Annotated in this window: 60 protein-coding genes, 2 pseudogenes and 2 riboswitches (2 of these 64 running past the window's edge); of the genes and pseudogenes, 51 read left to right on the top strand and 11 right to left on the bottom strand. The window is 31.4% G+C overall.

Features of this window, described 5'->3' with window-relative positions; all coding sequences use genetic code 11:
• The 10 genes from SBL16_RS04480 to gcvPB all read left to right on the top strand — a co-directional run.
• Positions 1–606: the 3' portion of an MBL fold metallo-hydrolase gene (locus SBL16_RS04480; protein ID WP_107612068.1), read on the top strand. 21 nt of this gene lie to the left of the window's left edge; only the last 606 of its 627 coding nucleotides appear in the window; its start codon lies off the left edge, out of view; its stop codon occupies positions 604–606.
• A gap of 52 nt (positions 607–658) precedes the next feature.
• Entirely contained in the window at positions 659–1,633 is a 975-nt protein-coding gene (gene comGA, locus SBL16_RS04485) for a competence type IV pilus ATPase ComGA (RefSeq protein ID WP_107612067.1), read from the top strand.
• A complete protein-coding gene (gene comGB, locus SBL16_RS04490) occupies positions 1,605–2,669 on the top strand; it encodes a competence type IV pilus assembly protein ComGB (protein WP_107634661.1) in 1,065 nt (354 codons plus the stop codon). Before comGA ends, comGB begins: the two co-directional genes overlap by 29 nt.
• 13 nt (positions 2,670–2,682) lie before the next feature.
• Positions 2,683–3,003: a competence type IV pilus major pilin ComGC gene (comGC, locus tag SBL16_RS04495; RefSeq protein WP_107612734.1), complete on the top strand. Its 321-nt coding sequence runs from the start codon at positions 2,683–2,685 to the stop codon at positions 3,001–3,003.
• Positions 2,984–3,436: a competence type IV pilus minor pilin ComGD gene (comGD, locus tag SBL16_RS04500; protein WP_233664031.1), complete on the top strand. Its 453-nt coding sequence runs from the start codon at positions 2,984–2,986 to the stop codon at positions 3,434–3,436. Before comGC ends, comGD begins: the two co-directional genes overlap by 20 nt.
• A gap of 197 nt (positions 3,437–3,633) precedes the next feature.
• Positions 3,634–4,125: a prepilin-type N-terminal cleavage/methylation domain-containing protein gene (locus SBL16_RS12195; protein WP_107611603.1), complete on the top strand. Its 492-nt coding sequence runs from the start codon at positions 3,634–3,636 to the stop codon at positions 4,123–4,125.
• Positions 4,126–4,284: 159 nt separating this feature from the next.
• On the top strand, positions 4,285–4,803 hold the full coding sequence (locus tag SBL16_RS04505; protein ID WP_107611601.1) for a shikimate kinase: 519 nt from the start codon (positions 4,285–4,287) through the stop codon (positions 4,801–4,803).
• Positions 4,800–4,915, top strand: a riboswitch (glycine riboswitch). It overlaps the preceding gene by 4 nt.
• Positions 4,916–4,991: 76 nt before the next feature.
• Complete coding sequence (gene gcvT / locus SBL16_RS04510; RefSeq protein WP_037536557.1) at positions 4,992–6,083, top strand: glycine cleavage system aminomethyltransferase GcvT; 1,092 nt, start codon at positions 4,992–4,994, stop codon at positions 6,081–6,083.
• Between the two features lie 16 nt (positions 6,084–6,099).
• A complete protein-coding gene (gene gcvPA, locus SBL16_RS04515; protein WP_107611600.1) occupies positions 6,100–7,452 on the top strand; it encodes an aminomethyl-transferring glycine dehydrogenase subunit GcvPA in 1,353 nt (450 codons plus the stop codon).
• Entirely contained in the window at positions 7,439–8,917 is a 1,479-nt protein-coding gene (gene gcvPB, locus SBL16_RS04520; RefSeq protein WP_037536554.1) for an aminomethyl-transferring glycine dehydrogenase subunit GcvPB, read from the top strand. The genes gcvPA and gcvPB overlap by 14 nt, the downstream gene beginning before the upstream one ends.
• Positions 8,918–9,095: 178 nt before the next feature.
• Here the strand turns inward: gcvPB and SBL16_RS04525 are convergent, their stop codons facing one another.
• Positions 9,096–9,482 carry a rhodanese-like domain-containing protein gene (locus SBL16_RS04525; protein WP_011275678.1) on the bottom strand — a complete coding sequence of 129 codons (387 nt, stop codon included), beginning with the start codon at positions 9,480–9,482 and terminating at the stop codon, positions 9,096–9,098.
• Between the two features lie 151 nt (positions 9,483–9,633).
• Between SBL16_RS04525 and SBL16_RS04530 the strand changes: the two genes are divergently transcribed.
• Entirely contained in the window at positions 9,634–10,464 is an 831-nt protein-coding gene (locus SBL16_RS04530) for a biotin/lipoate A/B protein ligase family protein (protein WP_107611598.1), read from the top strand.
• A gap of 43 nt (positions 10,465–10,507) precedes the next feature.
• On the opposite strand, the gene SBL16_RS04535 is transcribed toward SBL16_RS04530, so the two are convergent.
• Both SBL16_RS04535 and SBL16_RS04540 read right to left on the bottom strand, forming a co-directional pair.
• Positions 10,508–10,723 (bottom strand): SA1362 family protein, encoded by a 216-nt coding sequence (locus tag SBL16_RS04535; protein WP_107611597.1) that lies wholly within the window; start codon positions 10,721–10,723, stop codon positions 10,508–10,510.
• Between the two features lie 14 nt (positions 10,724–10,737).
• Complete coding sequence (locus tag SBL16_RS04540) at positions 10,738–11,319, bottom strand: hypothetical protein (RefSeq protein WP_317952932.1); 582 nt, start codon at positions 11,317–11,319, stop codon at positions 10,738–10,740.
• 103 nt (positions 11,320–11,422) lie between these two features.
• Between SBL16_RS04540 and SBL16_RS04545 the strand changes: the two genes are divergently transcribed.
• The 18 genes and pseudogenes from SBL16_RS04545 to SBL16_RS04630 form a co-directional block, all read left to right on the top strand.
• Entirely contained in the window at positions 11,423–12,481 is a 1,059-nt protein-coding gene (locus tag SBL16_RS04545; RefSeq protein WP_107613847.1) for a M24 family metallopeptidase, read from the top strand.
• A 27-nt stretch (positions 12,482–12,508) separates the two neighbouring features.
• Entirely contained in the window at positions 12,509–13,066 is a 558-nt protein-coding gene (efp, locus tag SBL16_RS04550; protein WP_107613848.1) for an elongation factor P, read from the top strand.
• Between the two features lie 216 nt (positions 13,067–13,282).
• A complete protein-coding gene (gene accB / locus SBL16_RS04555; RefSeq protein ID WP_053041578.1) occupies positions 13,283–13,768 on the top strand; it encodes an acetyl-CoA carboxylase biotin carboxyl carrier protein in 486 nt (161 codons plus the stop codon).
• Positions 13,768–15,123 (top strand): acetyl-CoA carboxylase biotin carboxylase subunit, encoded by a 1,356-nt coding sequence (accC, locus tag SBL16_RS04560; protein WP_107611593.1) that lies wholly within the window; start codon positions 13,768–13,770, stop codon positions 15,121–15,123. The genes accB and accC overlap by 1 nt, the downstream gene beginning before the upstream one ends.
• Before the next feature lie 13 nt (positions 15,124–15,136).
• Complete coding sequence (locus SBL16_RS04565; RefSeq protein ID WP_107611592.1) at positions 15,137–15,496, top strand: Asp23/Gls24 family envelope stress response protein; 360 nt, start codon at positions 15,137–15,139, stop codon at positions 15,494–15,496.
• A 31-nt stretch (positions 15,497–15,527) separates the two neighbouring features.
• Positions 15,528–15,914 carry a transcription antitermination factor NusB gene (gene nusB / locus SBL16_RS04570; protein ID WP_011275687.1) on the top strand — a complete coding sequence of 129 codons (387 nt, stop codon included), beginning with the start codon at positions 15,528–15,530 and terminating at the stop codon, positions 15,912–15,914.
• Between the two features lie 18 nt (positions 15,915–15,932).
• On the top strand, positions 15,933–17,270 hold the full coding sequence (gene xseA / locus SBL16_RS04575) for an exodeoxyribonuclease VII large subunit (RefSeq protein ID WP_037536536.1): 1,338 nt from the start codon (positions 15,933–15,935) through the stop codon (positions 17,268–17,270).
• Positions 17,263–17,493 carry an exodeoxyribonuclease VII small subunit gene (locus SBL16_RS04580; protein WP_107611590.1) on the top strand — a complete coding sequence of 77 codons (231 nt, stop codon included), beginning with the start codon at positions 17,263–17,265 and terminating at the stop codon, positions 17,491–17,493. Before xseA ends, SBL16_RS04580 begins: the two co-directional genes overlap by 8 nt.
• A complete protein-coding gene (locus tag SBL16_RS04585) occupies positions 17,471–18,352 on the top strand; it encodes a polyprenyl synthetase family protein (RefSeq protein WP_107611589.1) in 882 nt (293 codons plus the stop codon). Before SBL16_RS04580 ends, SBL16_RS04585 begins: the two co-directional genes overlap by 23 nt.
• Positions 18,353–18,648: 296 nt before the next feature.
• Complete coding sequence (ahrC, locus tag SBL16_RS04590) at positions 18,649–19,101, top strand: transcriptional regulator AhrC/ArgR (RefSeq protein ID WP_011275691.1); 453 nt, start codon at positions 18,649–18,651, stop codon at positions 19,099–19,101.
• Positions 19,102–19,116: 15 nt separating this feature from the next.
• On the top strand, positions 19,117–20,802 hold the full coding sequence (gene recN / locus SBL16_RS04595; RefSeq protein ID WP_107611588.1) for a DNA repair protein RecN: 1,686 nt from the start codon (positions 19,117–19,119) through the stop codon (positions 20,800–20,802).
• A gap of 176 nt (positions 20,803–20,978) precedes the next feature.
• The gene (gene lpdA / locus SBL16_RS04600; protein WP_107634614.1) at positions 20,979–22,403 is read left to right on the top strand and encodes a dihydrolipoyl dehydrogenase; all 1,425 of its coding nucleotides are present in this window, start codon (positions 20,979–20,981) and stop codon (positions 22,401–22,403) included.
• Positions 22,404–22,420: 17 nt separating this feature from the next.
• A complete protein-coding gene (locus SBL16_RS04605) occupies positions 22,421–23,422 on the top strand; it encodes a thiamine pyrophosphate-dependent dehydrogenase E1 component subunit alpha (RefSeq protein ID WP_107611586.1) in 1,002 nt (333 codons plus the stop codon).
• Positions 23,415–24,398, top strand: a complete 984-nt coding sequence (locus tag SBL16_RS04610; RefSeq protein WP_107611585.1) for an alpha-ketoacid dehydrogenase subunit beta — start codon at positions 23,415–23,417, stop codon at positions 24,396–24,398. Before SBL16_RS04605 ends, SBL16_RS04610 begins: the two co-directional genes overlap by 8 nt.
• Before the next feature lie 12 nt (positions 24,399–24,410).
• Positions 24,411–25,739, top strand: coding sequence for a dihydrolipoamide acetyltransferase family protein (locus tag SBL16_RS04615; protein ID WP_317952942.1), 1,329 nt, complete (start codon positions 24,411–24,413; stop codon positions 25,737–25,739).
• Between the two features lie 102 nt (positions 25,740–25,841).
• Complete coding sequence (brxB, locus tag SBL16_RS04620) at positions 25,842–26,279, top strand: bacilliredoxin BrxB (RefSeq protein ID WP_107611583.1); 438 nt, start codon at positions 25,842–25,844, stop codon at positions 26,277–26,279.
• Between the two features lie 12 nt (positions 26,280–26,291).
• Positions 26,292–27,269, top strand: coding sequence for an aromatic acid exporter family protein (locus SBL16_RS04625; RefSeq protein ID WP_107634616.1), 978 nt, complete (start codon positions 26,292–26,294; stop codon positions 27,267–27,269).
• 391 nt (positions 27,270–27,660) lie between these two features.
• A pseudogene (locus tag SBL16_RS04630) lies at positions 27,661–28,176 on the top strand (transposase); the annotation flags it as partial.
• On the opposite strand, the gene prli42 reads toward SBL16_RS04630, so the two are convergent.
• Positions 28,173–28,268: a stressosome-associated protein Prli42 gene (gene prli42 / locus SBL16_RS04635; RefSeq protein ID WP_011275700.1), complete on the bottom strand. Its 96-nt coding sequence runs from the start codon at positions 28,266–28,268 to the stop codon at positions 28,173–28,175. The pseudogene SBL16_RS04630 and the gene prli42 sit on opposite strands and share 4 nt — an antisense overlap.
• A gap of 158 nt (positions 28,269–28,426) precedes the next feature.
• On the opposite strand from prli42, the gene SBL16_RS04640 reads away from it, so the two are divergent.
• From SBL16_RS04640 to SBL16_RS04660, 5 genes are all read left to right on the top strand, one after another.
• Positions 28,427–29,554, top strand: coding sequence for a M20/M25/M40 family metallo-hydrolase (locus SBL16_RS04640; RefSeq protein ID WP_317952947.1), 1,128 nt, complete (start codon positions 28,427–28,429; stop codon positions 29,552–29,554).
• Positions 29,555–29,627: 73 nt separating this feature from the next.
• Complete coding sequence (gene gndA, locus SBL16_RS04645) at positions 29,628–31,034, top strand: NADP-dependent phosphogluconate dehydrogenase (protein ID WP_107611580.1); 1,407 nt, start codon at positions 29,628–29,630, stop codon at positions 31,032–31,034.
• Between the two features lie 176 nt (positions 31,035–31,210).
• Complete coding sequence (locus SBL16_RS04650; protein ID WP_107611579.1) at positions 31,211–32,206, top strand: LacI family DNA-binding transcriptional regulator; 996 nt, start codon at positions 31,211–31,213, stop codon at positions 32,204–32,206.
• Positions 32,207–32,218: 12 nt separating this feature from the next.
• A complete protein-coding gene (locus tag SBL16_RS04655) occupies positions 32,219–33,865 on the top strand; it encodes an alpha-glucosidase (protein ID WP_317952950.1) in 1,647 nt (548 codons plus the stop codon).
• Positions 33,866–34,035: 170 nt separating this feature from the next.
• Positions 34,036–34,131, top strand: coding sequence for a type I toxin-antitoxin system Fst family toxin (locus SBL16_RS04660; protein WP_107609979.1), 96 nt, complete (start codon positions 34,036–34,038; stop codon positions 34,129–34,131).
• A 160-nt stretch (positions 34,132–34,291) separates the two neighbouring features.
• On the opposite strand, the gene SBL16_RS04665 is transcribed toward SBL16_RS04660, so the two are convergent.
• Together SBL16_RS04665 and zwf are read right to left on the bottom strand one after the other, a co-directional pair.
• Positions 34,292–35,155: an AraC family transcriptional regulator gene (locus SBL16_RS04665; RefSeq protein WP_053017292.1), complete on the bottom strand. Its 864-nt coding sequence runs from the start codon at positions 35,153–35,155 to the stop codon at positions 34,292–34,294.
• Between the two features lie 283 nt (positions 35,156–35,438).
• Positions 35,439–36,923: a glucose-6-phosphate dehydrogenase gene (gene zwf / locus SBL16_RS04670; RefSeq protein WP_317952954.1), complete on the bottom strand. Its 1,485-nt coding sequence runs from the start codon at positions 36,921–36,923 to the stop codon at positions 35,439–35,441.
• A gap of 234 nt (positions 36,924–37,157) precedes the next feature.
• On the opposite strand from zwf, the gene rnz reads away from it, so the two are divergent.
• Positions 37,158–38,078: a ribonuclease Z gene (gene rnz, locus SBL16_RS04675; RefSeq protein ID WP_107611576.1), complete on the top strand. Its 921-nt coding sequence runs from the start codon at positions 37,158–37,160 to the stop codon at positions 38,076–38,078.
• 113 nt (positions 38,079–38,191) lie between these two features.
• Here rnz and proC read toward each other — a convergent pair whose 3' ends face one another.
• Positions 38,192–39,007, bottom strand: coding sequence for a pyrroline-5-carboxylate reductase (gene proC, locus SBL16_RS04680; RefSeq protein ID WP_037537029.1), 816 nt, complete (start codon positions 39,005–39,007; stop codon positions 38,192–38,194).
• Positions 39,008–39,520: 513 nt separating this feature from the next.
• On the opposite strand from proC, the pseudogene SBL16_RS04685 reads away from it, so the two are divergent.
• Together SBL16_RS04685 and SBL16_RS04690 are read left to right on the top strand one after the other, a co-directional pair.
• A pseudogene (locus SBL16_RS04685) lies at positions 39,521–40,277 on the top strand (SDR family NAD(P)-dependent oxidoreductase).
• 14 nt (positions 40,278–40,291) lie between these two features.
• Positions 40,292–40,534 (top strand): hypothetical protein, encoded by a 243-nt coding sequence (locus tag SBL16_RS04690; RefSeq protein ID WP_037537033.1) that lies wholly within the window; start codon positions 40,292–40,294, stop codon positions 40,532–40,534.
• Positions 40,535–40,638: 104 nt separating this feature from the next.
• On the opposite strand, the gene SBL16_RS04695 is transcribed toward SBL16_RS04690, so the two are convergent.
• The gene (locus tag SBL16_RS04695) at positions 40,639–41,547 is read right to left on the bottom strand and encodes an aldo/keto reductase (protein ID WP_107613695.1); all 909 of its coding nucleotides are present in this window, start codon (positions 41,545–41,547) and stop codon (positions 40,639–40,641) included.
• Positions 41,548–41,628: 81 nt separating this feature from the next.
• Between SBL16_RS04695 and SBL16_RS04700 the strand changes: the two genes are divergently transcribed.
• The 3 genes from SBL16_RS04700 (at position 41,629) to xerD (ending at position 43,709) form a co-directional block, all read left to right on the top strand.
• On the top strand, positions 41,629–42,171 hold the full coding sequence (locus SBL16_RS04700) for an NUDIX hydrolase (RefSeq protein ID WP_107611573.1): 543 nt from the start codon (positions 41,629–41,631) through the stop codon (positions 42,169–42,171).
• A gap of 104 nt (positions 42,172–42,275) precedes the next feature.
• On the top strand, positions 42,276–42,722 hold the full coding sequence (locus tag SBL16_RS04705) for a Fur family transcriptional regulator (protein ID WP_011275714.1): 447 nt from the start codon (positions 42,276–42,278) through the stop codon (positions 42,720–42,722).
• A 99-nt stretch (positions 42,723–42,821) separates the two neighbouring features.
• The gene (xerD, locus tag SBL16_RS04710; RefSeq protein ID WP_107611572.1) at positions 42,822–43,709 is read left to right on the top strand and encodes a site-specific tyrosine recombinase XerD; all 888 of its coding nucleotides are present in this window, start codon (positions 42,822–42,824) and stop codon (positions 43,707–43,709) included.
• Positions 43,710–43,812: 103 nt separating this feature from the next.
• Here xerD and SBL16_RS04715 read toward each other — a convergent pair whose 3' ends face one another.
• Entirely contained in the window at positions 43,813–44,334 is a 522-nt protein-coding gene (locus SBL16_RS04715) for a DUF309 domain-containing protein (protein ID WP_107611571.1), read from the bottom strand.
• A gap of 93 nt (positions 44,335–44,427) precedes the next feature.
• Between SBL16_RS04715 and SBL16_RS04720 the strand changes: the two genes are divergently transcribed.
• The 6 genes from SBL16_RS04720 to SBL16_RS04745 all read left to right on the top strand — a co-directional run bounded on the left by SBL16_RS04720 (position 44,428) and on the right by SBL16_RS04745 (position 50,114).
• Complete coding sequence (locus SBL16_RS04720) at positions 44,428–45,159, top strand: segregation and condensation protein A (RefSeq protein ID WP_037537038.1); 732 nt, start codon at positions 44,428–44,430, stop codon at positions 45,157–45,159.
• Positions 45,152–45,691, top strand: coding sequence for an SMC-Scp complex subunit ScpB (gene scpB / locus SBL16_RS04725; protein WP_107611570.1), 540 nt, complete (start codon positions 45,152–45,154; stop codon positions 45,689–45,691). The genes SBL16_RS04720 and scpB overlap by 8 nt, the downstream gene beginning before the upstream one ends.
• Positions 45,688–46,425 (top strand): pseudouridine synthase, encoded by a 738-nt coding sequence (locus SBL16_RS04730; protein ID WP_011275719.1) that lies wholly within the window; start codon positions 45,688–45,690, stop codon positions 46,423–46,425. The genes scpB and SBL16_RS04730 overlap by 4 nt, the downstream gene beginning before the upstream one ends.
• Before the next feature lie 151 nt (positions 46,426–46,576).
• Positions 46,577–47,302, top strand: a complete 726-nt coding sequence (locus SBL16_RS04735; RefSeq protein ID WP_107613395.1) for a response regulator — start codon at positions 46,577–46,579, stop codon at positions 47,300–47,302.
• Entirely contained in the window at positions 47,283–49,040 is a 1,758-nt protein-coding gene (locus SBL16_RS04740; protein ID WP_142813145.1) for an ATP-binding protein, read from the top strand. Before SBL16_RS04735 ends, SBL16_RS04740 begins: the two co-directional genes overlap by 20 nt.
• A 331-nt stretch (positions 49,041–49,371) precedes the next feature.
• Positions 49,372–49,498, top strand: a riboswitch (FMN riboswitch).
• 64 nt (positions 49,499–49,562) lie between these two features.
• Positions 49,563–50,114, top strand: coding sequence for an ECF transporter S component (locus SBL16_RS04745; protein WP_107611566.1), 552 nt, complete (start codon positions 49,563–49,565; stop codon positions 50,112–50,114).
• 71 nt (positions 50,115–50,185) lie between these two features.
• On the opposite strand, the gene SBL16_RS04750 is transcribed toward SBL16_RS04745, so the two are convergent.
• Complete coding sequence (locus tag SBL16_RS04750; protein WP_002449743.1) at positions 50,186–50,434, bottom strand: ferredoxin; 249 nt, start codon at positions 50,432–50,434, stop codon at positions 50,186–50,188.
• 109 nt (positions 50,435–50,543) lie between these two features.
• Here SBL16_RS04750 and SBL16_RS04755 point away from each other — a divergent pair, with 109 nt between their 5' ends.
• The 4 genes from SBL16_RS04755 (at position 50,544) to ypdA (ending at position 55,793) form a co-directional block, all read left to right on the top strand.
• Positions 50,544–51,497, top strand: a complete 954-nt coding sequence (locus SBL16_RS04755; RefSeq protein WP_107611565.1) for a helix-turn-helix domain-containing protein — start codon at positions 50,544–50,546, stop codon at positions 51,495–51,497.
• Complete coding sequence (locus tag SBL16_RS04760; protein ID WP_059747689.1) at positions 51,490–52,869, top strand: RecQ family ATP-dependent DNA helicase; 1,380 nt, start codon at positions 51,490–51,492, stop codon at positions 52,867–52,869. Before SBL16_RS04755 ends, SBL16_RS04760 begins: the two co-directional genes overlap by 8 nt.
• A 143-nt stretch (positions 52,870–53,012) precedes the next feature.
• Positions 53,013–54,644: an elastin-binding protein EbpS gene (gene ebpS / locus SBL16_RS04765; protein ID WP_241958344.1), complete on the top strand. Its 1,632-nt coding sequence runs from the start codon at positions 53,013–53,015 to the stop codon at positions 54,642–54,644.
• Positions 54,645–54,806: 162 nt separating this feature from the next.
• On the top strand, positions 54,807–55,793 hold the full coding sequence (ypdA, locus tag SBL16_RS04770; RefSeq protein ID WP_317952968.1) for a bacillithiol disulfide reductase YpdA: 987 nt from the start codon (positions 54,807–54,809) through the stop codon (positions 55,791–55,793).
• 177 nt (positions 55,794–55,970) lie between these two features.
• Here ypdA and SBL16_RS04775 read toward each other — a convergent pair whose 3' ends face one another.
• Entirely contained in the window at positions 55,971–56,945 is a 975-nt protein-coding gene (locus SBL16_RS04775; protein ID WP_107611562.1) for an asparaginase, read from the bottom strand.
• A gap of 75 nt (positions 56,946–57,020) precedes the next feature.
• Between SBL16_RS04775 and cmk the strand changes: the two genes are divergently transcribed.
• Positions 57,021–57,671, top strand: partial view of a (d)CMP kinase gene (cmk, locus tag SBL16_RS04780; RefSeq protein WP_107611561.1) — the 5' portion only. It continues 6 nt past the right edge of the window; 651 of the gene's 657 nt are visible here — the first part of the coding sequence; its start codon is at positions 57,021–57,023; the stop codon falls past the right edge of the window.

The following is a 57,671-nucleotide window of genomic DNA, read 5'->3' on the forward strand; positions in this document are numbered from 1 at the left end:
TTAGGATTGGTAGATACTAATGCATATTTTATTGAAAATGAAGAAAGCGTTATATTAATCGATCCTGCTGGTGAACCAGATAAGATTTTTAAAAAATTAAATCAAATTAACAAACCATTAAAAGCAATTTTATTAACACATGCGCACTTTGATCATATTGGTGCATTAGACGATGTCGTTAATAAATATGAAGTACCTTTATACATGAATAAAGAAGAGTTTAGTTTTCTAAAGGATCCTGATAAAAATGGTTCTGCTAAGTTTAAGCAATATGGTATGCCTTTAATTACTAGTGACGTCACACCAAACCAATTAGATGAAGGTGAGTACAATATAGAAGGATTTAAATTCAATATACTGCATACTCCTGGTCATTCTCCTGGAAGTTTGACGTATGTATTTGAGGATTTTGCTGTAGTCGGTGACACGTTATTTAACAATGGTATAGGTCGTACTGACTTATATCGCGGTGATTATGAAACACTGGTTGATTCTATCAAAGATAAATTATTTGAATTAGAAGGCGATTTACCATTATTCCCTGGCCATGGTCCATATACAACAGTCGATGACGAGCAATTAAATCCATTTTTAGATGGCCAATAAAATAAAGTAATTTCTTCACCTCCTACGTTTATATATGTAGGAGGTGTTTTTTTTGAAACTATTATTCAGAGAGATAGTTAATAAAGCTATTTCAAAAAATGCGAGCGACATACATTTTATCCCTTCAGTTGATGAAGTTCATATTAAATTTAGAATTAATGATTACCTTGAACTTTATGAAATATTCAACTTAGATGTATATCAAAAATTATTAGTATTTATGAAGTTCAAATCAGGCTTGGACGTTTCATCTCAACAATCCGCTCAAAGTGGTCGTTATACTTATCAATCTAAATCTACTTTTTATTTACGGATTTCAACATTACCTTTATCTTTAGGTATAGAAAGTTGTGTAATTAGGATAATTCCTCAATATTTTCAAGCAAAAAAAGAATATAAAGAATTTAATGATTTTAAACACTTAGTAAATAAAAAGCAGGGATTAATTCTATTAACTGGACCCACAGGATCCGGCAAAAGTACTCTAATGTATCAAATGGTTCTACACGCATATAAAGAATTAAATCTTAATGTTATCACTATCGAAAACCCAGTTGAGCAATTACTAAAAGGCATTACCCAAATATCAATAAATAAAAAGGCAGGTATAGACTACATAAGTTCATTTAAAGCTATATTAAGATGTGATCCTGATATTATTTTAATAGGTGAAATAAGAGACGCAGAAGTTGCTAAATGTGTTATTCAAGCTAGTTTGAGTGGACATCTTGTATTATCAACCATGCATTCTACTAATTGTAGAGGTGCATTACTTCGGTTACTTGAGATGGGAATTTCAATTCAAGAATTAACACAATCTATCAATATCATTTCTAATCAAAGATTAATAACGACTACTCAGAATGAGCGTCGCTTAATTTGTGAAACAATAGATAAAATGCAGATACAATATTTCTTCGAGCATGAACAAACAATGCCACATAATTTTAATAATTTAGAACAGCAATTAAATTTATTATCTAAAGAAGGAACAATTTGTGAAGATACTGCAAGTAAATATTTTTAAATTGTCATCTAAGAATTTAACGAGTGCACAAATGATTCACTTACTTGAAACACTGTCAAACTTATTAAAAAGTGGCTTCACACTTTTAGAGAGTTTTGAGTTCATCAACCTATATTTCAAATATAGAGATAAAGAATTAAAAAATAAAATCATAGCATCTATTAAGTCAGGTGAAACATGTTATGAAGTATTAAATTTGATAGGTTATCCAAATTCAATTACAACTCAAATCTATTTTTCACAAAAATATGGTAATTTAGAAGACGCTTTAGAGGAGTCCATTAAATATTTAAAAACAAATTTATCTGGAAAACAGCAAGTAATTAAAGCTGTTCAATATCCACTCTTATTAAGCTGTATTTTTATGTGTATGATAGTAGTTTTAAACTATACTGTCATTCCACAATTTGAACAACTCTACATTTCTATGGATGTAAATTTATCATTTTACCAGAAATTCTTAACCTCAATGATTACTTCTTTTCCCGCTTTTATAATCTTTTTCATTACTATTTTAATTTTAATCTTTGTAATTTTAACCATAGTGTTATTCCGAATAGAAACTTCTAAAAAAATAATTATTTTATCATCAATACCTTTGTTTAATAGCTATTATAAAATTTTTAAAACTTATCAAATATCTAATGATTTAAGTCTATTTTATAAAAATGGCGTAAGTTTACAGGACATTGTTACAACATATATTAAACAAAATGATAATGAATATTTAAGGTTCCTAGGGGAATTTTTAATGGATAAAACTAATAGAGGTGAAACTTTAGCAAATAGTTTAGCTATGATGCCGTGTTTTCAAAAAGACTTAATTAAATTTATAAAGCAGGGAGAAAAAAGTGCCAAATTAGATATAGAACTTAAAATTTACTCAAGTATTTTAATTAATAGATTTAAAGAAAAATCACTTCTTCATACAAAAATCATTCAACCAATTATTTTTCTGTTTCTAGGCTTGTTCATTGTTAGTTTGTATTTAGTAATTATGTTACCAATGTTTCAGTTAATGCAAAATATTAAATGATAAGGAGTTTAATATGAAGAATCACTTTGAAAATTTTAAAAAGTTAAAAGCTTTTACTTTAATAGAAATGTTATTAGTATTACTAATTATCAGCGTATTACTAATATTAATTATTCCAAACATTGCAAAACAAATAGCTCATATCCAGTCCACAGGTTGTGAAGCCCAAGTCAAAATGATAAATAGTCAAATAGAAGCATATACATTAAAACATAATCGAACACCTTCTAATATAAATGATCTTATCAATGATGGCCTTATAAAAGAAGGACAAAAACAATGCAGATCGGGAGAAACAATTACAATATCTAATGGTGAGGCTATTGCGAACTAGTAAAATTAATGCGTTTACTCTTCTTGAAACATTGCTTACCTTATTAATTTTAATAATTATTATTATGATTTCCCCAAGCATTTATACAAAAACTAAATTAGATTTAATCGAAAGTGAATTAAAAGTAAAAAATATTATCACCCAATTAGAGTATATAAAATCAATAGCAATTGCTGAGAACCAATCAATTACAATTGTATTTAGCAAACAAGCCACAGAAATGAATATTATTGAACAAAATGGAAATAAATACAAATTAGGATTATTTGGCACTAAAATTATTTCAGTTGCAAAAGTACACACCATAACATTCAATAATGAAGGTAAAATCAATCGTTTTGGATCAATCATTTTGAAAGCTAAAGAGAATATTTACAGAGTAATTTTTAACATTGATAAAGGAAGGATAAGATTTGTTAAATTATCAAATTAGGGGAAGTTTATTAATTGATAGTTTATTAGGCTTTTTGATTCTAACTTTTATTACTTTAATATTCTTACCTCTATTACAACAATTAAATTTCAATTTACGTAATCAATACGAAATTTTAGATATGAAAAGTGCTATTATCACAAGCCAAAAACATTATAGTATTAAAGAATTAAAGAAGGGGATAACTATAGGAAAATATGAAATTAAAATTTATAAAAATACGATATGCAATAATAATAGTTTATCTAAGAATAAGGTCTGTGTTCAGCTCAGTAACTAAAGGATTTACATTTATAGAAATGCTAATATCCTTATTAATTACTATAATCATTTTAACTATAATACCCCATCTATTTCGTTTGACTGATACTTACTTAAGTGCGGCCTATGAATTTGACCAATTAGAATATTCATTTTTTCAATTGGACCTTAATAAAATGACCAATTCTAAAGCAATTTCTTTAAAATTAATTGATGAACATTCAATTTTACTCAAACAACAAAATCAAAATAGTTTCATTAAATATCAAAATCACAAAATTATTTTTGTAAGTAACAATAGAGGGAATATTACACTACTAAATAATGTTTTAAATGCGAAGTTCATTTCTAATCATAAAGGAATTATAGAAGTGTCTCTAAGGATTGGAAGTAGGGAGAATTTCTATGACAAAACACTTTACTTATAACTATAAAGGTTTTATAAGCATATATACTATGCTCATATTTATCATATATTTATCAATCATCTCTTTTTATACAACTCAATATAGTATAAAATTGAAGACAATTCATAACATTAATAGTTATTATGATTTGAAGATATATCAACTATTTGAAAAAGGGTGATGCTATTGAACCAAAAAAATTCACCAATAATTCTTATCGGCTTTATGGGCACAGGTAAAAGTACTATTGGAGAATACTTATCATTAGAAAATCAATTAAGTTTCATAGATTTAGATGTATACATAGAAATAAAGGAAAATAAAACAATTCCGGAAATCTTTGAAGAAGTTGGAGAAATCGGTTTTAGGAAGATAGAATATAACTATTTAACTGAATGCACAAAAAAATACGATGTTATTGCAACTGGTGGTGGTGTTATCGAATATAGTGAATCACTAAATTATTTGAAACAGTATAAATACATTTTTTGGCTAGATTGTGACATTGATGTTATCTTCAAGAGAGTATTAAACGACAATCATAGACCAAATGCAATTGATAAATCCAAAAAACAGTTAAATAACTTGTATTTATCAAGGATTTCAAGATATAATGAAATCGCATTCATGAAAGTGAATAGTGATAAAACAATCAGAGAAATTTATAATGAGATTATAAATTATCTTACTTGCGGTTGATCAGTATTAGAGAGAATAAAAATATATTACTTAAATTTAAGTACAATAATTTTTATCGCCGAAGGTGCAAGTTAACTACTAAACTCTCAGGCAAAAGGATAATACTGCTACGCATTCCTGGATTAAGTGTATAAACAGGGTAGCTATTTGCTACTCTGTTTTTTATAAAAATTATAGGGGGTTTTCTAATGACAAGCGAATTAAAAAAAACACCATTGTATCAAAATTATGTTGACAGTGGTGCAAAAATAGTAGAATTCGGTGGATGGGCAATGCCTGTTCAATTTACAAGTATCAAAGAAGAACATAATGCAGTTAGATATGAAGTAGGTATGTTCGATGTAAGCCATATGGGAGAAATCTCTATAAAAGGCAATGATGCAAGTAAATTTGTCCAATACTTACTTTCAAACGATACTAACAACCTTACTGATACTAAAGCTCAATATACTGCTTTATGTAACGAAGAAGGCGGTATTATTGATGACTTAGTAACATACAAAATTGGCGACAATGATTATCTATTAATTGTTAACGCTGCAAATACAGATAAAGATTTTGCTTGGGTACAAAAACATGCACCTAAATTTGATGTTGAAGTATCAAATGTATCTGATCAATTTGGTCAGTTAGCTGTTCAAGGTCCTAAAGCAAGAGATTTGGTAAGCGGGTTAGTTGATATAGATGTAAGCGAAATGAAACCATTTGATTTCCAACAAAACGTTACTCTATTTGGAAAAAATGTTATCTTATCTCAATCTGGTTATACAGGTGAAGACGGATTTGAAATCTATTGTGAAGCAAAAGACACAGTAGACATTTGGAACGGCTTCATTGAACATAATGTAGTTCCATGCGGTCTCGGTGCACGTGATACATTAAGATTAGAAGCTGGCCTTCCATTACATGGTCAAGATTTAACAGAATCTATCACACCTTATGAAGGCGGAATTGCTTTTGCTGCTAAACCACTGATTGAAGAAGACTTCATCGGTAAATCAGTGTTAAAAGACCAAAAAGAAAATGGTTCTGAACGCAGAACTGTTGGCTTAGAGTTACTAGATAAAGGAATTGCAAGAACTGGTTATCCTGTTTTAGACCTTGATGGTAACGAAATTGGGGAAGTTACTTCAGGAACACAAGCACCATCTTCAGGTAAATCAATCGCTATGGCAATTATTAAGCGAGATGAATTTGAAATGGGCCGTGAATTATTAGTTCAAGTACGTAAAAGACAACTTAAAGCTAAAATTGTTAAGAAAAACCAAATTGAAAAATAATTAAGGGGTGTGTATTGTGAGTCATCGTTATATACCATTAACTGAAAAAGATAAAAAAGAAATGCTAGATAAAATTGGCGCAAGTTCAATTAATGAATTGTTCGGAGATGTGCCAAAAGATATTTTACTAAATAGAGATTTAAATATTGCTAGTGGTGAAGCTGAAACTTCTTTATTAAGAAGACTTAATACAGTTGCAAATAAAAACGTAACTAAAGAAACTCATGCATCTTTCCTAGGTGCTGGCGTTTATGACCATTATGCTCCAGCTGTTGTAGATGCAATGATTTCACGTTCTGAATTCTATACAGCATATACACCATATCAACCAGAAATTTCACAAGGTGAATTACAAGCAATTTTTGAATTCCAAACATTAATTTGTGAATTAACAGATATGGATGTAGCTAACTCATCAATGTATGATGGTATTACTAGTTTTGCTGAAGCTTGTATCTTAGCATTTAATCATACTAAGAAAAATAAAATTGTAGTATCTAAAGGTCTTCATTATCAAGCACTTCAAGTGTTAAAAACTTACGTTAAAGTTAGAGAAGAATTTGAAATTGTTGAAGTTGATTTAGATGGAACAATTACAGACTTAGAAAAATTAGAACAGGCTTTAGACGATGAAACTGCTGCTGTAGCAGTTCAATATCCAAACTTCTATGGTTCAGTGGAAGACTTAGAAAAAATACAATCATTTATTGAAGGCAAAAAAGCATTATTTATCGTTTATGCTAATCCATTAGCATTAGGCCTATTGACACCTCCAGGTTCATTTGGCGCTGATATTGTAGTAGGCGACACGCAACCATTTGGTATACCAACACAATTTGGTGGACCACACTGTGGTTATTTCGCAACTACAAAAAAATTAATGCGTAAAGTGCCTGGTAGATTAGTAGGACAAACACAAGATGATGAAGGTAACCGTGGATTCGTTTTAACTTTACAAGCCCGTGAACAACATATTCGTCGTGATAAAGCCACTTCTAATATCTGTTCAAACCAAGCATTAAACGCACTTGCATCATCAATTGCTATGTCAGCTCTTGGTAAACAAGGTATTTACGACATTGCAGTTCAAAACTTAGAACACGCAAATTATGCTAAAAATCAATTTAAAGACAATGGTTTTGAAGTGCTTGATGGTACTTCATTCAATGAATTTGTTGTCAAATTCGATCAACCAATCAAAAATATAAATAAAAAATTAGCAGAACATGGTTTCATTGGAGGCTTTGATTTAGGTGAAGCCTCAGCAGATTTCGAAAATCATATGTTAATTGCTGTTACTGAATTAAGAACCAAAGATGAAATTGATACATTTGTTAAGAAAGCTGGTGAGCTAAATGGTAGTAAGTAAATCAAGTCCATTAATTTTTGAAAGATCTAGAGAAGGTAGATATGCATACTCATTACCTCAAAGCGATATAAAAACAGATTCAGTTGAAAGTATTCTTGATGATAAATTTATCCGTAAAAATAAAGCAGAGTTTCCTGAAGTTGCAGAATTAGATTTAGTTCGTCATTATACTGAATTATCAAATAAAAACTTTGGTGTAGATTCAGGTTTTTATCCACTTGGATCATGTACTATGAAATATAATCCTAAAATCAATGAAAAAGTTGCTCGCATACCTGGATTTGCAGAGTCACATCCTTTACAAGAAGAAGAGCAAGTTCAAGGTTCTTTAGAAATTGTGTATAGTTTACAAGAAGAACTTAAAGAAATTACTGGTATGGATGAAGTTACATTACAACCAGCTGCAGGTGCTCATGGTGAGTGGACTGCTTTAATGATTTTCAAAGCGTATCATTTAGATAATGGTGAAGGTCATCGTGACGAAGTTATTGTTCCTGACTCAGCTCATGGTACAAACCCTGCATCTGCCTCATTTGCTGGTTTTAAAGCTGTTACAGTTAAATCAAATGAACGTGGTGAAGTTGATATCGAAGACTTAAAACGCGTTGTTAATGAAAATACTGCTGCAATTATGTTAACTAATCCTAACACCTTAGGTATTTTCGAGAAAAACATCATGGAAATCCGTGAAATTGTACATGAAGCAGGCGGATTATTATACTATGACGGTGCAAACTTAAATGCCATTATGGATAAAGTACGACCTGGAGATATGGGATTTGATGCGGTACATTTAAACTTACACAAAACTTTCACTGGTCCTCACGGTGGCGGTGGTCCAGGTTCAGGTCCAGTTGGTGTAAAAAAAGAATTAGCTAGTTATTTACCAAAACCAATGGTAATCAAAGATGGAGATACTTTTAAATACGATAATGATATTAAAAACTCAATTGGACGTGTAAAACCATTCTACGGTAACTTTGGTATTTACTTAAGAGCATACACATATATCAGAACTATGGGTGCTGAAGGTTTAAGAGAGGTTTCTGAAGCAGCAGTTCTTAATGCTAACTATATTAAAGCTAGCTTAAAAGACCACTATGAAATTCCATATGAACAATATTGTAAACATGAATTCGTATTAAGTGGTTCTAAACAAAAAGAACATGGTGTCCGTACATTAGACATGGCAAAACGTTTATTAGACTTTGGTGTTCATCCACCAACAATCTACTTCCCACTTAATGTTGAGGAAGGTATGATGATTGAACCAACTGAAACAGAATCTAAAGAAACGTTAGATTACTTTATCGATGCTATGATTCAAATTGCTGAAGAAGCTAAAAATGATCCAGATAAAGTATTAGAAGCACCACATAGTACAATAATTGATAGATTAGACGAAACTACAGCTGCACGTAAGCCTGTTTTAAAATTTGATAATCTACATGAAGAAAAAGAATAATATTTAAAACTTTGACCCTGTAACCAATTTAATTGATTACAGGGTCTTCCTTATTTTAAATTTACGTGAAATATTTTATGTTTATTCTATATTTAGAAAACGTTTCTAAATGATTGTCACATAAATATTAAAAAAACTCTTAAAGAACATCTTTAAGAGTTAGTAAGCAGACAAGTGATTATTTTTTAGTTTTAATCTTACCTGTCCATTTTTTGTATCCACCTTTTAACATATAAATATCTTTATAGCCATTTTTTTTAAGGATACGTGCTGCACGATACCCTGCAACACCGTTTGCATCACAAAGATAAATAGGTTGATCTTTACGTAAACCTTGATATCTTTGACTAAACATTGATATTGGAATGTTACGAGCGCCGTTAATGTGTCCGTAATCATAGTCTACTTTCTCACGAACATCAATCACTTGAGCTTTTCTTAAACCTTTGTGAAATTCATTCTGCTCAAGTTCAGTGACTGCTCGTTTATTCATAAACCAATTTCCAAGCATATATAAAATTATTATGACTATAATAGCTAAAGCTATAATCAAAGATACATTCATATTGCATCCTCCCTAATTAAACGATATTATAATTATAAGGCTGTTAGCTAAATTTATCAAAATTTTTTATTGGCTATTTTTATCAAAGATTTATATGTAAAATTTAATATTTTTCTATAGATAATTATATGTTGTGATTGGAGATTATTTTATGACAGAGACATGGAATTTTATAAATACAGGAAGCCATGATCCATATTATAATATGGCAATGGATGAAGCACTCTTAAACTTCGTATCAAGAGGGGAAATTGACCCTGTTGTCAGATTTTACACTTGGAATCCTGCAACGTTATCTGTAGGTTATTTTCAAAGATTAAAGAAAGAAATTGACATTGATAAAGTTAATGAAAAAGGATTTGGATTAGTAAGAAGACAAACTGGTGGTAGAGGGGTTCTTCATGATAAAGAATTAACATATAGTGTTATTGTTTCGGAAGAACATCCTAATATGCCTTCTACCGTAACTGAAGCATATCGTGTCATTTCTGAAGGATTACTTGAAGGATTTAAATTATTAGGTTTTGAAGCATATTTTGCGATTCCACGTTCCAAAGAAGAACGAGAAAAATTAAAACAACCTCGAAGTGCTGTTTGTTTTGATGCACCTAGTTGGTATGAATTAGTTGTTGAAGGCAGAAAAATTGCAGGAAGCGCTCAAACTAGACAAAAAGGCGTTATTTTACAACATGGTTCTTTATTACAAGATGTTAACGTTGATGAGCTTTTCGATATGTTCATTTTTAAAAATGATCGTCTAAAAGATAAGATGAAAAATGCGTTTGTTGATAAAGCTGTAGCGATTAATGATATTGCTGATAGACATATATCAATTGAAGAGATGGAAAAAGCATTTGAAGAAGGATTTAAAAAGGGGTTAAACATAGAATTTAAACCACTTACTTTATCAGATGAACAAATAAAAGAAGTAAAAGAATTAGAAGAAAAATATCGTTCTGATGAATGGTTATATAAAAAATAAAAAATCATAGGATGGCTAATAATTGGTCATCCTATGATTATTTTTATTTTCTATTTCTCTTTTTATATTTTCTTGCTGCTCTTCTATATTTACGTTGATCTTCAGTTAAGAAAAAGAAATAGTATATTAAATAAATAATTACCGCAATGATTAAAAAGGTGAAAATCATTTTAGCAAAAGACATCATAAATACATTTAAATTCAAAATCAAGCCAATTGCAGCAATTAAAATTACTAAATAAAACAATATATTTTTCAAATCAAAAACTCCTATTATGAATTGTTAGACATGTTCACTTGAGATGGTTTAGTCTTGCCTTTATTCAACTTATTCGTATTATTATTTTCATATCCGCTCTTAATATCTTTAAATGCCGATTGTAACTCTTTGTTAATTTGTCTAATATTTTTATCTTCATTTTTATTTGCACTAGATAAATCTTTTTTAGTCACTGCACCCTTATATTTACCATAAGCATCATCAATACCATTAGCAATAGTATTTAATTTTTCAAGATTTTGCTTTTTGTCTTCTTTATTATTTTTAGACAAATCCAACTGATTATAATTACTAATAACTTTAGTAATATCTTGATAATATTTAGACGAAGCATCTAAAAATTTGGCTTCTTTATTATTATCAACTGTTTTGGAAACATTTTTTTTATCTTTATTAAGAGCCTCAACTTGTGCTTTTTGATTACTTATATCTTGATTTAGCTGTTGAATATCTAACTTCAAGTTATGGTTTTGATCTCTTAATTTGGTTGTCTTTTCTTCCAATGGTCCTAAATTTTGAGAGCCACAACCAACCAATAAACATGAAGCTCCAATTATAACGATTAATTTTTTCATTAAAATCTCCCTAAACCAAAATCTCTTTATTTCTAAAATAATTATGCTATTATTTTAATGTAAATAGAGCAAATGTACAAACGTTATACTAGGAGTGATTTGTATGAATAAATTAGCAAAAGTTAAAGACATACTAGATGTTCAACAATTAGATGCTTTAGTTATTTTATCAGATTATAATCGTAGATATTTATCAGATTTCACTGGTACAAGTGGTGCATTAATAATTTCAAAAAATAACTATCAATTAATTACTGATTTTCGATATATTGAACAAGCAACTAATCAAGCAACTGAATTTAATATCATCAAACGCAGTGGTGGTTTAATTGAAGCTATTGTAGAAATTATAAATAATGAACAATTCAATCATGTTGGTTTTGAGGGACACTTAGTAAGTTATGATACATACCAAACATTAGATCAATCGAAAGCTAAATTAATCTCTATTGGCAATGAGATTGAAAAAATCAGGGAAATTAAGACACCCGAAGAGATAGAAAAGATCAAATACGCTGCTAAAATAGTTGATGATACATATAACTATGTATTAGATATTGCAAAGGTTGGAATGACTGAAAGAGAATTAAAAAGTAAATTAGAAGCTAAAATGTTAGAATTAGGCGCAGATGGCCCTTCATTTGACACAATTGTAGCATCTGGCTATAGAGGTGCTTTACCTCATGGTGTAGCAAGCGATAAAGTCATAGAGCAAGGCGATATGATTACGCTTGATTTTGGGGCATATTACAGAGGATATTGCTCTGATATAACAAGAACATTTGCTATTGGAGAACCTGATCCTAAGATGAAAGATATTTATAACATTGTTCTCAATTCCCAAATTAAAGCAATAAATGAAATCAAAGCTGGAATGACTGTAGCTGAGGCTGACGCGTTATCAAGAGACTATATTGAATCTCACGGTTATGGAGAAGAATTTGGCCACTCTCTTGGACATGGTATTGGTTTAGACATACATGAGGGACCATTATTATCTAAAAATGCAAACGGTATAATAGAAGTAAATAATTGTGTTACTATTGAACCAGGTATATATGTTGATGGTCTTGGTGGTGTACGCATAGAAGATGACATTTTAATAACTGAAAATGGTTGTGAAGTCTTTACTAAATGTACAAAAGACCTTATTATTTTATAGAAAGCGCATATTTGAGGAGGAAACTGAATGATTTCGGTTAATGATTTTAAAACAGGTTTAACAATTTCAGTAGATAATGGAATTTGGAAAATTATTGATTTCCAACATGTAAAACCAGGTAAAGGTTCTGCATTTGTACGTTCTAAATTACGTAATTTAAGAACAGGTGCAATTCAAGAAAAGACATTTAGAGCTGGGGAAAAAGTTGAACAAGCGATGATTGAAAATCGTCGTATGCAATATTTATATGCTGATGGAGATAATCATGTATTCATGGATAATGAGACGTTTGATCAAACTGAATTATCAGCTGATTATTTAAAAGATGAATTAAAATATTTAAAAGCTAACATGGAAGTTCAAATCCAATCATATGAAGGTGAAACAATCGGAGTTGAACTACCTAAAACTGTTGAATTAGAAGTTACTGAAACTGAGCCAGGTATCAAAGGTGATACTGCCACTGGAGCAACTAAATCAGCTACAGTTGAAACAGGTTATACTCTAAATGTACCTTTATTCGTTAATGAAGGTGATGTATTAGTTATTAACACTAGCGACGGAAGCTATATCTCAAGAGCTTAGTTGACAGTAGCTAAAGTCTTTCTAATTACTAATTGGAAAGACTTTTTTTAATATCTAAATCATTATTTTATATAAATTACAAAAGTCCATTTATCAATAATAGTAAGCATTAAATAGTAAGATGTAATTCCCTAAAATGACACATGCTTGAATTGGCAAGTTCAGTCAAGTAAAATAGATTGGTAGATGAAAACTAATTCGAGGAGTCAGTAACTTATGAATTTTAAAGAAATAAAAGAATTAATCGAAATTCTTGATCAATCAAGTTTAACTGAAATTAATATTGAAGATAACAAAGGTAGTGTAGTCAACCTAAAAAAACAGAAAGAGACAGAAATAATTACACCGCAATATACACAACAAGCACCATTAGCACCAGCAGCATCAACGATGGCAACACCAAATCAAAGTGCAACAGAATCACCTGTTCCACAAAATAATGATCAAATCGATACCGATGATTCATCATACCAAACAATCAATGCCCCTATGGTAGGTACATTTTATAAATCGCCATCTCCAGAAGAAGATGCATATGTTCAAGTCGGAGATAAAGTTACCAATGAATCTACAGTGTGCATCTTAGAAGCAATGAAATTATTTAACGAAATACAAGCTGAAGTTTCTGGAGAAATAGTTGAAATATTAGTAGAAGACGGACAAATGGTAGAGTATGGCCAACCGTTATTTAAGGTGAAATAATGAAAAAAATCTTAATCGCTAATCGTGGTGAAATTGCGGTTAGAATCATTAGAGCTTGTCATGATTTAGGCATACAAACTGTTGCCATTTATTCTGAGGGAGACAAAGACGCGTTACATACTCAAATTGCTGATGAAGCATATTGCGTTGGTCCAACTCAGTCTAAAGATTCTTATTTGAACATTCCAAATATATTATCAATTGCGACTTCAACCGGTTGTGATGGTATTCACCCAGGATATGGCTTTTTAGCTGAGAATGGTGACTTTGCAGAGTTGTGTGAAGCATGTCAATTGAAATTTATCGGTCCCAGCTATGAGTCTATCCAAAAAATGGGCATCAAAGACGTTGCAAAAGCAGAAATGATTGCAGCTAATGTCCCAGTTGTTCCAGGTAGTGATGGGCTAGTTACAACCATTTCGGATGCAAAACAAATTGCTAAAGAAATTGGATATCCAGTAATTATTAAAGCTACTGCAGGTGGTGGAGGAAAAGGTATACGAGTGGCTAGAACAGAGAAAGAGCTTGAGAATGGCTATCGTATGACTCAACAAGAAGCAGAAACTGCTTTTGGTAATGGCGGTCTTTACCTTGAAAAATTTATTGAGAACTTCCGTCACATTGAAATTCAAATTATTGGAGATCAACATGGAAATGTCATTCATCTCGGAGAGAGAGATTGTACGATTCAAAGACGCATGCAAAAGTTAGTCGAAGAATCTCCATCTCCTATTTTATCTGATGAACAACGTGAAGAGATGGGTAATGCAGCTATAAGAGCCGCAAAAGCAGTTAATTATGAAAATGCAGGTACTATTGAATTTATATATGATTTAAATGATAATCAATTTTATTTTATGGAAATGAATACACGTATTCAAGTTGAACATCCTGTCACTGAAATGGTTACTGGCATTGATTTAGTAAAATTACAACTAAAAGTTGCGATGGGTGAAGCACTGCCATACACTCAAGAAGATATTACTATCAATGGTCATGCAATAGAATATCGTATAAATGCTGAAAACCCATATAAGAATTTCATGCCATCTCCTGGTAAAATCACACAATACCTAGCTCCAGGCGGATATGGTGTGAGAATCGAATCAGCTTGTTATACAAATTATACAATTCCTCCATATTATGATTCTATGGTAGCTAAACTCATTGTTCATGAACCAACGCGTGATGAAGCAATTATGACTGGTATTAGAGCATTAAGTGAGTATTTAATTTTAGGAATCGATACAACAATTCCTTTCCATTTAAAACTTATGAATAATGATATATTTAGAAGTGGATCTTTTAATACTAACTACTTAGAACAATATAATATTATGGACGACGAGGAGTAGGAGGTTAAACCAAATGGTTAAAGTAGCATATTATTCAAATTCAAACTTAGGTAAAATTGAAATTGCACCTGAAGTTATTTCTGTAGTTGCAAGTATAGCTGTATCAGAGGTAGAAGGGGTAACTGGACATTTTTCAGAATTGAAAAATAGTAACATTGAAAAAATAAGTCGTAAAAACCTCAATAGAAATTTAAAAATTGATGTTAAAGAAGATGGCATTCAAATTGATGTATATTGCTCTATAAAGCACGGTATAAATATTTCAAAATTTGCAAGTAAAACTCAAACATCTATTTTTAACTCAATTAAAACAATGACTGCTATCGAGCCAAAAGAAATTAACGTTCACATCATGCATATTACTGTCGAATAATATATAGATTACATTTAACAAGGAGTTATTTATGAGTCGTAAAGAATCAAGAATGCAAGCATTTCAAACTTTGTTTCAGTTAGAAATGAAAGACACAGAATTAACAATCAATGAAGCCATTAATTTCATAAAAGATGATGAGCCTGAATTAGACTTTGATTTTATACACTGGTTAGTAACAGGTGTTAAAGATCATGAGCCAGTTCTAGATGATACTATTAAGCCACATCTTAAAGATTGGTCACTTCAACGTTTATTAAAAACAGACCGAATAATATTACGAATGGCTACATTTGAATTATTGCATAGTGATACACCACCAAAAGTAATCATTAATGAAGCTGTAGAATTAGCAAAGCAATTTAGCGACGATGAGCATTATAAATTTATAAATGGTGTGTTGAGTAACATAAAATAATTAATTTGAGTGATGACAATGTCTGAATACTTAAGCGTTACAACTTTAACGAAATATATTAAATATAAATTTGATCAAGACCCACATTTGCAATCTATCTTACTAAAGGGTGAGCTATCTAACTTTAAAAAACATCCAAGTGGACATCTTTATTTCAATGTTAAAGATAAAGATAGTGTGATAAGTGCAATGATGTTTAAAGGTAATGCGAATCAGCTTACTTTTGAGCCAAAAGAAGGTGATGAAGTCCTTTTAGAAGCACGTGTTTCAGTATATGAACGACGTGGAAATTATCAAATTTATGTGAATAAAATGGAATTAGATGGTATAGGGAACTTGTATCAAAAGTTAGAACAATTAAAGCAAAAATTAAAAAAAGAAGGCTTTTTTAATAATGAACATAAAAAGCCTATTCCTCGATTCCCTAAAAAAATCGCAATCTTAACTGCTAGTACTGGTGCCGCAATTAGAGATATTCAATCTACAATAAATAGTAGATATCCTTTGGCCGAAAAAATCCAAATAAGTACTTTAGTACAAGGTACACAAGCCAAAGAGGATATTATAAAAAATATTAAATATGCTGATTCACTTGGCGTTGATACTATTATTGTAGGCCGTGGTGGTGGATCTATAGAAGATTTATGGAACTTTAATGAAGAAGATGTTGTTAAAGCGATTTTTGAGTGTCAAACACCCATTATTTCAGCTGTTGGACATGAAACCGATTTTACTCTCAGTGATTTCGTAGCAGATGTCAGAGCAGCAACACCAACACAAGCTGCAGTTATGGCGACTCCAGATCAGTACGAATTGATGCAACAAATTAAGCAATACCAATTTTCATTATCAAGGTATATTAAACAGTATCTTGAAAAACAACATAAACAACTAGATCATTTAGCATCTTATTATAAGTTTAAACAACCCTCATTATTATACGATCAACAGATACAACGCAAAGATGATTTAGAAAGACAACTAACTCAATTATTATTATCCAAAATTGAGAATAAAAAATATCAATTAAAAGTTCTTCATCAGAATTTTAATGTAAAAACATTAAATCAAACTATATTACAAAATAATAAGCAACTAATGAATGTAAAAAATCGTTTATCAAATCTAACAATGAAAAACATTCATAATAATAAATTAGAGCTCAAAAATAAAGTTGAACTATTAAATAATTTAAGTCCTACTAATACTATGTTGAGAGGCTATTCTATAATTAATAAAGATGATAAAGTCATTACTAGTACACAGGATTTAAGTAAAGATGATGAAATTACATTAGCAATGAAAGATGGTAGCGTAGATGCCATTGTTAAAAAGGTTAGGTGTGAACATGAGTAAAGATCAACAAAGTTTTGAAGAAATGATGCAAGAATTAGAAAATATCGTTCAAAAATTAGATAACGAGACTGTATCATTAGAAGAATCATTAGAGTTATATCAACGTGGTATGAAACTTTCAGCAACATGTGATGCAACACTTAAAGATGCTGAAAAGAGAGTAAATCAACTTATTAAAGATGAAGCAGAGGATGAAGAAAATGGCAAAGAAGTCAATGAATGAATTAATTGATCAAATTAATAGCGCTCTTGACGGTGTAATCGAAACTTCACCACTAAATACAAATCTAGAAGAAAGTATGCAATATTCTCTCAATGCGGGTGGTAAAAGAATAAGACCACTTCTTGTATTTTTAACATTAGATGTATTAAATCAAGATTATAAAAAAGGTAAAAAAACTGCATTGGCATTGGAAATGATTCATACGTATTCTTTAATTCATGATGATCTTCCTGCGATGGATAATGATGATTACCGTCGTGGTAAACTTACCAATCACAAAGTCTATGGTGAATGTAAAGCTATTTTAGCTGGTGATGCACTACTAACTAAGGCATTTGAAATCATTGCTGATGATGAATTATTAGAATCTGATGTTAAAGTTAAAATACTTTCTAGATTAGCGCATAACAGTGGCCACTTAGGCATGGTCGGAGGACAAACATTAGACATGCAAAGTGAAGATAAACCTGTTGATTTGGATACGCTTGAACAGATACATAAAGCTAAAACAGGAGCATTACTTCAATTCGCAGTATTAAGTGCAGCTGATATTGCTAAAGTAGATAAGTCTACATCACAAGCTCTTGAAGATTTTAGTAATCATATGGGTTTGATGTTCCAAATTAAAGATGATTTGCTCGACGTATATGGTGATGAATCTAAATTAGGAAAAAAAGTTGGTAGTGACATCGAAAATCACAAAAGTACGTATGTTTCTTTATTAGGTAAAGATGGTGCTGAAAATAAATTAAATTTCCATAGAGATGCTGCCATAGAATCGATAGAACAACTTTCTTCACACTATGATATTAAACCACTATTAGATATCGTTGAGCTTTTCTACACACGTGATCATTAATTATCATTAATATTAACCCTTCAAAGCTACTGTTTAAAAATTGGCGTTGAAGGGTGTTTTAGTACACTATTTTAAATTGTGGCATTACATTTATATCCTAATTTTAGTTTACATATTTATTTATTTGTTTATGCATTTTTTCTATACAAATTAACTAATTGTACATATTAGTATTTAAATAAAACAATTTACGATTATTGAGTTATCAGTTACGTATGCATAATAACAATAGTAGTAGTAAAAAAAATGATGTGTTAAAATCATTGTATAATTATTCGAAACTAGGAGTGTTCATAATGGCAAAAAAATCTGTGAGACACATAAAGATTAGAGAAATTATCTCAAGCGAACAAATAGAAACTCAAGACGAACTAGTAAAACGTCTTAATGAATACGACCTTAATGTTACGCAAGCTACCGTATCACGTGATATTAAAGAATTACAATTAATCAAAGTTCCTGCACCCTCAGGTCAGTATGTATATAGCTTGCCTAATGATCGAAAATACCATCCATTAGAAAAATTGGGTCGTTATCTCATGGACTCATTTGTAAATATAGAAGGAACAGGTAATCTACTCGTCTTAAAAACCTTACCTGGTAACGCTCAATCTATTGGCGCTATACTAGACCAAATAGATTGGGATGAAGTTCTCGGTACTATATGTGGTGATGATACTTGCCTTTTAATTTGTAAAGATGAAGATGCAAGTAATACAATTAAAACAAGAATTTTCAATTTATTATAAGGATGCGATGAATTCATGTTACAAACCTTATCAATAAAACAATTTGCAATTATTGATGAATTAGAAATTCATTTTTCAGATGGATTAACAGTTCTAAGTGGTGAAACGGGTTCAGGTAAATCAATCATCATAGATGCGATTGGCCAGTTAATTGGAATGCGTGCATCATCAGATTATGTTCGACATGGTGAAAAGAAAGCGATTATTGAAGGCATATTTGATATAGATGAAAGTAAAGATGTTATTCATATACTTCATAATCTTGATATAGAAATCGACGAGGACTTCTTATTAGTAAAAAGAGAAATATTTAGCACTGGTAAAAGTATTTGTAGATTGAATAATCAAATTGTTACGCTTCAAGATTTGCGAAAAGTGATGCAAGAACTATTAGATATTCATGGTCAACATGAAACACAGACACTTCTTAAACAGAAGTATCATTTAAAATTATTAGATGATTATGCAGAAGACAAGTATTTATCAACTAAAGAAAAATATCAAAATGTGTTTAATCAATATAAAAGTAAAACAAAGGAATTAGAAGAATTAGAGTCTGCCGACCAAGCGTTACTTCAACGTTTGGATTTAATGAAATTTCAATATGAAGAATTAGAAGAAGCTTCTTTAAAAGAGGGCGAAATTGAGCAATTAGAAGTCGATATACGTAGAATTCAAAATTCCGAAAAACTAAGCATGGCGCTTAATAATGCATATGTCACTTTGACTGATGAGCATGCAATTACAGATAGACTATATGAATTAAGTAATCATCTACAATCTATAGATGATATTTTGCCTGATAAATTTAGTAAATTAAAAGAGGATATTGATCAATTTTATTACACGCTTGAAGATGCTAAGCACGAGTTATATGATGAAATGTCAAACACTGAATTTGATGAGCAAATGCTTAACGAGCTTGAATCACGAATGAATTTATTAAACAATCTAAAAAGAAAATATGGCAAAGACATTAATGAATTAATTACATACAAAGATAAGCTTCAAAATGAAATAGCCAAAATCGAAAATTATGAAGAAAGTACATCACAATTACGTGAGGAAATTAGTCAATTATATGATGAAGTGATGTCAAAAGGCAAAGTGTTATCTAGAGAGCGTCGCACAGTAGCTCGAACATTAAGAGATCATATCGTTTCTGAAATACAAAATTTACAAATGAAAGATGCTAATTTAGAACTCTCATTCCAATTACTAGATAAACCAACAATTGATGGTATAGAATTTGTAGAGTTTTTAATCAGTCCTAATAAAGGGGAACCACTCAAAAGTTTAAATAAAATTGCATCTGGCGGTGAGTTGTCTCGTATTATGCTAGCCCTAAAAAGTATTTTTGTACAATCAAGAGGACAAACTGCAATTTTATTTGATGAGGTAGATTCAGGAGTGTCAGGACAAGCTGCTCAAAAAATGGCTGAAAAAATGAGAGATATAGCTGAATATATTCAAGTAATATGTATTTCGCACTTACCACAAGTTGCATCTATGAGTGATCACCATTTATTAATTAGTAAAGCATCCAATGATGATCGTACAACAACTCAAGTTAAAGAGTTAGAAAATGATGATAAAATTGATGAAATCGCACGAATGATTTCTGGTGCTAGTGTTACTGAATTAACTAGAGAAAATGCAAAAGAAATGATTAGCCAAAATCAAAGAAAAAGTAGTAAGTAATTCATTGAATTTATTAATATTTATTTTTGCTGTAAAATAAATATTAACATTATAAAATGAATATTTTAATTTTATATGAAACCTACTAATTGAGTTACTAAATTCATTTAAAATTTAAAGTCACTTACACATTAACGTTATTAAATCCAATCGCAAAGCAAGTTAGGAGTAAAATTATGAGTGAAAAGCAATATGACCTAGTCATCTTAGGTGGAGGAACCGCTGGTTATGTAGCGGCAATTCGAGCATCACAATTGGGTAAAAAAGTAGCTATAGTAGAGAAATCTTTGTTGGGTGGCACTTGTCTTCACAAAGGTTGTATTCCTACAAAAGCTTTATTAAAATCTGCTGAAATTTTAAGAACAGTTAAAGATTCAGTTCATTTCGGTGTGAATGTTGGTCAATATTCATTTGACTTAAAATCTATGATGAAACGTAAAGACAAAATTGTTAAGCAAATGCATCAAGGTATTGAGGGTTTAATGCAGAAAAATCACATAGATATATTTAATGGCACAGGTAGAATTATGGGGACATCTATTTTCTCACCTCAAAGTGGTACCATTTCAGTTGAATATGATAATGGAGAATCTGAATTATTACCTAATCAGAATGTATTGATAGCTACAGGTTCACTACCAACTCAATTACCATTCTTACCTTTCAATCACAATACAGTTCTATCTAGTAATGACATATTGCAACTCACTGATTTACCTGCAAGCATAGCAATCATTGGCGGTGGAGTGATAGGTCTTGAATTTGCTTCTTTATTAATTGACTTAGGTGTAAATGTTAGTGTGATAGAGGCAGGTGAACGAATCTTGCCTAATGAGAGTGCTCAAATTGCACATTTTCTAAAAACATCACTTATAGCAAGAGGAGTAACGTTCTATGAAAATTGCGCTTTAAATGAATCTGCAGTTACAGTCAACTCTAATTCTGTATCTATACAAGTAAATAAAGATAAAACTATAGAAGTAGAAAAAGTTTTAGTATCAATTGGTCGCAAGCCTAATACTGATGATATAGGATTAAATAATACTAAAATTAAAACTGATGATAACGGTAATATACTTGTTAATGACTTTTTACAAACCGAAGATAAGCACATTTATGCTGCAGGTGATTGCATAGGTAAGCTTCAATTAGCACATGTATCTTCTAAAGAGGCAATACTTGCTGTTGAAAACATGTTTAATGGCAATGGCCTACCTCTAAATTATGACAAGATGCCGAAATGCATATATACACACCCAGAAGTTGCTTCAATTGGTTACAATAAAGAATCAGCCGAAGCCAAAAACAATAAAACTAAATCATTTAAAGTAAGCTTTAATGCAATTGGTAAAGCAGTAATAGAGGAAACTACTAATGACAGAGGATTTTGTGAAATGATAATTAATGATGAAACTAATGAAATTATCGGTATTAATATGATAGGTCCTCAGGTTACTGAATTAATCAACGAAGCCTCTTTATTGCAATTTATGAATGGTTCAGCAATTGAGTTAGGTCTGACAACACATGCACATCCTTCTATATCAGAAGTACTTATGGAATTGGGATTGAAAGTAGAAAATAGAGCAATACACGTTTAACAGGAGGAACAATAAAGATGATTGATTATAAATCTGTCGGACTTTCAGAAGAAGACCTTAAAGAAATCTATAAATGGATGGATTTAGGTAGAAAAGTAGATGAACGATTATGGTTATTAAACCGCGCAGGTAAAATTCCATTTGTTGTTAGTGGACAAGGACAAGAGGCTACACAAATAGGAATGGCATACGCTATGAAAGAAGGAGATATTTCATCTCCATATTATAGAGATTTAGCATTTGTTACTTTTATGGGGATTTCTCCATATGATACAATGCTAGCTTCATTTGGAAAAAAAGATGATATTAATTCTGGAGGAAAACAAATGCCCTCTCACTATAGTCATCGTGAAAAGGGCATATTATCACAAAGTTCTCCAGTTGCTACACAAATACCACATTCAGTTGGAGCTGCATTAGCTTTAAAAATGGATAAAAAACCAAATATTGCTACGGCAACTGTCGGTGAGGGAAGTTCAAATCAAGGAGATTTTCATGAGGGTTTAAACTTTGCAGGCGTTCATAAATTACCATTTGTTTGTGTCATCATCAATAATAAATATGCGATATCTGTGCCTAATACATTACAATACGCTGCAGAAAAACTTTCTGATAGAGCCTTAGGATATGGCATATATGGTGAGACAGTAGATGGGGATGATCCGATAGCAATGTATAAAGCTATGAAAGATGCTAGAGAACGTGCACTAAATGGTGAGGGTGCCACTCTAATTGAAGCTATAACACATCGTATGACGCCACATTCTTCAGATGATGATGATACATATCGTACGAAAGAAGAAAGAGAAGCATTAAAAACTTATGATTGTAACCTTAAATTTAAAGATTATTTATTAGAAAAAGAGATTATTAATCAAGAATGGTTAGACAATATAGAGCAAGAGCATAAAGAAATTATTAATAAAGCCACTAAAGATGCAGAAAAAGCGCCATATCCATCTGTAGAAGAAACATATCAATTTGTTTATGACCCAGAAGGAGGTATGGGCAATGAGTAAAATGAATTATATTGAAGCAATACAACAAGCGCAAGACCTAGCCATGGAACATGATAATAACGTATTTATATTAGGTGAAGATGTAGGACGTAAAGGTGGCGTTTTTGGTGCAACTAGAGGTCTTCAAGATAAATATGGTGTTGAAAGAGTAATAGATACACCTTTGGCTGAATCAAATATTGTAGGGACTGCTATTGGAGCAGCAATGATTGGTAAACGACCAATTGCAGAAATTCAATTCGCAGATTTTATACTTCCTGCAGTTAATCAGATTATTAGTGAAGCAGCTAAAATGCGCTATCGTTCAAATAATGACTGGCAATGTCCTATCACAATCAGAGCACCCTTTGGTGGTGGGGTACATGGTGGTTTATATCATTCTCAAAGTATCGAGAGCATCTTTGCGTCTACACCTGGGCTAACTATTGTCATACCTTCATCTCCTTATGATGCTAAAGGATTATTATTATCCTCTATTGAGTCAAACGATCCAGTATTGTTCTTTGAACATAAAAAAGCATATCGCTTCTTGAAAGAAGAAGTGCCAGATGGTTATTATACAGTTCCTCTTGGAAAAGCTGATGTAAAACGTGAAGGGAATGACATAACTGTATTTACATATGGTTTGTGTGTAAATTATTGTATGCAAGCTGCTGATATTTTATCAGCAGATGGTATTAGTGTTGAAATAGTTGATTTGAGAACTGTTTATCCTCTAGATAAAGAAACAATTATTGAACGTGCTAAAATGAATGGCAAGATTTTATTAGTAACAGAAGATAATCTAGAGGGCAGTGTCATGTCAGAAGTCTCTGCAATCATAGCTGAAAACTGTTTATTTGAACTTGATGCACCTATTATGAGATTAGCTGGACCGGATGTTCCTTCAATGCCATTTTCTCCTAATCTTGAAAATGAAGTTATGATGAATCCTGATAAAATCTTAGAAAAAATGCGAGAACTTGCACAATTTTAAGGAGGAAAAGTTATGGATATAAAAATGCCAAAACTAGGCGAAAGTGTTCATGAAGGTACTATTGAGCAATGGCTTATTTCAGTGGGTGACTATGTTGATGAATATGAACCCTTATGTGAGGTAATTACTGATAAAGTAACTGCTGAAGTACCTTCAACTGTATCTGGTACTATCACTGAAATTTTAGTTTTAGAAGGTGAAACAGTTCAAATAGATCATGTTATTTGTAAAATTGAAACTTCTGAAACAGATAATTCTACCAACACTAAAAATACCGATATTGAAACCGTTAAGGATTCGACAAATTTAAATATAAATGGTAATGATACATTAACAGTCGAAACGTCAGCATCGGCTTCAAAAAATATTTCTGATAAAGAAGTAAATCATTCTGTTAAAACAAATGCACATACACAAGCATCATTACTTAATAACGGTCGATATTCACCAGTAGTTTTTAAAATTGCATCTGAAAATGATATTGATTTATCATTAGTTCCTGGCACAGGTTTTGAAGGACGTGTGACTAAAAAAGATATTGAAAATCATATTAATTCAAGTCATCAGGAACCGAAAATAAATAACAATTCACTATCTAGTTTCGAACATACGAAATCCAACGTGGATTCTGCTCAGAGTCAATTTGGTCAATCTATACCAGTCAAAGGTGTTCGTAAAGCAATAGCTCAAAACATGGTGACAAGTGTAACTGAAATCCCTCATGGTTGGATGATGCTTGAAGTTGATGCAACAAACTTAGTTAAAACTAGAAATCATCATAAGAATTCGTTCAAAGAGAACGAAGGTTATAATTTAACTTTCTTTGCATTCTTTGTAAAAGCTGTTGCAGAAGCATTAAAATCAAACCCACTATTAAATAGTAGCTGGGATGGAGAAGAAATTATTCTTCATAAAGATATTAATATTTCAATTGCTGTAGCAGATGAAGATAAACTATATGTTCCTGTTATTAAACACGCTGATGAAAAATCAATCAAAGGTATTGCTAGAGAGATAAATGAACTAGCACTTAAAGCAAGAAATAAACAGCTATCACAAGAAGATATGTCTGGTGGAACATTTACAGTTAATAATACTGGTACATTTGGATCCGTTTCATCAATGGGAATTATAAATCATCCACAAGCAGCGATTTTACAAGTAGAATCTATTGTAAAAAAACCAGTCGTTATTGATGATATGATTGCAATTAGAAGCATGGTTAATTTGTGTATTTCAATTGATCATAGAATACTTGATGGTGTTCAAACAGGGCGCTTCATGTCTCAAGTTAAAGAACGTATTGAACAATTCACAATAGAAAATACAAGTATCTACTAGTTTAAAATGATATATCATATTCCCTGGACAAGCTATTTGAACTCTAACACTTATATTTAGTAGAATAGCATTGAATAAATAAAAGATTGAAAGGTGATTAAAATGGATTTAAATTTTGATTTATATATGAACGGCGTGGTTGAACAAGCTCGTAATGAAATTGAAAATGCGGGATATGAACAATTAACAACTGCAGATGAAGTTGATAAAGTATTACAACAAAATGGTACTTCATTAGTAATGGTTAATTCAGTTTGTGGATGTGCGGGAGGAATTGCACGTCCAGCAGCATCACATGCATTACACTATGATAAACTACCTGATAGACTTGTTACAGTATTTGCTGGACAAGATAAAGAGGCTACGCAACAGGCTAGAGACTATTTTGAGGGTTATGCACCTTCAAGTCCATCATTTGCATTAATTAAAGATGGTAAAATCACAGAAATGATTGAACGTCATCAAATTGAAGGCCGTGATGTAATGGATGTTATTAATCAGTTACAAGGCCTATTTGATAAATATTGCGACGAAAGATAAGAGGATTTACTAATGTTAAAGTTAAATCCTTATAAGATTGGATTTAGAACGCTTAAAACAGCAGTAGGTATCACATTAGGTGTTATTTTAGCTAAATGGATGGGGCTTGTTAATTACGCATCAAGTGCTATCCTCATTGTATTATGTATTAAACATACTAAAGTTCACTCAGTACAAGCTATCGTATCAAGATTTGTATCTTGTATACTAATTCTAATGTTTGGTTCATTGGTTTTTAGCTTATTAGGTCAGAATGCGCTTGTTTTGGGATTAATTGTATTATTATTTATTCCGATAACTGTTATGTTGAAAGTTCAAGAGGGTGTTGTAACTAGTTGTGTTATATTATTACATGTTTTCAATGCAACTACGATTAATTTACATTTAATCATAAATGAATTACTCTTATTAACTATTGGACTAGGAATCGCATTCATCATGAATTTAATTATGCCAAGTTTAGACAAAACATTAGTTTCTTTTAAGAAAGATATAGAAAAAGGCTTCAAAGAAATCTTTATGACATATAGCGAAGCTTGCTCAAATTATAATAATGATCTTACTTTATCTTTCGAAAAACTCCAATTAGACATTCGAAAAGCCAAATCAATCGCATTTAGAGATGTTAAAAATCATTTTATTAGAAATGAAAATTCATATTATCACTATTTTGATATGAGACAAGAACAACTTGAATTATTGCGCAGAATTAAACCGTTATTAAATCAAGTTACTGTCGATGACCCATTACTGACTGATGTATCTCATTTAATGTCAGAAATTGGTAATAACGTAAATAGTAATGATTATACTGCTTTACGATTACATTCACTGTATGAAATCCGTTTATCACTAGACGAATTACCACTTCCTAAATCTCATCAATCTTTAAAATCACGTTCAAGTATGATGCAAATATTAAATGAACTAGAAGAGTATTTAAACATTAAATCTCAATTTGGATCACTACGGTTACACAATGAAATATAATTAGTGATTAAATAAAAAAAGCTGGTACATAATTCCTAGCAAAATAGCCAGTAAATGAGTTTTTATAAATTCATTTACTGGCTTCTTTATTTACAATACTTCGTATTCGTGGCTCGCTTGCCCAACGTGCTTTGCTTGTAGAAACTAATTAACTCAGTTTCTCTGTGTTGGGGCCCTTCTTAGGGGACAGCTTCAGCCTGTAGTCTTCAACTTGTCCTGTTCCCTCAAGAGTCTCGCCAAAATACTTTGTATTTATATGTAATTTTCCATTCAATTACTTTAAAAAATAAGGCATTTTAGTATAATTCAATAAACTTCAGTTCTTATCCCAACAAATGGTATTTCAAGACTTGTAAATGATATTGTTGAAACAATCCCTAAGACCGAATTCGATGAATTCATTTGTCCGAACAATAAAAGAATAGGATTCAAAAGATATGCCTATCGCCATGATAAGAATGGTTTTAAACGAGACTTTAAATTATATGAATGTGATGATTATTCAGAATGTCCGCTGAAATAACAATGTATGAACTTCAATTCAAAAGAAAATAAAAAAATAATGAAGAATTATAATTGGGAATATTTTAAAGCCCAAATTAATAAAAAGCTTTCAGAACCAAAAACCAACTACAGTCAAAGAAAAAATGATGTGGTGCCTGTTTTTGGATTTATGTAAGCTATTTTGGGTTTCACTCGAATGTCCGTTCGAGGGATAAATAAAGCCAAAAGAGAACTAGGATTTGTGCTAATGGCACTTAATATAAGAAAAGTAAAAGCTCAACGAGCTGAAAATAATCAAAAACATTATCAAAAAGACAATTTCTATATTATTTCAATAGAAATTGTCTTTATTTACTTATCCTGGAACTTTATGTTCCGGACTCCTTTTTATTGCGAAGATTAATGCATTAGAGGCACTAAACTTGTTAGTAGTAATGCTGCGACAATTGCAATCAACATTACAATTATTATAATTCTTAACACTTTATTATTCACTATTTAACGCTCCTTATTTAAAAACACTTACATAATACACTTTACTTAATATATAAATTAACCATAAATGATTTTTATACAAATGGCAATCAATTTATTTTTGATATTGTAGAAAATTAGTTAAAATAGAAATCAAATGAGAAAGGGGTTTTGTCATAATGATAAACAGTCAACGATTACTTGAAACATTTTTAGAATTAGTCCAAATAAATTCTGAAACAGGACATGAGGAAGTCATTCAACCCATTTTAAAAAAGAAATTTGAAGAACTAGGTTTAAATGTAATTGAAGATCATGCATCAGAAAAGTCATGGTTAGGTGCTAACAATCTTATTTGTACTTTACCAGCCACTAGTGCGAAAGAAGATGTGTCTAAAATTTACTTCACTAGTCACATGGACACTGTTGTACCTGGAATAAATATTAAACCTCAAATTAAAGAGGATGGTTATATTTATTCTGATGGTAGTACCATTCTAGGTGCTGATGATAAGGCGGGATTAGCAGCAATACTTGAAACCATTCAATATCTAAATGAAAATGAAATTCCACATGGCCAAATCCAATTTATTATTACTGTTGGTGAAGAATCTGGTCTTAAAGGTGCTAAAGAACTAGATACATCATACATTGACGCTGAGTTTGGTTATGCAGTTGATGCTAGTCAACCCGTTGGCAAAACAGTAGTAGGAGCACCAACTCAAATGGTAATAAACACAACTATTTTAGGAAAAACAGCTCATGCTAGTACACCTTCAGAAGGTATTAGTGCAATAAACATTGCTGCAAAAGCTATTAGTCGCATGAAGCTAGGACAAATTGATGACTATACTACTGCTAATATAGGTAAATTTCATGGTGGCTCTGCTACAAATATCGTTGCTGATGAAGTAGTTTTAGAAGCTGAGGCACGCTCTCATGATAATCAAAGTATTGAACAACAAGTTACTCACATGAAGGAAATATTCGAGACTACCGCACAAGAATTAGGTGGTGAAGCAAAAGTTATCATTGAGAAGAGCTACCCTGGTTTTAAAATAGAAAATGATGACAAAGTAACTCAATTTGCTATCAATAGTGCTAGAGAACTTGGATTAGCAGGGGATACTGTTATTGCTGGAGGCGGATCAGATGGCAGTATTATTAATACATTTGGAATTCCTACAGTCATTTTAGGTGTGGGCTACGAACATATTCACACGACATCTGAACGTATTTCAGTAAATTCACTTAATCAATTGGCAAAACAAATTGTCAAAATTATTGACTTAGTAGCTAAATCGTAATTTAGTTTAGTGAAGTACTTTCAAGTTTTATGATACAATACTATTGAAAAATTGAATGAGAGAGGTAAGTAATATGACTCAACAAATAGGTGTAGTAGGTTTAGCAGTAATGGGTAAAAACCTCGCTTGGAACATTGAATCACGTGGTTATAATGTTTCTGTATATAACCGTTCAAGCGAAAAAACAGATGAAATGGTTAAAGAATCTAAAGGTAAACAAATCCACCCAACATATTCTTTAGAAGAATTTGTTAATTCATTAGAAAAACCACGTAAAATTTTATTAATGGTTAAAGCAGGTCCTGCAACAGATGCAACAATTGACAGTTTACTTCCATTATTAGATGATGATGACATTTTAATTGATGGTGGTAACACTAATTATCAAGATACTATCCGTCGTAATAAAGCCTTAGCTGAAAGTGGTATTAACTTTATTGGCATGGGTGTATCTGGTGGTGAAGTAGGTGCCCTTACTGGTCCTTCATTAATGCCAGGTGGTCAAGAAGCAGCTTATAATAAAGTGAGTGATATACTAGATGCAATTGCTGCAAAAGCAAAAGATGGTGCATCATGTGTAGAATATATTGGACCAAATGGTGCCGGTCACTATGTTAAGATGGTTCATAATGGTATTGAATATGCAGATATGCAACTTATAGCAGAGAGCTATGCGATGATGAAAGATTTATTAGGTATGTCACATGAAGACATCTCTAAGACATTTAAAGAATGGAATGCTGGTGAATTAGAAAGTTATTTAATTGAAATCACTGGTGATATCTTCACTAAATTAGATGATGGCAATGAGGCACTTGTCGAAAAGATCTTAGACACTGCGGGGCAAAAAGGTACAGGTAAATGGACTTCTATCAATGCCTTAGAATTAGGTATTCCTTTAACAATTATTACTGAATCAGTATTTGCTCGTTTCATTTCATCAATTAAACAAGAACGTGTGAATGCTTCTAAGGAATTAAACGGTCCTAAAGCAGAATTTACTGGTAATAAAGATGAATTCTTAGAAAAAATCCGTAAAGCATTATATATGAGTAAAATTTGTTCATACGCACAAGGATTTGCGCAAATGCGTAAAGCTAGTGAAGAAAATGAATGGAATTTAAAATTAGGCGATCTAGCAATGATATGGCGTGAAGGTTGTATTATTCGTGCTCAATTCTTACAAAAAATTAAAGACGCTTATGATAACAACTCAGAATTACAAAACCTTTTATTAGATCCTTATTTCAAAGGTATTGTCACAGAATATCAAGATGCATTGAGAGATGTAGTAGCAACAGGTGTACGTAACGGCGTACCAACACCTGGATTCTCTGCCAGCGTAAACTACTATGATAGTTATCGCTCTGAAAATTTACCAGCAAACTTAATTCAAGCACAACGTGACTATTTCGGTGCACATACGTATGAACGTAAAGATAAAGAAGGTATCTTCCATACTCAATGGGTTGAAGAGTAATCACATACTAGTTACAGAAGTAAACCAATTCAATGGTTTACTTCTTTTTTAAAAAATTATGCAAACGATTGCACTAAATGATTGACTTACTAATACGAATTCTATACCATGAAAATATAAGATGATTGAAAGCGTTTACTAAAGTTTAAAGATTGAGGTGATATACAACGGTTACAATTAAAGATGTTGCCAAAGAGGCTAATGTAGCTACATCTACAGTATCGAGGGTGATACGAAACAATGCGAAAATTAGTGAGTCAACTTCAAATAAAGTCAAAGCAGCTATGTCCAAATTAGGATACATACCCAATCAAGCAGCAAGAACATTAATAACAAATAAAACTATGACCATTGGATTAATACAGAAAAGTTCCACCCCTGAAATACGTCAAAATCCATTTAATAGTGACGTTCTTAATGGTATTAATCAGGCATGTAATGTAAAAGGCTATTCAACTAGAATGACTGTGTCGGAAAATAGCGGGGACTTATATCATGAAGTAAAAACAATGATTCAATCTAAAAGTGTGGATGGATTTATTCTTTTATATTCATTGAAAGATGATCCTATTGAGCACCTACTTTATGAGTTTAAAGTTCCTTATCTTGTAATTGGGAAATCTTTGAACTACGAAAATATAATACATATTGATAATGATAATATCGGTGCAGCTTATCAATTAACACAATATTTATATCATTTAGGACACCGACATATATTATTTTTACAAGAATCTGGACATTATGCAGTTACAGAAGATAGAACAGTAGGATTTAAACAATACTGCGACAACGTTAAACTTTCAAATGACTGTATCGTAATAGAGTCCATGAATGATTTACGTGATTGTATAAAGCAATATTGTATTGATGCTAATCATAAGCCTTCAGTGATTATAACGTCTGATGCTATGTTAAATATGCAATTATTAAATGTGCTTTATGAATATCAACTACGCATTCCAGAGGATATACAAACTGCCACGTTTAATACATCTTTTCTCACTGAAAATGCAACACCATCTCAAACAAGCGTAAACATTAACCCAGATGTATTAGGCTTTACAGCAGGCAATACAATCATTGATGTATTAAGTAATGAAACTATTTCTTTTAGAGAAAAATTGATTTCAACTCAAATAGTTGAAAGGGTATCAACTACAAAAATATAAAGGAGCATAATTATGAATAAAAATTGGTGGAAAGAAGTAGTAGCGTATCAAGTTTATCCAAGAAGTTTTAATGATAGTAATAATGATGGTATTGGTGATTTACCAGGTGTAATCGAAAAATTAGACTATCTTAAAGACTTAGGTATTGATGTTATATGGCTAAGTCCAATGTATAAATCACCTAATGATGATAATGGATATGATATCAGTGATTATCAAGATATTATGGATGAATTTGGTACTATGGAAGATTTTGATCGTCTATTAAAAGGTGTACATGACCGTGGTATGAAACTAATATTAGATTTAGTCGTTAACCATACATCTGATGAGCATCCTTGGTTTATTGAATCAAAATCTAGTAAAGATAACCCAAAAAGAGACTGGTACATATGGGCAGACCCTAAAGATGATGGTTCTGAACCAAATAACTGGGAGAGCATTTTTAATGGTTCAACATGGCAATTTGATGAAACAACTAATCAATATTACTTCCATTTATTTAGTAAAAAACAACCAGATTTAAATTGGGATAATCCTGAAGTACGTGAATCAGTATTTAACATGATGAATTGGTGGTTTGAAAAGGGTATTGATGGATTCCGTGTCGATGCTATTACACATATTAATAAAACATTTGAAGCTGGTGACTTACCTGTACCAGAAGGAAAAAAATATGCTCCAGCCTTTGATGTAGATATGAATCAACCTGGTATTCAGAATTGGCTACAAGAAATGAAAGATGAGTCACTAAGCCAATATGATATTATGACTGTTGGAGAAGCCAACGGTGTAAATCCAGATAATGCAGAAGAGTGGGTTGGAGAAGATAAAGGTAAATTCAATATGATCTTCCAATTTGAACATTTAGGTTTATGGAGTACTGGTGATTCTCAATTTGACGTTAAATCATATAAAGAAGTGTTAAATCGCTGGCAAAAGAGACTAGAAGGAATTGGTTGGAATGCACTTTTCATAGAAAACCATGATCAACCTCGTCGTGTATCAACTTGGGGTAACGATAAAGATTACTGGTTTGAATCTGCTACAAGCCACGCCGTTGTGTATTTCCTACAGCAAGGTACACCTTTTATCTATCAAGGACAAGAAATTGGTATGACCAATTATCCTTTTGAAAGTATTGAAACGTTTAATGATGTTGCGGTTAGAAATGAATATCAAATTGTAAAAGAACAAGGTGGAGACGTTGATCAATTATTAAATAAGTATAGAATGGAAAATCGTGATAATTCTCGTACACCTATGCAATGGAGCGATTCTACAAATGGTGGCTTCACAGAGGGAAAACCTTGGTTCCCAGTTAATCCAAATTATAAAAATATTAATGTAGCTCATCAATTAGAAGACGAGCATTCTGTACTTAATTTTTACAAAAAATTGATTCAATTAAAAAAATCGCATGAAATTTATACGTATGGACAGTTTGATTTAATTGATGAAGAAAATGAAAACGTGTTTGCTTATACTAGACAATTAGAAGGCAAAACTGTAGTGGTTGCAGGTAATTTAACTGATAAACAAAGTTCATTAACATTACCATTTGATATCGATGAGGATGCAATCAAATTACATAACTACAATAGTCAATTAGATGCAACATCACTTAAGCCATTCGAAGCATTTGTAGCAGAAATTTAATTCATAAGCAAGGTTAGGACATACTTTTTGTCCTAGCCTCTTTTTTATTGAAAAAATAAAAAATCATTTTACGGCCGTAAATAATACATGACTCATATATTAGGGATGATATAATAAATAAGTCGCCTATCTCTCAGGCGTTTATCTATACGCAGAGAGGGGGTGCTAAAATGGCAGATATTCTTGTGCACATCGTAGCCACAGTAACAAGTGGTTGTATTGTTGCGTTATTTTCGTATTGGCTTCGAAACCGTAACAATAAGTAAATAGGCGACAAGCCACACCAAAAAATCCCCTCACTACTGGCATAGTGAGGGGATTGGTGCATAAAATGCAGATATTCTTGTTACTTAGATTATAACACTTATCGTTATAGATTTGCAAAAAGATATGGTGCTTTGATTAAAAAATGTATTTCTTTGATATTTACAAATCATAATTTTCTTGTTCAATTGGCAACCATAATTGAATTTTAGTGAATGGGTCCTCAAATGAGATATCAAAGGGATATATTTCAACATATAAGCTATCTCTTTCATAAGGTAAAGTAAGTTGTAAACTTGATTCGATATAATACCAAGCTTCATTAACCGCATAGTCTATTTCACCTTGGAGATTAAATTTCGCATAATGTCTTCCAGGTAATATTCTACTTTCTAAATGAGATGGATATCTATCACTTGGAACACCAATAAATAATTCCAATCCATTATCTAATGGACAAGTGATTACAAATAACTCATATGGACTTATATTATTATACCTTTTTAAATCTTTTATTTTACCATCAAGAATTAAATCTTCTAAAAAATCAGGAACTTTATAAGGATTAGATAAATTATTTGCTTCAATATAACGTACATAACCTACTAATGCTATATCTTCCGTGGTATCTAGTCTATATGGATAAGGTGCTCGTTCAGTAGTTGTCAACTTTATATATAAACGTTCTTGTAATTTTAATTCATCTTTTTTTGTAGATGCTTGAATTGGTGAAATCCCATGAAAATCACTGAAATCATTCGCAAAATCATTTGAACTATGATAGTTATACTTTTTTGCGACATCTACTAACCTTGAAGAACTTTGAACCATTTCTTTAGCAGCTGCAGTCATTTTTCTTGCGTGTGCGTAGTGTTCAGGTGATTGTCCAACAATCATTTTAAATGATTGATCAAGATGGTAAGGAGAAAGACCAACGTAATCACTCAAATCTTGCAAATTAAACGGCTCTAATAAACGATCTTCGATAAATACAATTGCCTGTTGTATCTGCTTGATAACGTCCAAAACTCTCACTCCAATAAATTTACAATCATTAACTTTTATTTTACCTTATTTTTAGAAAATATACATCTTAACATGTGCCATATTGAGAATTTTTTAATAAAAAAGGGTGGTAGGACAGAATTTAAAATCAATTCATTGTCCCACCACCAAAAGAATAACTAGAGTTAAAAGAGGCTGACTATGAGCACATGCTCAATTTAGATAGCTACTATTAAAATAATAGTTGAACTCAAAATATTACTTTAGTCCAAAAGGCTTCACTATAGGCTTATCAATTAACTGTTTATTGAATATCATCCCACCAATGATTACCATCTCTACTTAATAGTAAATCACTTTCTAATGGTCCATTTGTACCTGACTCATAGTTAGGGAAGTTAGGTTCATTCATTGTCCATTCATCTTGTATAACATCAACAAACTTCCATGTAGATTTTAATTCTTCCCAATGTGTAAAGTTTGTAGCATCACCTTTTAAACAATCGAATAGTAAATTTTCATAGGCATCCACAGTATTCATCTTATCTTGAGCACTCATTGCATATGATAATTGAACGGGTTCGGTATCAATACCTTGGATGTTCTTTTTCGCGTTTAAATGAAGTGATATACCCTCATTAGGTTGAATATTAATAACTAATAAGTTTGAATCCAACAATTTATCGGTCTGATAGTATAGGTTCATTGGTACTTCTTTGAACTCAACTACAACTTGAATCGATTTAGATTTCATACGTTTTCCCGTTCTAATATAAAAAGGTACGCCAGCCCAACGGAAGTTATCAATTGTTAGTCGGCCTGATACAAAAGTTGGAGTATTTGAATCTTCGGCTACTCGATCTTCATCTCGATAGGCAATGACTTTTTCACCATCAATAAATCCTTCATCATACTGTCCACGTACAAAATTTTGTTTTACTTCTTGAGGATCAAGCTGTCTAAGTGATTTCAATACTTTAACTTTCTCAGCACGTATATCATCACTATTTAAGCTAATTGGCGCTTCCATAGCTAAAAGAGCAACCATTTGTAACATATGATTTTGTACCATATCTTTTAATGCGCCACTAGATTCATAATAACCTCCACGGTCCTCAACACCTAATACTTCTGAGGATGTTACTTGAATGTTTGAAATGTATTTATTATTCCATAATGGTTCAAACATCGCATTTGAAAAGCGCAAGACTTCTATATTTTGAACCATATCTTTACCTAAATAATGATCAATTCTGTATATTTCTTCTTCTTTAAATGAGCGTCTTAATTGATTGTTTAATTGCTCAGCCGATTTTAAATCACTGCCAAATGGTTTTTCAATAACTAATCGTTTAAAACCAGTAGTATCGGTTAAACAAGATGATTTTAAGTAATCCGAAATAATACCAAAGAATTGAGGTGCCATTGCTAAATAAAATAAGCGATTTCCTTTTAACTGATATTGTGAATCTAATTCATTTGAAAAACTCAATAATGAATCATAACTTTGTTCATCACTTACATCATGTTTAAAATAATAGACATGTTCCATAAATGCATCAATTTGATCCGTATCTTTGACATGCTTTTGGATAGAACTTTTAACTTGTTCACGAAAGACTTCGTTCGTGTAATCTCTACGTCCAATTCCAATTATTGCAATATGTTCATCTAAATTATCTTGTTGGAATAAGTGAAATAGTGATGGAAATAATTTTCTATGACTTAAATCTCCGGTAGCACCGAAAATAGTAATTAAACAAGGAATATGTTTAGAATGTTTACTCAAGTTCAAAACCTCAATTCTATTAATACTATGATTGTATTATTATAAATTATATTTGCACCGCTTCAAACTGATTTGCCTAATTTTCTTATTTTGCTAGGGCACTTATATAATGGAATGATGCACAATTTAATATCATTATAACTCAAAATGTATCTCATGCATTTATTTTATGTCTTTTTATAGCAAAAATAACCACATATGATAAAATATAATGAAGGAAAAGGAGGCATATGCATGGAAGTTACATTCTTCGGAACAAGTGCTGGGTTACCTACTAAAGAGAGAAATACTCAAGCTATAGCTTTAAACCTTGAGCCTTTTTCGAATAGTATATGGCTATTTGATGTCGGAGAGGGCACACAACATCAAATATTACATCATTCAATTAAGCTAGGAAAAGTTGACCATATTTTTATAACGCATATGCACGGAGATCATATTTTTGGATTGCCTGGACTACTAACAAGCCGTTCTTTTCAAGGTGGAGAAGACAAACCACTGACAGTTATTGGTCCTAGAGGTTTACAACAATTTATTGAGACTACTCTAAGATTATCTGAATCTCACCTAAACTATCCGATTACTTATATAGAAATTGATAATCATTTCACATATCATCATAAAGGATTCTCAATTAGTGCACATTTGTTAAATCATGGTATCCCTTCTTATGGTTATCGCATTGAATCTCCGACAACACCAGGAACAATTGATGTTGAGGCACTTAAATCAATTGGTTTATATCCTGGACCAAAATATCAAGAAGTAAAATCTTACGATAATTTTGAACATGAAGGACAAGTATATAATTCGGATGATTTCAAAGGGCCAGCTAAACCCGGACCAATTATATCCATCTTTGGTGATACAAAACCATGTCAGTCGGAATTGAGCATCGCTAAAGATTCTGATGTAATGATTCATGAAGCTACATACATTGAAGGCGAAAAAACATTAGCAAATAATTATCACCATAGTCATATTGAAGATGTTTTTGAATTAATAAAACAAGCTAATGTAAAAAGAAGCTTAATCACACATTTAAGTAATCGCTATAATCACGAGAATATTCAACTTATTAAACAACAATTAAAGACAAATGAAGACGTTCCAAATTTTGAATTTGTTAAAGATTTTGATACGTTTAAAATTTAAATACTACTAATACTTTAACTTTTTAAAATAAGTATAATTAAAATTACAAAGTAAGAGACTAGGATATAGAATTCATATAGAAATCATTATCCTAGTCTCTTTTACAGTAAAATTTAATTATCTTCATTTTTAGATAATTCAACGCTACGATGAACTGCCGCATTCAAACAATCCTTAAATATTGCTTCAATATCATGTTGAGCTAGTGCATTTAAACCCGCTTGAGTTGTTCCACCTTTAGAAGTAATATTTTTACGCAACTGTTCCATACTTAAATCTGATCTTTCAATCATCTTACTTGTACCAATAATTAAATTTTTAATTGATTCTTCAACTTGATCCTTCTCAAGACCTAAATCTGTACCTGCTTTAACATATTGTTCAAAGACATGATATAAAAATGCAGGACCGCTTCCTGTAATCGCAGTTACTTGATGTAAGTGGTCTTCATCTACCTCAATTACTGAACCAAAAGCATTTACTAAATCGATAACCTCTTCTTTTGATTTAGGTCCAAAATTTCCTGAAAAGCTGATACCTGTTACAGAATGACCAACTTGTGCATTTGTATTAGGCATAATTCGAGCGATAGGATTTTCAACATGTAATTGTTCCTGAATATAATTGATAGGTAAACCAGCCATAATAGAAATAAAGCGATTGTTTTCATTGATGTATGGTTGAATTCTTTGTGCTACTTTTTCGAAATCATAAGGTTTAGAACCTAAAAAGACATAATCTGCGTCTTGTAATAATTTTTCATCATCGTAGCTGTATTCAACACCTAATTCCTCAGCGAAATTTTTTAACGCTTCTTCATTCGATTTATTCGTTAAGTAAATATCATGTGACTTTAATTTTTTTGAATTAATTATACCTTTGAAGATTGCTTGTGCCATATTTCCTGCACCATAAAATACTAATTTCATTGACAACATCATCCTCACTCTTTAATTTATAAAACCATAGTAACATATAAGTAGCACTTCTTTTTAAAAAGTTAGTGCTACTATACACATGAGCTTTAGCTCAGGTGATCCCTGTGCACTTCTTTTTATAAAAGTTAGTGCTACTATACACATGAGCTTTAGCTCAGGTGATCCCTGTGCACTTCTTTTTATAAAAGTTAGTGCTACTATACACATGAGCTTTAGCTCAGGTGATCAATAAATGTCAAAATAAATAATATTATGAGAACTAAATTGCGAATTCGCAGTAGCTGACTGAGTTGAGAAGTCGCTTAATTTGAGCTTTTCTCAACTCTAGTCATCTTTGCGGGGGTGGAACAATGAATTTAACTAAAATTCTGTTCCACTCCCACTATACACATGAGCTTTAGCTCAGGTGATCCATGTGCACTTCTTTTTATAACAATAGATAACTTTATGTATGAAATGATTTAAGTTATCATAATCTTAATCATAATTAAAGAGGGTATTACTATGTTAGGTAAACATTATATCGTTACTGGAGGCACTAGTGGATTGGGGCTTGAAATCACTAAGCAACTTATCAAAAAAGGGGCTCATGTTACAATTCTTGCTAGGAACAAAGAAAAGTATAAACAAATCAATTTCAAACCATATGAAAAGAGAGTACAAATGCTAACTTGTGATTTGCAAGATAAAAATGCTATTAGCATGTTACCACAATTTATCGATACTCAAATTGACGGTATCATTTATAGTGCTGGCCTTGGGTATTTTAAATCGATAAGTCAACATTCCACTAATGAAATGTTAGAAACTTACGAAGTTAATATCATCGGTTTTAATTTATTACTGCATGCTTTACTCCCATATTTATCCAATTATGCGAGTATTGTAGGGATTTCGAGTCAAGCAGCATTCATCACACAGGCAAATGCGGCTCATTATGGTGCATCTAAAGCGGCTTTTAATGCAGTTCTGAATGCACTTCGTTTAGAACATCCATCTTACCATGTCATGTCAGTTAATCCCGGACCTGTTCGAACGCCTTTTCACGAAAAAGCAGACCCAAGTCTCGCATATGCACACAAGTATGACGCAATGATGTTAGATCCAACACTATTAGCTAAAGATATTATTGACGGTATTATTAGAGGTAAATGTGAAATCAATCAACCTAATTGGATGCACTCCGCTTTAAAATTTTATCAATTATGTCCTAGATTTCTTGAATCGCTTTTTCCATTTTTTATTTAAAAACAAACAGTAAATAGGAGTGATTGTATGTTATGTTGTGTGAATCGAGACGTCAAACAATGTATTGAGAATGTGAATACATTATCACCACAATCAATTTTTACTATTACAGATTTATTAGGACAAGACTATTATGATTCATTAGATTCTGCCGAACAATCATTTATAGATTTCAAATTTCATGAGCTAATATTAAGAGGGGAAATCATGAATGTAGTGATTAAAGAAGAAAGTGAACATGATAAACATAGATATTTAAAGCAATATTAAATAAAATCAATTTAAATTGAAACAAAAAGGTGTTTAGGACAAGTTTTTAATTTATTGTCCTTAACACCTAAGTCATTATTTAAAAAATTAATTAAGCATGTTATCTATTTTAAATGTTGAGTATATTCTAAGTTCTTAACTCTTTCTCGAGCTGCTTTCACTTGATCAAGACTTACTTTTTTATTGTAATTATTAACGTTTTCTTCTAATTGTTGTGGCGAACTAGCGCCAACGATAATTGCGCCAAGTGCATCATGAGATTTTAAATATTCAAAAGATAACGCACTAAGATTACTTTCTATTTCTTTAACAGAAGCAATAGTTTCTCCTAAATCATGATGTGTATAATCAAATATGCCCTCACTAAATTTATGATCTAAAGCATCAATACTATTGGAAGTTAACAAACCTTTAAATACGGGTCCGCGTGCTAATACTTTAACGCCTTTCGCATGGATGTCATTCAATAATTGTTCTGGACGATTATCAATTAAATTAAATTGCGACATAATTGTCTCGATTTCACTATGCTTTAAATAATAATCAATAACATTTGGGCGTATTGAAGAAATACCATATGCCTTAATGATACCTTCTTGCTTTAATTCATTAAATGCACTAATCGTTTCGTCCAATGGATCATCTATTGTACCACCATGCAATTGATATAGATCTATATGATCTAGTCCTAATCGTTTTAACGATCCCTTTACACTTTCTTTAATATATTTCTTAGAAGGGTCCCATGTTGTACCTCCATCTTCAGTAGGGCGATTTCCAACTTTTGTTCCAATTACAATATCATCACGATTTTGATATTTTTTTAAAGCATTGCCCACAATTTCTTCATTAGTCCCTCTATCATAAATATCAGCAGTATCAAAATAAGTGATACCACTTTCGATCGCTTTTTCAATGATAGGTTCAGCATTATCATACTCTGTACCTAAACTCATACAACCTAACCCTAATTCTGAAATTTCGATGCCACTCTTTAAAATATTCTTTTGCATGTCCAATCTCCTTTCGATACACTTTAGGTAACGCATTCATCTTACCAATTTATATAATGAATTAAAAGGGACGTGAATTTAATGGAATTTAATGAAAAGACGTTTGATAGAACAGTAATTTATAATGGCAAAATTATAGATTTAGAAATTCATGATGTGGAGTTGCCTGATGGCAATACATCTAGAAGAGAATTGGTCTACCATAACGGTGCAGTGGCAATCTGTGCAATAACGCCTAATGACGAAGTATTACTTGTTAAGCAATTTCGTAAACCAGTTGAAAAAGCTTTGTTAGAAATACCCGCTGGAAAATTAGAACAAGATGAAGTTCGTGAAGAGGCTGCCAAACGAGAATTAGAAGAAGAAACAGGTTATGTGGCAAATAATTTAGAATTTATAACAGACATGTATGGTTGTCCTGGATTCACTAATGAAAAACTCACTATATACTTCAGCAATAATCTAAGCGAAGGGCAACTTAACCTAGATGAAGATGAGTTTGTTGAATTGCATAAAGTACCGATTTCAGATATAAAAGCATTGCTTGATAATCATGAAATAGAAGATGCTAAAACCATAATTGGTTTACAATATATATTATTAAATTATAATCATTCTAATTAAGTGCTGTAAATCTCTTGCATTTAATTGAAAATATTGGTAATTTAGTAATTGAAATATTTTCAATTTAAAATGATTATAATTATTGATAGAGGAGTGTCGCTCCCATGGAAGAACGATTAAATCGAGTTAAACAACAATTACAACAATCTTCATATAAATTAACACCACAAAGAGAAGCCACAGTACGAGTTCTAATTGAAAATGAAAAGGATCACCTAAGCGCGGAAGATGTATATTTAAAAGTGAAAGACAAAGCACCTGAAATTGGACTCGCCACTGTTTATAGAACTTTAGAACTTTTAGCTGAAATAAAAGTAGTTGACAAAATTAATTTTGGTGATGGTGTTGCACGCTTTGATTTAAGAAAAGAGGGCGCTAAACACTTCCATCACCATTTAGTGTGTATGGAATGTGGTAAAGTTGATGAAATTCATGAAGACTTATTACCTCAAGTTGAAGAAAGAGTAGAAACAGAATATAACTTTAAAATTCTTGATCACAGATTAACTTTTCACGGCGTTTGCGCTGAATGCCAAGCTAAAGGAAAATAGATTAACTATTAGGCTAGGACAATTTTAAATCATTGTCTTAGTCTTTCTTAATACTATTACATAAAAATGATTTGAGTTTATTCAAATAGAGGTGTTGTCATGGAAACAATTATCGAGGAATATTTAAAATTTATACAAATTGAAAAAGGGTTAAGTGAAAATACGATTGGCGCTTATCGCAGAGATTTGAAAAAATATCAATTATATATGCAAGAACAAAAAATTGCTCATATTGATTTTATAGATAGACAAACAATACAAGAATGCCTTGGTTCTCTAATAGATCAAGGCGCTTCCGCAAAATCCATTGCAAGATTTATTTCAACAATACGTAGTTTTCATCAATTTGCTTTACGCGAAAAATATGCTGCTAAAGATCCCACCGTTTTAATTGAAACGCCTAAGTACGAGAAAAAACTTCCAGATGTTTTAGATGTTGAAGAAGTAATTCAGTTACTAGAAACACCGGATTTAACTAAAAATAATGGGTATCGCGATCGTACAATTTTAGAGTTATTATATGCAACAGGCATGCGTGTTACTGAATTAATACAAATCGAGATAGATGATGTCAACTTAATTATGGGATTTGTTAAAGTTTACGGTAAAGGGAACAAAGAGAGAATCATTCCATTAGGTGACACTGTCATTGAATATTTAGATACTTATATCAATACTGTTAGACCTCAATTACTTAAAAAAACGGTAACGAATGTACTGTTTTTGAATTTGCATGGTCGACCTTTGACACGTCAAGGTATATGGAAGCTAATTAAACAATATGGTTTAAGAGCGAATATTACTAAAACTTTGACCCCACACACATTAAGACACTCGTTTGCTACACATTTATTAGAAAATGGCGCAGATTTACGAGCAGTTCAGGAGATGTTAGGTCATTCTGATATTTCTACTACTCAGTTATATACACATGTTTCTAAAACTCAAATCAGACAGATGTATAACCAATTTCATCCGAGAGCCTAGACCACAAATAAATACTCTTAAATTGGGAGTGGATTAAGAGTACTTTCATAAAAGTTTCCAAAAAGATATTTTATAATTAATGTAAGTCGAGCTACTCTACATTTTATTTTAAATCCTTTCCACTCCTAATATTTTGTTTTTCAATCATCGCTTGATGTCTTGCAATGATTACATCACTTCTATCTCGTTTTTTATGATGATTAACTATATATTCATCTTGAGTTGAATGTGTTGTAAATTTGTAATCTGGATAAGTATTAATAATCTGTTTTTCAAAAATATTATTTACCGGTATGTATACAGGTTTAAAAGATTTTGAATCTTCAATGGATTTAATTTGACTTAAAATTAATGTTTTATAATCTTGCTCATTAAGTTGCAACAACGTTTTATCATTTGCTTTTTCAAAAGTGCCCAATGACTTTTTCAAAGTTACAAGTGCACCTTTTGTATTACCTCTTCTATAATGGTACATAGCAGTTGAAAATAAAATTAAACTCACTATGCCATCCTTTTTAGAAAAATTTATATTTGATTTCCATGCTTCTTCCAAAATATCATGACATAAGAAATAATGTTGGTGATTGTGAAAATAATAATAAAAATCGATTAGGGCTTTGTCCAATACATCTCATCCTTAATTTAATGTTTGTATTATTCATGCTATAATATTTTAGTAAATTATGCACGATAGAGATTCAATATGAGGACGATTAATATGTATGAAGTAAAATTAGATGCCTTTAATGGCCCATTAGATTTGCTACTCCACTTAATTCAAAAATATGAAATTGATATTTATGATATACCAATGAAATCATTAACAGAGCAATATATGCAATATGTCCACGCTATGAAGCAACTAGAAATTAATGTAGCTAGTGAATATTTAGTTATGGCTTCAGAGCTATTAATGATAAAAAGTAAATTATTACTCCCTCAACATGATGTAGACGATAACCTTGAAGAAGATCCACGTGAAGATTTGGTAGGTCGATTAATTGAATATCAAAATTATAAAGAATACACACAATTGTTAACTGAGAAAAAAGAAGAGCGAGAGCACTATTTTACTAAACACCCAACTGACTTATCCCATCTTGAGAAAAACGTCACATGGGATGAGAGCCAAACCTTAGATTTAACGGATTTAATTGTTGCTTATCAACGTGTTAAAAGCAGATTAGCTCTTAGTAAGCCTAAGACAGTTGAAATAATTAAAGAAAGTTTCACTATTCAACAAGCCACTGAAAAGGTAACGACACAATTAAAGCATCATACATCTTTTAACTTCTTCAGTTTATTTACTTTTAGCGAACCAATAGAACAGGTGGTTACTCACTTTTTAGCTATATTGGAGATGTCTAAATCAGGAGTAATCAACATAGAACAAGTTAGAAGTTTTGATGATATACGTATCATTAGAGGAGTGAATTTTAATATTGGATAAACACGGAATCATAGAAGCATTACTATACACAGCTGGGGATGAAGGGCTTGACGAAAAGCAATTATTAGAAATTCTCGATATTAATCAAGCTAAATTATCTGAATTAATTTCATCATACACCTCTAGTGGTTTGATAATTCAAAAATTTGGTTCAACATATATTTTAACTTCAAAAAAAGAAGCTTCACCTTATATTGAACAATTAATTGAACAAAAATCTAATATGAAGTTATCTCAAGCTGCAATGGAAACATTATCAATTATTGCATATAATCAGCCATTGAGTCGTAGTGACATAGAATTAATTAGAGGAATTAATTCTGATGGAGCAGTTAGAACATTAATTGCACGTGGATTAATTGAAGCTAAAGATGTAGAAAATTCTCGTAGTCATGCTTTACAAACAACGGATTTGTTTTTAAATGTATTTGGAATAGAAAAAATTGAAGATTTACCAACAACTGAAGAAGATGAAGAAGAAATGGAAGATTTCTTTAGTAATTTAGTAAATCAAAAAGGAGATACAAAATGAGTAAAGAATTAGAAAGGCTTCAAAAACGAATTGCTAATAGTGGATACACATCACGCAGAAAAGCTGAAACTTTAATTACCGAAGGCAAAGTTAAAGTTAACGGGCAAACCGTAACTGAATTAGGTACTAAAGTAAAAAGTTCTGATACAGTTGAGGTTGAAGGGATTAAAATTGAACAAGAAGACAAAATGTATATTTTGTTCTATAAACCAACTCAAGTTATAACAAGTGTGTCTGACGATAGAGGACGAACTGTGGTTACTGACTACTTTAAAGATTTAGAGACAAGAATTTATCCTGTTGGTAGATTAGATTATGATACATCAGGATTATTGTTACTTACTAATGATGGCGAATTTACAAACTTAATGACTCACCCAAGATATCATATTCAAAAAAAATATGTGGCTAAATTAAAAGGTTACCTCATGAGAGAAGAAGTTAAAGCTTTAGAAAATGGGATTGAACTTGAAGATGGTTTTACTCAACCAGCTCAAGTCAAAGTAAAAAAGCAAGATAAAGATAAAAATATTACACTTGTAGAAATCACTATTAGTGAAGGACGAAATCGACAAGTTCGTCGTATGTTCGAGCATTTTGGACATCAAGTTGATAAATTAACAAGAATTGAGTTCGGCAACTTGAATCTTAAAGGATTAAATGCAGGTGAGGGCAGAGTACTGACACCTCATGAAGTTAAAGTACTAAGACATATGGCAGAAAATGGAAAATAAATGAAGTAAATTTTACAATAGCAAGAGAAATTAAATGATATTAATTTCTCTTGCTATTTTTTTCACAAAGTTAACTTTAAAGTAAAGCTTTCAATCATGCTGTATGCTATAATAATGAGTGAATTGAGCATGTGTAGGAGGTATAAACATAATGACAAATGAAATATTAATTGTAGACGATGAGGATAGAATCAGAAGATTATTAAAACTATACCTAGAGAGAGAATCGTTTACGATTCATGAAGCAAGTAATGGCAAAGAAGCTTATAATCTTGCTATTGAAAATGACTATGCGTGCATACTTTTAGACTTGATGTTACCAGAAATGGATGGTATTGAAGTAGCATCTAAGTTACGTGAACATAAAGACACGCCTATTATTATGCTTACAGCTAAAGGCGAAGAAACAAATAGGGTAGAAGGATTTGAGTCTGGCGCAGATGATTATATCGTCAAACCATTCTCACCAAGAGAGGTTGTTCTAAGAGTAAAAGCATTATTACGTAGAACGCAATCTTCTAAACCTGAACAAAGTGAACCTCATGCAAGAGATGTTATTGAATTTAATCATTTAATTATTGATAATGATGCGCATCGAGTATTAGCAGATAACCAACAAGTTAATTTAACTCCAAAAGAGTACGAATTACTTATTTATTTAGCTAAGACGCCTAATAAAGTGTTTGATCGTGAACAACTTTTAAAAGAAGTATGGCATTATGAATTTTATGGTGATTTAAGAACAGTAGACACTCATGTTAAACGCCTGCGTGAGAAACTAAATCGTGTATCAGAAGATGCTGCACATATGATTCAAACTGTTTGGGGTGTTGGTTACAAATTCGAGGTAAAGTCTAATGACGAACCGACTAAATAGTGTGGTAATAAAACTGTGGTTAACTATACTTTTCATAGTAACGACAGTTTTAATTTTATTAAGTGCGGCATTAATTACTTTTATACAATACTACTACACACAGCAAACTGAAAATGCTATAAGAGAAGATGCGTCTAGAATCAGCCACTTAGTTGAACAAGCTGATAATAAAACTTTAGCCATAGAACACAGCCAACAATTAATAGATGGATCAGGTGGCGTTATTATAATGGCTAATAAGTCTTCAAGTATTAAAAGTTCAAATAGCAATACTAAAGACAAAATGCTTGAAGAGATACACAAGAATTCGCAATTCCAACGCGTCTTCTCTCAAGGAAAGTCTACCACTCAAAATATAACAATAAGTAACAACGGTAATTCCCATTCCTATATTTTGTTAGGCTATCCTATGAAAGCGCAAGAAAATGCAAATTCAAAATATAGTGCAGTATTCATTTATCAAGATTTAAAGTCTATTGAAGATACTAATAATGCAATTACCATTATCATTTTAATCACCGCCATTATATTTATCGCTGTTTCAACAATATTTGCATTCTTTTTATCAAATAGAATTACTAAACCTTTACGACAACTTAGAACTCAAGCTATTAATATTTCTAAAGGTGATTATTCAAAACAGACAAGTGTTTCAACTAAAGATGAGATAGGCGAATTATCACATACGTTTAATAATATGAGTTCTGAAATACAAGAGAATATAGAGGCACTTTCAACTCAAAAAAATATAAGAGATAGTTTGATTAATTCTATGATTGAAGGTGTATTGGGTTTAAATGATAAGAGGGAAGTTATTCTTTCAAATAAAATGGCTGACGATATTATCAAATCAATAGACAAAACTGTATATAAAGAAATTGAAAAGCAAATTGAAACTACAATTGTTTCAAAAGACACCGAATTTCAAGAATATGAGATTAACAACAAATATTACGTCATAATCATGAGTTATGTAGAGAGAATTCAACAAGATGGCCGTAGTGGAATTGTAGTCATTATAAGAGATATGACTAATGAACATAATTTAGATCAGATGAAGAAAGATTTCATTGCCAATGTTTCACATGAATTACGTACACCTATTTCGTTATTACAAGGTTATACTGAATCAATTGTAGATGGTATTGTCACTGAACCAGAAGAAATTCGAGATTCTTTATCAATTGTATTAGATGAAACGAAACGTTTAAATCGATTAGTAAATGAATTATTAAATGTGGCTCGCATGGATGCAGAGGGTTTAACTGTTAATAAAGAAAAACAACCTATTAAACCTTTACTATCTAAAATGCAAATGAAATATAGACAACAGGCTGAGGATTTAGAATTAAATATGTCATTAGAACCAAACATCGGTGATGAATTGTGGGAATACGATGCCGATCGCATAGACCAAGTTCTAACAAATTTAATTGACAATGCCACACGTTATACTCAACCAGGTGATTCAATATCAATTACAACAACTACGGATGATTCCTATCAAACGTTGTACATTAAAGATACTGGGAGTGGCATATCTCCAGAGCATCTTGAACTCGTATTCGACAGATTTTATAAAGTAGAGGCTTCAAGAACTAGAGGTAAACAGGGAACTGGTTTAGGACTATTTATATGTAAAATGATAATCGAAGAACATGGTGGTACTATTAAAGTTGAAAGTGAAGTAAACAAAGGTACAACATTCATAATTAAGTTACCAAAGCCTAAAAATTAATATGCCTATTAATATATTTATTTTATCTAAGAGCAAGAGCCTGGGACATAAATAATATGATGATGCTATTTTGCAAATTCGCAGTAGCTGACTGAACTGAAAATGCGCTTAAATCAAGCTTTTTTCAGTTCTATTCATCCTTGCGGGCGGGGCCCCAACAAAGAGAATTTCACTAAGAAATTCTACAAGCAAAGCAAGTTGGGAGTGGGACGACGAATTTAAAAAGAATTCTGTCCCACTCCCATTTCTCTTTTTTAAATAAGTCTAAGCACCATTATTGCGCAATGCTTTCACATAAGGTAATATAAAGATTAAATTAATCAATTATATAATTCATCTTCGGGGTAGGGTGCAATTCCCAACCGGCAGTAAATTAAGCCTGCGACCCGCTTCTTTGAAGTGGCTGATTCAGTGGAAATCTGAAGCCGACAGTATAGTCTGGATGGGAGAAGATGGAGGTTTTTTTGTTGTGCAAAATTATCTCCTATTCTATGTAAGATGAATGGAAGGAGAAAATTAAATATGCAACAAAACAAACGTCTTATCACTATTAGCATGTTAAGTGCCATAGCGTTTATTTTAACATTCATTAAATTTCCGCTACCTTTTTTACCACCATACTTAACATTAGACTTTAGTGATGTTCCAACTTTATTAGCAACATTTCTTTTAGGTCCCGTTGCTGGTATTTTAGTAGCACTTATCAAAAATATACTTAATTTTTTATTCAATATGGGAGATCCTGTTGGTCCAGTTGCCAATTTTTTAGCAGGTGTTAGTTTCTTGTTATCCGCTTATTATGTAACTAAGCGTCAGGGCCGTCAAGGAGATACACCACGTTCATTGGTTATGGGGCTAGCTATAGGTACTATAGTGATGACTATCGTACTTAGTATACTGAATTACTTTGTTTTACTTCCACTATATGGAATGATTTTTAATTTAGGTGATGTCTTTAACAATCTAAAAATTATCATTTTATCAGGTGTTATACCTTTCAATATTATAAAAGGTATCGTGATTTCAATTATATTTGCGCTTTTATACAGAAGATTAAAACGCGTATTATCATAAAAAACCTCCTAATGTTGAACTCATTATTCAACATTAGGAGGTTTCATTATTAATTCACTCATAATATGTGACTATTCAAATTTAAGAGCATCACCATCAAATGGTTCTTCTTCAATCTTAATTGAATCAGTCGGACAACCTTCAAGTGCATCTTCCATATCTTCGTATAATTCTTCTGGTACTTCTGCAGTACCTTGATTATCATCAAGGATTACGAAAGCAATACCTTCGTCGTCATAATCGTAAATGTCAGGTGCAGCAGCACCACATGCTCCACAAGCAATACATGTATCCATATCAACGATTGTATATTTTGCCAAATTCTTCGCCTCCTTTGATAAAAATGCTACACTAGTATAACAAATGTTAAATAACACTTCGATTAATTTATCTACTATTCTATTAGTTATATAAAGTGAGGATTCATTAATGCATTCAATTATTACATATGCATCAAATCATTCATTCGATTATAAAACCAACAAAAGTATTTATAATATTTTGAATGGAAAAAAATCACATCAAACATTTTTTGATGCATGTTCCCAACAACTTTTATCATTATATCATAGTTTACCTAAATTAAAATATCCGTCTTTTGAGCGATTTTTAGATACCTATGATAATCAAAATACTGACATTACAATTCATCCAAGATATACATACGATAGTATGATCCAAACTTTTAGTTGTATTCAATTACTAATCCAAACTATAACTCATTTTAAAAACAACCACTTAAACTTTATACCAATTACACAACAAATAACTGTTCAAAGTAGAGTAAAACAAATCTATTCAAAAATACTGGAACAAAATTTAGTTGATGATTTTGAAAAAGAAATCGAGCAACTCTTTCATTTTATTGATGAAAAATGTAGTAACAACTGTTTAATCCATTATTACCTACAAGGTTATGAAGAACCTATGTATACGCGACAGCAGGTTTCGTTAATAGAAGATATACCTGTAACTAAGTTATTTGTACTTGAACTCAATAATTTAGTGCAAATGATGTTTGCATTAGAAAACGATAAACAATTTCCTATATTAACTCAAACAATCATACTACCGAATTTGTTAAATAAAACGACAATTACGTATCATCAATTACTCAAAGGACTTTCTATGGATGAGGTTGCAGTGACCCAAAATGTTAAAATTAACACAATCGAAGATCACGTTCTTGAATTATTTATAAAAGGATATTTTTTAGAATATCAAACCTTTGTTAATGGACCACAAACAAGTGAATTTATAGCATTCTATGATCAAAACAGAGGACATAAATTAAAATTTTATAAAGAAGAATTTGATCAATTATCTTATTTTCAAATTAAATTGTTAATAGTCGGTATTGAAAGAGGTGAATTGAGTGCTTGAAGAAAAATTGAAAGAATGGTTCGGATTCTCATCATTTAATCCTGGTCAAAAAGAAATAATCGAAAGTGTAGTTAGTAAGAAAGATACTCTAGGTATTCTTCCTACGGGGAGTGGTAAAAGCTTATGTTACCAAATGCCAACCTATATGAAAGGAAAGCCAACATTAATAATATCTCCCTTAATTTCTCTTATGGATGACCAAGTGATGCAATTGAAAGCTCAAGGTGAGAAATTTGTTACTTCTATTCATTCAGGCATGGATGAAAATGAAAAACAACAAAACATAAATTCATTACACAAAAGTCGCTTTGTTTTTTTAAGTCCGGAATTTATTTTACAAACACAAAACTTTAAATTAATTAGGAATATTGACTTCGGATTAATTGTACTTGATGAGGCTCATTGTCTATCTGAATGGGGTTATGATTTCCGTCCTCATTATGCATTAATAGGGGAGATAACATCTCATTATAAAAATGCATCGATACTGGCTTTAACAGCTACAGCACCACCTCATTTAGAAAATGATTTAAATCTTATCTTATCTAGAAAATTAAATGTAATTAAGACTTCTATGAATCGAGAGAATATATCTTTTACTCACCTCAATTTTGAAAATGATGGTGATAAAATTAAGTGGCTGTTAAACTTTTTAGAGCAATCTGGTCCAACTATTATTTATGTTTCATCTAAAAAGGTCTGTCTAGAATTAGCCAATATGATATACCACCACGGTTATTTAACCGGTATTTATCATGGTGATTTGTCTTATCAAGAACGACATACTGTACAAAATCAATTTATGGAGAACTTTATACCCGTTATCGTGGCTACTAGTGCTTTTGGCATGGGTGTTAATAAAAAAGACATTAGAACAGTCATCCATTTTCATTTATCAACAAGTCCTTCAAATTACTTACAAGAAATTGGTAGAGCCGGGAGAGATAATTTGCAAAGCCAAGCGATTAGTCTATATCAGCCAGACGATAGCTATATATTAGAGACATTATTGTTTAGTGATGTGATAACTACTGAAGACATCGATGCTTTTGATATAGGAGCTTTTTTACCTCCTCAAAAGCAAGAAATACTAACCATATTGAGTCAAAGATATTCATCCAACGTACTCAAAACAATTTTTAACAATTCATTAATTCGAAAAAAATTAGGTTATCAAAGAATGATTGGTTATACATCCCTAGATCAATGTAGACGTCGTTATTTATTAGAATTTTTTGGTGATAATCCAACTCAACCTCAACAATGTTGTGATATAGATTCTAATTTGATGCCTATAAAAGTTACCAATAGAAAAAAAGTTAAAAGAAAATTAAGTTATACTGAAAAGTTAAAATATTTATTTAAAGTATAGTTGCTTTTCTTTACTAAATTTATTTTAAGAGGATATAATTATAATACTTAAAGTTTTTCAAGAAATATTTAAATACTATACATATTTCACGCTTTGTGGGGTATATGGTATGTGATATTTAAATAATTATTTAAGAGAGGATGATGACCGTGTCTAAAAATAATTTTAGAGATGATTTCGAAAAAAATCGTCAGTCTATTAATTCTGATGATCAATTCGAAGATAATACAAACGAGTTTGATGAAAATTCAAATGAGTCCAATGATTTTGATAATCAATCAGACCAACAATTCCCACCTAGAAACGCACAAAGACGTCAAAGAAGACGTAACCAAGCTACTAATAAAAACAGAAAATTTGATAATCAAAATTCTGATTCAAATGCTAATGGTTCACTTGATGATCGACACGATGAAGACTCTTTCAATGAGTTACAACACAATCAGCAAGAAGAGCATCTAGATAACGAGCCAATACATAAGGATGACAAACGTTCTTTTGATAGAGACTTTAATGATGATGCTTCACGTAGAAATAATCGTCATGAAGCATCAAATAGAAAACATGATAAAGACTATGATAATGATAGTTTGAATGATGATGATCGTCATCGTCGTAATCATGAAGAAAGTATCGATGAACGTCAAGATAATCAAAATCTTAAAGATCAACAAAACAAAAAGTCTCGACATGGCAAAGACGCTGCAATAGCTGGAGGTGCCGGAGTCGCTGGAGCTGCTGGTGCTAAAGCTGCAAAAGACAAACATAAAAAAGATACACATCATGACTCAAAATACAACGAACATAAAGATAATCATGATTTAAATAACGATAATAAATATGATCAAAACAGAAAACATGATAAAGACCTTCATGACGACCATCGTGACACCAAAGATAACCATTCTAAAGAAGAACCAAAAAAAGGTAATAAAGGTAAAAAAGCAGCAGTTGGTGCCGGTGCGGCTGGTGCGGCTGGCGCAGCTGGAGTAGCAGCTGCAAAACATAAAAAAGACCATAAAAATAATAATCAAAACCATGAAGATAATCATAGCCATAACAGAGATCATCAAGACGATCATAGAAATCATAAACATGACGATGGTAATGATGGATTCCAAGCTCACAATGGTAAAAAGAAACGTGGTCTAGCTGGTATTTTACTTCCACTTATCGCTTTATTACTTATTCTAGCGGCACTTGCTATCTTTATTGGAATGTATTTAAACAACGATAAAAAAGACAGCAACCAAGCAGATAACAAAACAGAACAAACTGCTAACAAAGATAACAACAAAGATAGTAAAGACAAAGCTAGTAATGATAGCGACAAAGACAAAGCAAGCAGTGACAAAGATAAAGACAAAGCAACTAATGATGACGACTCAAATGACAAAGCTACAACAGACAATGAATCATCTAGTAATTCAAGTGATGATAATAGTAGCACTTCAGATAATAGTACTTCATCAAACTCATCTGATAACAGTTCATCATCAGATAATAATGCTAGTAACTCAAATAGTGACAATAACAATGGTAACTCTCAAGCTACTTCAAACAGTAGCAGTCAAAGTAACAGCAATAATAATCAATCAAATAGTTCTAATTCAGGACAACAAACTCACGTAGTATCAGGTAATGAAAACTTATACCGTATCGCTATTCAATACTACGGAGAAGGTACTGTTGAAAATGTAAATAAACTTAAACAAGCTAATGGCTTATCAAGTAATAACATTTCTAATGGTCAAAAATTAATAATCCCACAATAACTTAGTTATCATTCATAAGAGACTGAAACAAAATTGTTTCAGTCTTTTTTTGTTTCAATGCACATATAATTTTAATTTTATATAAATATTGTGAGTGCTATTCTATTTAGAAATAGCGAAACAACTGCTATAATATATGGGTGATTAAAGGAGGCCAATGACATGCAAAGCATAGAAAGTATTATTATCGGCGGAGGCCCATGCGGTTTAAGTGCTGCTATTGAACAAAAAAGAAAGGGTATTGATACATTAGTCATCGAAAAAGGGAATGTTGTAGATGCTATATATAAATATCCAACACACCAAACATTTTTCTCATCTAGTGATAAATTAAGTATCGGTGATATTCCTTTTATCGTCGAAGAAAGTAAACCTCGACGCAATCAAGCACTAGTATATTATAGAGAAGTTGTTAAACATCATCAGTTAAATGTTCATGCATTTGAAGAAGTACTCACTGTTAAAAAAATTGACAATAAATTCACTATAACAACTACTAAAGATGTTTATGAGTGTAAATTTTTAACTGTTGCAACCGGTTATTATGGTCAACATAATAATTTAGAGGTTAAAGGGGCAGAACTTCCTAAAGTACAACATTATTTTAAAGAAGCACACCCGTTTTTTAATTTAGATGTTACTGTCATAGGTGGTAAAAATTCTGCTGTTGACGCTGCATTAGAATTAGAAAAAGCTGGTGCAAATGTAACTGTACTTTACAGAGGTAATCGATATTCAGCTGCCATTAAACCATGGATATTGCCAAATTTTGAATCGTTAGTTAATCATGAAAAAATCACTATGGAGTTCAATGCGAACGTTACTGAAATAACAGAGAATAGCGTGATTTATGAAAAGAACGGTAAAGTTACAGAGATACCTAATGATCATGTATTTGCAATGATAGGGTATCACCCTGATTACGACTTCTTAGAATCTATTGGAATTGAAATTAATACAAATGAATATGGAACTGCTCCAGTTCATAACAAAGAAACTTTTGAGACAAATGTTGAGAATTGCTATATTGCTGGCGTAATTGCTGCAGGTAATGATAATAATGCAATCTTTATTGAAAATGGTAAATATCATGGCGGGATTATTACTCAGAGTATTTTAAGTAAAAAGCAAACACCACTTGAAAGTTAAGGACAGAAGTATAAAACAGCAGTATAGTTGATAAGAGCTGAGAACGACGCAACATTAGTGTCTTCTCAGCTCTTATCATCCTTATGAAGATAAATTAATATAATACCAAAAGATTATTAAGTAGTAACTTCTCAAGCAAACCAAATTAAATCACATTATTTTTCTAAAATCTTGTAATTAATTTTGCTTTTCAAAATAATTTTTTAATTCTACAATATTGAGTTGATTACTTAGGCCAATTAGTAACTTAAGTCTTGCTTTAGGACCATTTAATCCATTTGAAAATATTAAACCTTTATTCGCTAATTGAAAGCCTCCACCTTCATAGGCATATACTGGACTTACAATCCCATTAAATGATCTAGAAACTAATACAATAGGTATATTATTATTTAAACAAGATTGGACTCCTTTCAAGCAACTTGGAGGTAAATTTCCTTGGCCTAAAGCTTCAATGACGATACCATCTACGTTTTGTTGGGCATAAAAATTAAATATGTCACTTTCCATGCCCATATAAGCTTTTATCAATGGTACTTTCAACTGATGATTTATTATTTTAAATGACTGTTGTTTATAAGGTTGATTATAGAATTGAACATTATCTTTAGTTAATATTCCTAATGGTCCTTGATTTGGACTTTGGAAGGTATTGATGTTAGAAGTATGCGTCTTCGTTACATTTCTAGCAGTATGTATTTCATCATTGAATACGACCATAACGCCTTTGTCATTTGCATCACTAGAAGAGGCTACACGAATTGATGAAATGAAATTATATAATCCATCGGAACCAATTTCATTGGAAGATCTCATTGCACCAGTTATAACAACAGGACATCTAATGTCTATTAATAAATCTAAAAGGTATGCAGTCTCTTCAAGAGTATCAGTACCATGTGTAACTACAAAACCATCATATTTATCTGTCTCATTAGCTTCAATAATTATATTTCTCAACTTCTCGACATTTTGAATCGTTATATGAGGAGACGGAATGTTAAATGGATGAATTTCATCAACATTAGCGTATTGGCCAATAATATCTCTATGAAGAGATATTGGATTCACATCATTTGTTACTACTTGACTAAATTGGTTTTGGGACATGCTTATTGTGCCACCAGTATGTATAACTAATAATCTTTTCATTTCGTTCCTCCTATTTTTAATTTACATATTTATGATAAAATAATACAAATAAAACAACAAGGAAGGATAAATAATATGGACTTAATAAATATTGCCTTGGATGGTCCTGCAGCTGCAGGTAAAAGTACTATTGCACGACAAGTAGCTAGTAAATTGTCTATGATTTACGTTGATACAGGTGCAATGTACCGTGCGATTACTTATAAATATCTTCAAAATGATAACCCAGAGGATTTTAAAACACTCGTTAATCAAACGACGTTGGAATTAACCTATGACAAAAGTAAAGGACAACGAATTTTATTAGATAATCAAGACGTCACTGATTTTTTAAGAGAAAATGATGTAACTCAAAATGTATCTTATGTTGCTTCTAAAGAACCTGTTAGAACATTTGCAGTTGAAAAGCAGAAAGATCTAGCAGCTAAAAAAGGAATTGTTATGGATGGCCGAGATATTGGCACAGTAGTATTACCAGATGCAGAATTAAAAGTGTTCATGATCGCTTCAGTTGAAGAAAGAGCTGAAAGACGTCAAAAAGAAAATGAACAAAGAGGTATCCCATCAACACTATCGCAATTAAAAAAAGAAATAGAAGAAAGAGATCATTACGATATGAATCGGGACATTTCACCTTTAAAAAAAGCTGATGACGCCGTTACAGTGGATACAACTGGTAAAACGATTGAAGAAGTAACTGAAGAAATAATGACTTTGGTTAACAAT

Origin of the sequence: Staphylococcus sp. NWU MK-U1 (genome assembly GCF_033283505.1) — a bacterium.
Taxonomy (GTDB): Bacteria; Bacillota; Bacilli; order Staphylococcales; family Staphylococcaceae; genus Staphylococcus; species Staphylococcus haemolyticus.

Bases quoted from the DNA above. Each gene is read 5' to 3' on its own strand.
- comGC (WP_107612734.1), top strand. From the start codon at position 2,683: ATGAAGAATCACTTTGAAAATTTTAAAAAGTTAAAAGCTTTTACTTTA.
- SBL16_RS12195 (WP_107611603.1), top strand. From the start codon at position 3,634: ATGAAATTAAAATTTATAAAAATACGATATGCAATAATAATAGTTTAT.
- SBL16_RS04505 (WP_107611601.1), top strand. From the start codon at position 4,285: ATGCTATTGAACCAAAAAAATTCACCAATAATTCTTATCGGCTTTATG.
- gcvT (WP_037536557.1), top strand. From the start codon at position 4,992: ATGACAAGCGAATTAAAAAAAACACCATTGTATCAAAATTATGTTGAC.
- gcvPB (WP_037536554.1), top strand. From the start codon at position 7,439: ATGGTAGTAAGTAAATCAAGTCCATTAATTTTTGAAAGATCTAGAGAA.
- SBL16_RS04525 (WP_011275678.1), bottom strand. From the start codon at position 9,482: ATGAATGTATCTTTGATTATAGCTTTAGCTATTATAGTCATAATAATT.
- SBL16_RS04530 (WP_107611598.1), top strand. From the start codon at position 9,634: ATGACAGAGACATGGAATTTTATAAATACAGGAAGCCATGATCCATAT.
- SBL16_RS04540 (WP_317952932.1), bottom strand. From the start codon at position 11,319: ATGAAAAAATTAATCGTTATAATTGGAGCTTCATGTTTATTGGTTGGT.
- SBL16_RS04545 (WP_107613847.1), top strand. From the start codon at position 11,423: ATGAATAAATTAGCAAAAGTTAAAGACATACTAGATGTTCAACAATTA.
- efp (WP_107613848.1), top strand. From the start codon at position 12,509: ATGATTTCGGTTAATGATTTTAAAACAGGTTTAACAATTTCAGTAGAT.
- accB (WP_053041578.1), top strand. From the start codon at position 13,283: ATGAATTTTAAAGAAATAAAAGAATTAATCGAAATTCTTGATCAATCA.
- accC (WP_107611593.1), top strand. From the start codon at position 13,768: ATGAAAAAAATCTTAATCGCTAATCGTGGTGAAATTGCGGTTAGAATC.
- SBL16_RS04565 (WP_107611592.1), top strand. From the start codon at position 15,137: ATGGTTAAAGTAGCATATTATTCAAATTCAAACTTAGGTAAAATTGAA.
- nusB (WP_011275687.1), top strand. From the start codon at position 15,528: ATGAGTCGTAAAGAATCAAGAATGCAAGCATTTCAAACTTTGTTTCAG.
- xseA (WP_037536536.1), top strand. From the start codon at position 15,933: ATGTCTGAATACTTAAGCGTTACAACTTTAACGAAATATATTAAATAT.
- SBL16_RS04580 (WP_107611590.1), top strand. From the start codon at position 17,263: ATGAGTAAAGATCAACAAAGTTTTGAAGAAATGATGCAAGAATTAGAA.
- SBL16_RS04585 (WP_107611589.1), top strand. From the start codon at position 17,471: ATGGCAAAGAAGTCAATGAATGAATTAATTGATCAAATTAATAGCGCT.
- ahrC (WP_011275691.1), top strand. From the start codon at position 18,649: ATGGCAAAAAAATCTGTGAGACACATAAAGATTAGAGAAATTATCTCA.
- recN (WP_107611588.1), top strand. From the start codon at position 19,117: ATGTTACAAACCTTATCAATAAAACAATTTGCAATTATTGATGAATTA.
- lpdA (WP_107634614.1), top strand. From the start codon at position 20,979: ATGAGTGAAAAGCAATATGACCTAGTCATCTTAGGTGGAGGAACCGCT.
- SBL16_RS04605 (WP_107611586.1), top strand. From the start codon at position 22,421: ATGATTGATTATAAATCTGTCGGACTTTCAGAAGAAGACCTTAAAGAA.
- SBL16_RS04610 (WP_107611585.1), top strand. From the start codon at position 23,415: ATGAGTAAAATGAATTATATTGAAGCAATACAACAAGCGCAAGACCTA.
- SBL16_RS04615 (WP_317952942.1), top strand. From the start codon at position 24,411: ATGGATATAAAAATGCCAAAACTAGGCGAAAGTGTTCATGAAGGTACT.
- brxB (WP_107611583.1), top strand. From the start codon at position 25,842: ATGGATTTAAATTTTGATTTATATATGAACGGCGTGGTTGAACAAGCT.
- SBL16_RS04625 (WP_107634616.1), top strand. From the start codon at position 26,292: ATGTTAAAGTTAAATCCTTATAAGATTGGATTTAGAACGCTTAAAACA.
- SBL16_RS04640 (WP_317952947.1), top strand. From the start codon at position 28,427: ATGATAAACAGTCAACGATTACTTGAAACATTTTTAGAATTAGTCCAA.
- gndA (WP_107611580.1), top strand. From the start codon at position 29,628: ATGACTCAACAAATAGGTGTAGTAGGTTTAGCAGTAATGGGTAAAAAC.
- SBL16_RS04655 (WP_317952950.1), top strand. From the start codon at position 32,219: ATGAATAAAAATTGGTGGAAAGAAGTAGTAGCGTATCAAGTTTATCCA.
- SBL16_RS04660 (WP_107609979.1), top strand. From the start codon at position 34,036: ATGGCAGATATTCTTGTGCACATCGTAGCCACAGTAACAAGTGGTTGT.
- rnz (WP_107611576.1), top strand. From the start codon at position 37,158: ATGGAAGTTACATTCTTCGGAACAAGTGCTGGGTTACCTACTAAAGAG.
- proC (WP_037537029.1), bottom strand. From the start codon at position 39,007: ATGAAATTAGTATTTTATGGTGCAGGAAATATGGCACAAGCAATCTTC.
- SBL16_RS04690 (WP_037537033.1), top strand. From the start codon at position 40,292: ATGTTATGTTGTGTGAATCGAGACGTCAAACAATGTATTGAGAATGTG.
- SBL16_RS04695 (WP_107613695.1), bottom strand. From the start codon at position 41,547: ATGCAAAAGAATATTTTAAAGAGTGGCATCGAAATTTCAGAATTAGGG.
- SBL16_RS04700 (WP_107611573.1), top strand. From the start codon at position 41,629: ATGGAATTTAATGAAAAGACGTTTGATAGAACAGTAATTTATAATGGC.
- SBL16_RS04705 (WP_011275714.1), top strand. From the start codon at position 42,276: ATGGAAGAACGATTAAATCGAGTTAAACAACAATTACAACAATCTTCA.
- xerD (WP_107611572.1), top strand. From the start codon at position 42,822: ATGGAAACAATTATCGAGGAATATTTAAAATTTATACAAATTGAAAAA.
- SBL16_RS04720 (WP_037537038.1), top strand. From the start codon at position 44,428: ATGTATGAAGTAAAATTAGATGCCTTTAATGGCCCATTAGATTTGCTA.
- SBL16_RS04730 (WP_011275719.1), top strand. From the start codon at position 45,688: ATGAGTAAAGAATTAGAAAGGCTTCAAAAACGAATTGCTAATAGTGGA.
- SBL16_RS04735 (WP_107613395.1), top strand. From the start codon at position 46,577: ATGACAAATGAAATATTAATTGTAGACGATGAGGATAGAATCAGAAGA.
- SBL16_RS04740 (WP_142813145.1), top strand. From the start codon at position 47,283: ATGACGAACCGACTAAATAGTGTGGTAATAAAACTGTGGTTAACTATA.
- SBL16_RS04745 (WP_107611566.1), top strand. From the start codon at position 49,563: ATGCAACAAAACAAACGTCTTATCACTATTAGCATGTTAAGTGCCATA.
- SBL16_RS04755 (WP_107611565.1), top strand. From the start codon at position 50,544: ATGCATTCAATTATTACATATGCATCAAATCATTCATTCGATTATAAA.
- ebpS (WP_241958344.1), top strand. From the start codon at position 53,013: ATGACCGTGTCTAAAAATAATTTTAGAGATGATTTCGAAAAAAATCGT.
- ypdA (WP_317952968.1), top strand. From the start codon at position 54,807: ATGCAAAGCATAGAAAGTATTATTATCGGCGGAGGCCCATGCGGTTTA.
- SBL16_RS04775 (WP_107611562.1), bottom strand. From the start codon at position 56,945: ATGAAAAGATTATTAGTTATACATACTGGTGGCACAATAAGCATGTCC.